The organism is Acinetobacter sp. CY73, assembly GCF_059515865.1.
Genome location: NZ_JCAKMZ010000008.1, coordinates 1 through 57,671 on the forward strand (window position 1 = coordinate 1; position 57,671 = coordinate 57,671).

At 40.0% G+C, this 57,671-nt stretch carries 46 protein-coding genes, 1 pseudogene and 1 riboswitch (1 of these 48 running past the window's edge); of the genes and pseudogenes, 14 read left to right on the forward strand and 33 right to left on the reverse strand.

Going from position 1 to position 57,671, the window contains the following annotated elements:
* Nucleotides 1–113 (reverse strand): annotated as a pseudogene (locus AC5YD2_RS05770) (IS5/IS1182 family transposase); the annotation flags it as partial.
* Nucleotides 114–158: 45 nt separating this feature from the next.
* Between AC5YD2_RS05770 and AC5YD2_RS05775 the strand changes: the two are divergent.
* On the forward strand, nt 159–518 hold the full coding sequence (locus tag AC5YD2_RS05775; RefSeq protein WP_496125409.1) for a hypothetical protein: 360 nt from the start codon (nt 159–161) through the stop codon (nt 516–518).
* Between the two features lie 354 nt (nt 519–872).
* On the opposite strand, the gene AC5YD2_RS05780 is transcribed toward AC5YD2_RS05775, so the two are convergent.
* Complete coding sequence (locus AC5YD2_RS05780) at nt 873–2,585, reverse strand: GGDEF domain-containing protein (RefSeq protein WP_496125410.1); 1,713 nt, start codon at nt 2,583–2,585, stop codon at nt 873–875.
* Between the two features lie 550 nt (nt 2,586–3,135).
* Nucleotides 3,136–3,987, reverse strand: coding sequence for a class D beta-lactamase (gene blaOXA / locus AC5YD2_RS05785; RefSeq protein WP_496125411.1), 852 nt, complete (start codon nt 3,985–3,987; stop codon nt 3,136–3,138).
* A gap of 920 nt (nt 3,988–4,907) precedes the next feature.
* Between blaOXA and omp33-36 the strand changes: the two genes are divergently transcribed.
* Nucleotides 4,908–5,780 (forward strand): porin Omp33-36, encoded by an 873-nt coding sequence (gene omp33-36, locus AC5YD2_RS05790; RefSeq protein ID WP_496125412.1) that lies wholly within the window; start codon nt 4,908–4,910, stop codon nt 5,778–5,780.
* A 73-nt stretch (nt 5,781–5,853) separates the two neighbouring features.
* Here the strand turns inward: omp33-36 and AC5YD2_RS05795 are convergent, their stop codons facing one another.
* The 3 genes from AC5YD2_RS05795 to AC5YD2_RS05805 all read right to left on the reverse strand — a co-directional run bounded on the left by AC5YD2_RS05795 (nt 5,854) and on the right by AC5YD2_RS05805 (nt 8,807).
* Nucleotides 5,854–6,543 (reverse strand): ion channel, encoded by a 690-nt coding sequence (locus AC5YD2_RS05795; RefSeq protein ID WP_496125413.1) that lies wholly within the window; start codon nt 6,541–6,543, stop codon nt 5,854–5,856.
* Nucleotides 6,544–6,756: 213 nt separating this feature from the next.
* Nucleotides 6,757–8,472 carry a cation acetate symporter gene (locus AC5YD2_RS05800; protein ID WP_496125487.1) on the reverse strand — a complete coding sequence of 572 codons (1,716 nt, stop codon included), beginning with the start codon at nt 8,470–8,472 and terminating at the stop codon, nt 6,757–6,759.
* Nucleotides 8,473–8,474: 2 nt separating this feature from the next.
* Nucleotides 8,475–8,807, reverse strand: coding sequence for a DUF485 domain-containing protein (locus tag AC5YD2_RS05805; protein ID WP_496125414.1), 333 nt, complete (start codon nt 8,805–8,807; stop codon nt 8,475–8,477).
* 180 nt (nt 8,808–8,987) lie between these two features.
* On the opposite strand from AC5YD2_RS05805, the gene AC5YD2_RS05810 reads away from it, so the two are divergent.
* Both AC5YD2_RS05810 and AC5YD2_RS05815 read left to right on the forward strand, forming a co-directional pair.
* The gene (locus AC5YD2_RS05810) at nt 8,988–12,479 is read left to right on the forward strand and encodes a hybrid sensor histidine kinase/response regulator (RefSeq protein ID WP_496125415.1); all 3,492 of its coding nucleotides are present in this window, start codon (nt 8,988–8,990) and stop codon (nt 12,477–12,479) included.
* Between the two features lie 529 nt (nt 12,480–13,008).
* Nucleotides 13,009–13,776 carry a hypothetical protein gene (locus AC5YD2_RS05815; RefSeq protein WP_496125416.1) on the forward strand — a complete coding sequence of 256 codons (768 nt, stop codon included), beginning with the start codon at nt 13,009–13,011 and terminating at the stop codon, nt 13,774–13,776.
* Between the two features lie 111 nt (nt 13,777–13,887).
* Here AC5YD2_RS05815 and AC5YD2_RS05820 read toward each other — a convergent pair whose 3' ends face one another.
* Nucleotides 13,888–14,538 carry a response regulator gene (locus tag AC5YD2_RS05820; RefSeq protein ID WP_496125417.1) on the reverse strand — a complete coding sequence of 217 codons (651 nt, stop codon included), beginning with the start codon at nt 14,536–14,538 and terminating at the stop codon, nt 13,888–13,890.
* A 378-nt stretch (nt 14,539–14,916) separates the two neighbouring features.
* Here AC5YD2_RS05820 and msuE point away from each other — a divergent pair, with 378 nt between their 5' ends.
* The 4 genes from msuE (at nt 14,917) to AC5YD2_RS05840 (ending at nt 19,006) form a co-directional block, all read left to right on the forward strand.
* Nucleotides 14,917–15,645, forward strand: a complete 729-nt coding sequence (gene msuE, locus AC5YD2_RS05825; protein WP_496125418.1) for an FMN reductase — start codon at nt 14,917–14,919, stop codon at nt 15,643–15,645.
* A gap of 37 nt (nt 15,646–15,682) precedes the next feature.
* Nucleotides 15,683–16,792 (forward strand): dimethylsulfone monooxygenase SfnG, encoded by a 1,110-nt coding sequence (sfnG, locus tag AC5YD2_RS05830; RefSeq protein WP_496125419.1) that lies wholly within the window; start codon nt 15,683–15,685, stop codon nt 16,790–16,792.
* A gap of 223 nt (nt 16,793–17,015) precedes the next feature.
* Nucleotides 17,016–18,245: an MFS transporter gene (locus AC5YD2_RS05835; protein WP_496125420.1), complete on the forward strand. Its 1,230-nt coding sequence runs from the start codon at nt 17,016–17,018 to the stop codon at nt 18,243–18,245.
* A 146-nt stretch (nt 18,246–18,391) separates the two neighbouring features.
* Nucleotides 18,392–19,006: a riboflavin synthase subunit alpha gene (locus AC5YD2_RS05840; RefSeq protein WP_496125421.1), complete on the forward strand. Its 615-nt coding sequence runs from the start codon at nt 18,392–18,394 to the stop codon at nt 19,004–19,006.
* Nucleotides 19,007–19,058: 52 nt separating this feature from the next.
* Here the strand turns inward: AC5YD2_RS05840 and AC5YD2_RS05845 are convergent, their stop codons facing one another.
* From AC5YD2_RS05845 to acs, 3 genes are all read right to left on the reverse strand, one after another.
* On the reverse strand, nt 19,059–19,511 hold the full coding sequence (locus AC5YD2_RS05845) for an AAA family ATPase (protein WP_496125422.1): 453 nt from the start codon (nt 19,509–19,511) through the stop codon (nt 19,059–19,061).
* 41 nt (nt 19,512–19,552) lie between these two features.
* Nucleotides 19,553–20,734 carry an acyl-CoA dehydrogenase family protein gene (locus tag AC5YD2_RS05850; RefSeq protein WP_496125423.1) on the reverse strand — a complete coding sequence of 394 codons (1,182 nt, stop codon included), beginning with the start codon at nt 20,732–20,734 and terminating at the stop codon, nt 19,553–19,555.
* Nucleotides 20,735–20,878: 144 nt separating this feature from the next.
* Nucleotides 20,879–22,822: an acetate--CoA ligase gene (gene acs / locus AC5YD2_RS05855; protein WP_496125424.1), complete on the reverse strand. Its 1,944-nt coding sequence runs from the start codon at nt 22,820–22,822 to the stop codon at nt 20,879–20,881.
* Between the two features lie 549 nt (nt 22,823–23,371).
* Between acs and AC5YD2_RS05860 the strand changes: the two genes are divergently transcribed.
* Nucleotides 23,372–24,364 carry a mechanosensitive ion channel family protein gene (locus AC5YD2_RS05860; protein ID WP_496125425.1) on the forward strand — a complete coding sequence of 331 codons (993 nt, stop codon included), beginning with the start codon at nt 23,372–23,374 and terminating at the stop codon, nt 24,362–24,364.
* On the opposite strand, the gene AC5YD2_RS05865 is transcribed toward AC5YD2_RS05860, so the two are convergent.
* The 5 genes from AC5YD2_RS05865 to prfB form a co-directional block, all read right to left on the reverse strand.
* A complete protein-coding gene (locus AC5YD2_RS05865) occupies nt 24,361–25,068 on the reverse strand; it encodes a 16S rRNA (uracil(1498)-N(3))-methyltransferase (RefSeq protein WP_496125426.1) in 708 nt (235 codons plus the stop codon). The genes AC5YD2_RS05860 and AC5YD2_RS05865 overlap by 4 nt on opposite strands.
* Before the next feature lie 8 nt (nt 25,069–25,076).
* On the reverse strand, nt 25,077–26,357 hold the full coding sequence (locus AC5YD2_RS05870; RefSeq protein ID WP_496125427.1) for a 3-deoxy-D-manno-octulosonic acid transferase: 1,281 nt from the start codon (nt 26,355–26,357) through the stop codon (nt 25,077–25,079).
* A 98-nt stretch (nt 26,358–26,455) separates the two neighbouring features.
* Nucleotides 26,456–27,517, reverse strand: coding sequence for an alkene reductase (locus AC5YD2_RS05875; protein WP_496125428.1), 1,062 nt, complete (start codon nt 27,515–27,517; stop codon nt 26,456–26,458).
* Nucleotides 27,518–27,559: 42 nt separating this feature from the next.
* The gene (locus AC5YD2_RS05880) at nt 27,560–27,862 is read right to left on the reverse strand and encodes an ArsR/SmtB family transcription factor (protein ID WP_496125429.1); all 303 of its coding nucleotides are present in this window, start codon (nt 27,860–27,862) and stop codon (nt 27,560–27,562) included.
* 272 nt (nt 27,863–28,134) lie between these two features.
* Nucleotides 28,135–29,230, reverse strand: a protein-coding gene (gene prfB / locus AC5YD2_RS05885) for a peptide chain release factor 2 (protein WP_496125430.1) whose coding sequence is annotated in 2 segments (ribosomal slippage) — nt 28,135–29,157 and nt 29,159–29,230 — 1,095 coding nt in all. Because the reading frame shifts where the segments join, the coding sequence is not laid out codon by codon here.
* Nucleotides 29,231–29,683: 453 nt separating this feature from the next.
* Between prfB and AC5YD2_RS05890 the strand changes: the two genes are divergently transcribed.
* Both AC5YD2_RS05890 and AC5YD2_RS05895 read left to right on the forward strand, forming a co-directional pair.
* A complete protein-coding gene (locus AC5YD2_RS05890; protein WP_496125431.1) occupies nt 29,684–30,472 on the forward strand; it encodes a putative porin in 789 nt (262 codons plus the stop codon).
* A 170-nt stretch (nt 30,473–30,642) separates the two neighbouring features.
* Nucleotides 30,643–31,392, forward strand: a complete 750-nt coding sequence (locus AC5YD2_RS05895) for a putative porin (protein ID WP_496125432.1) — start codon at nt 30,643–30,645, stop codon at nt 31,390–31,392.
* A gap of 45 nt (nt 31,393–31,437) precedes the next feature.
* Here the strand turns inward: AC5YD2_RS05895 and recJ are convergent, their stop codons facing one another.
* The 10 genes from recJ to AC5YD2_RS05945 all read right to left on the reverse strand — a co-directional run bounded on the left by recJ (nt 31,438) and on the right by AC5YD2_RS05945 (nt 45,190).
* Nucleotides 31,438–33,141, reverse strand: coding sequence for a single-stranded-DNA-specific exonuclease RecJ (gene recJ, locus AC5YD2_RS05900; protein ID WP_496125433.1), 1,704 nt, complete (start codon nt 33,139–33,141; stop codon nt 31,438–31,440).
* Nucleotides 33,142–33,798: a pyridoxamine 5'-phosphate oxidase gene (gene pdxH, locus AC5YD2_RS05905; RefSeq protein ID WP_496125434.1), complete on the reverse strand. Its 657-nt coding sequence runs from the start codon at nt 33,796–33,798 to the stop codon at nt 33,142–33,144.
* 13 nt (nt 33,799–33,811) lie between these two features.
* Nucleotides 33,812–35,143: a phosphoglucosamine mutase gene (gene glmM / locus AC5YD2_RS05910; protein WP_496125435.1), complete on the reverse strand. Its 1,332-nt coding sequence runs from the start codon at nt 35,141–35,143 to the stop codon at nt 33,812–33,814.
* A 161-nt stretch (nt 35,144–35,304) separates the two neighbouring features.
* On the reverse strand, nt 35,305–36,771 hold the full coding sequence (guaB, locus tag AC5YD2_RS05915) for an IMP dehydrogenase (protein WP_496125436.1): 1,467 nt from the start codon (nt 36,769–36,771) through the stop codon (nt 35,305–35,307).
* A gap of 395 nt (nt 36,772–37,166) precedes the next feature.
* Nucleotides 37,167–37,532, reverse strand: coding sequence for a YkgJ family cysteine cluster protein (locus tag AC5YD2_RS05920; protein WP_496125437.1), 366 nt, complete (start codon nt 37,530–37,532; stop codon nt 37,167–37,169).
* Nucleotides 37,533–37,666: 134 nt separating this feature from the next.
* Nucleotides 37,667–38,464: an oxygen-binding di-iron domain-containing protein gene (locus AC5YD2_RS05925; RefSeq protein ID WP_496125438.1), complete on the reverse strand. Its 798-nt coding sequence runs from the start codon at nt 38,462–38,464 to the stop codon at nt 37,667–37,669.
* A gap of 172 nt (nt 38,465–38,636) precedes the next feature.
* Nucleotides 38,637–39,212 carry a TMEM165/GDT1 family protein gene (locus tag AC5YD2_RS05930; protein WP_496125439.1) on the reverse strand — a complete coding sequence of 192 codons (576 nt, stop codon included), beginning with the start codon at nt 39,210–39,212 and terminating at the stop codon, nt 38,637–38,639.
* Between the two features lie 75 nt (nt 39,213–39,287).
* A riboswitch (yybP-ykoY riboswitch) is annotated at nt 39,288–39,431 on the reverse strand.
* 85 nt (nt 39,432–39,516) lie between these two features.
* Nucleotides 39,517–41,505, reverse strand: coding sequence for a 2-oxo acid dehydrogenase subunit E2 (locus AC5YD2_RS05935; RefSeq protein WP_496125440.1), 1,989 nt, complete (start codon nt 41,503–41,505; stop codon nt 39,517–39,519).
* 2 nt (nt 41,506–41,507) lie between these two features.
* Nucleotides 41,508–44,210 carry a pyruvate dehydrogenase (acetyl-transferring), homodimeric type gene (aceE, locus tag AC5YD2_RS05940; RefSeq protein ID WP_496125441.1) on the reverse strand — a complete coding sequence of 901 codons (2,703 nt, stop codon included), beginning with the start codon at nt 44,208–44,210 and terminating at the stop codon, nt 41,508–41,510.
* A gap of 287 nt (nt 44,211–44,497) precedes the next feature.
* The gene (locus tag AC5YD2_RS05945; RefSeq protein WP_496125442.1) at nt 44,498–45,190 is read right to left on the reverse strand and encodes a M23 family metallopeptidase; all 693 of its coding nucleotides are present in this window, start codon (nt 45,188–45,190) and stop codon (nt 44,498–44,500) included.
* 107 nt (nt 45,191–45,297) lie between these two features.
* Here AC5YD2_RS05945 and AC5YD2_RS05950 point away from each other — a divergent pair, with 107 nt between their 5' ends.
* Nucleotides 45,298–45,738 (forward strand): DUF721 domain-containing protein, encoded by a 441-nt coding sequence (locus tag AC5YD2_RS05950; protein ID WP_496125443.1) that lies wholly within the window; start codon nt 45,298–45,300, stop codon nt 45,736–45,738.
* Between the two features lie 98 nt (nt 45,739–45,836).
* On the opposite strand, the gene lpxC is transcribed toward AC5YD2_RS05950, so the two are convergent.
* The 7 genes from lpxC to murG form a co-directional block, all read right to left on the reverse strand.
* A complete protein-coding gene (gene lpxC, locus AC5YD2_RS05955; RefSeq protein WP_496125488.1) occupies nt 45,837–46,739 on the reverse strand; it encodes a UDP-3-O-acyl-N-acetylglucosamine deacetylase in 903 nt (300 codons plus the stop codon).
* 123 nt (nt 46,740–46,862) lie between these two features.
* Nucleotides 46,863–48,053: a cell division protein FtsZ gene (gene ftsZ, locus AC5YD2_RS05960; protein ID WP_496125444.1), complete on the reverse strand. Its 1,191-nt coding sequence runs from the start codon at nt 48,051–48,053 to the stop codon at nt 46,863–46,865.
* Between the two features lie 163 nt (nt 48,054–48,216).
* Nucleotides 48,217–49,482, reverse strand: coding sequence for a cell division protein FtsA (ftsA, locus tag AC5YD2_RS05965; protein WP_496125445.1), 1,266 nt, complete (start codon nt 49,480–49,482; stop codon nt 48,217–48,219).
* A gap of 59 nt (nt 49,483–49,541) precedes the next feature.
* On the reverse strand, nt 49,542–50,396 hold the full coding sequence (locus AC5YD2_RS05970) for a cell division protein FtsQ/DivIB (protein WP_496125446.1): 855 nt from the start codon (nt 50,394–50,396) through the stop codon (nt 49,542–49,544).
* Nucleotides 50,397–50,398: 2 nt separating this feature from the next.
* On the reverse strand, nt 50,399–51,328 hold the full coding sequence (locus AC5YD2_RS05975; protein WP_496125447.1) for a D-alanine--D-alanine ligase: 930 nt from the start codon (nt 51,326–51,328) through the stop codon (nt 50,399–50,401).
* Between the two features lie 84 nt (nt 51,329–51,412).
* Nucleotides 51,413–52,861 (reverse strand): UDP-N-acetylmuramate--L-alanine ligase, encoded by a 1,449-nt coding sequence (gene murC, locus AC5YD2_RS05980; RefSeq protein WP_496125448.1) that lies wholly within the window; start codon nt 52,859–52,861, stop codon nt 51,413–51,415.
* A 15-nt stretch (nt 52,862–52,876) separates the two neighbouring features.
* Nucleotides 52,877–53,974, reverse strand: a complete 1,098-nt coding sequence (gene murG, locus AC5YD2_RS05985; protein WP_496125449.1) for an undecaprenyldiphospho-muramoylpentapeptide beta-N-acetylglucosaminyltransferase — start codon at nt 53,972–53,974, stop codon at nt 52,877–52,879.
* A gap of 423 nt (nt 53,975–54,397) precedes the next feature.
* Between murG and AC5YD2_RS05990 the strand changes: the two genes are divergently transcribed.
* Nucleotides 54,398–55,594: an MFS transporter gene (locus AC5YD2_RS05990; RefSeq protein ID WP_496125450.1), complete on the forward strand. Its 1,197-nt coding sequence runs from the start codon at nt 54,398–54,400 to the stop codon at nt 55,592–55,594.
* A gap of 52 nt (nt 55,595–55,646) precedes the next feature.
* On the opposite strand, the gene gshB is transcribed toward AC5YD2_RS05990, so the two are convergent.
* Nucleotides 55,647–56,588 carry a glutathione synthase gene (gene gshB, locus AC5YD2_RS05995; protein WP_496125451.1) on the reverse strand — a complete coding sequence of 314 codons (942 nt, stop codon included), beginning with the start codon at nt 56,586–56,588 and terminating at the stop codon, nt 55,647–55,649.
* Between the two features lie 519 nt (nt 56,589–57,107).
* Between gshB and AC5YD2_RS06000 the strand changes: the two genes are divergently transcribed.
* Nucleotides 57,108–57,671: the 5' portion of an NAD(P)-dependent oxidoreductase gene (locus tag AC5YD2_RS06000; RefSeq protein WP_496125452.1), read on the forward strand. 48 nt of this gene lie beyond the right edge of the window; 564 of the gene's 612 nt are visible here — the first part of the coding sequence; it begins with the start codon at nt 57,108–57,110; its stop codon lies beyond the right edge, outside the window.

A 57,671-nucleotide genomic window follows, 5' to 3' on the forward strand; every position in this document is an offset into this window, starting at 1 on the left:
AGTGATTCTGCTTTTGCTAAAACCTCGACCATTTCAGTAAAAACTTGCCGAGGTACGCCAACCAAGCGTTTGAATTCAGAATCTGAAAAATGGTTTAATTTCTGATATCTCATGACATTTATATGGGGATAGTTTTTACTTTCGCAAGAGGTCTATTCTTGAAGAAAATTTTAGAAAATCACGATAACATTACTAACCTTAAAAGATCCAAAGATATTTTTTTCTCTTTTAATCGCATTGAGCAAAACGATTCATTAAATGTGGTCTGCTTAGATAGCTATGTTTTTGGTGAAAATGATTTGTATAAAGTTTTAGAAGAGTTCCCTAACGTCGATATTATTTGTATTGGTAGTGTTTGGAATTATTATACTAGTGAAGCAAAAAAACTCGCATTGAAAAAAAAGCTGGGTTTGTATCGTGTTGATGAAATAAATGGAGGTATTTACTTTGACAAATTCTGGCTATATCACAAAAAAGATGATGAAGGAAATCCAACTTATTGTTGCGGACCACTCTAATGAATTACATTGTATAATTGGATTTGGTTCTTTTTTTGAAGGAAAACCCCAATTTAATGATATAGATGTACTTTTTGTAGGTATATCAAAAGATAACTTTTCCTTATATAAAACATTAAAATCAAAATGTCATTATTTGAGTAAAATGCTTGAAATAAATATTGATTTTAATTTTTTAACTAAAAAGGAATATGAAGAAAACTTATATCTCGATATCCAAAATCAATCATATATTAAACTTTATTCAAATCTACTAATTTGATTTTTTAGTTAGAAAACTAGCGTTTCCCTGCAAAATATTGATTATAAATTTAAACATAAATTCCTAAAAATTAGTTTAAAAAATTTCCTCAATCAACCCTCTACTACATTCTTCCCTCTCGCCTTCGCCTTAAACAAAGAACGATCTGCTTGAGCCAACAACTCCATCCAACTCTCTGCGCCTACAGCCACGCCAATACTCACCGAAACTGAAATTTTCAAATCTGAATCAGGTACAGTTAAATCCAACTTCGATACCGCATCACGAATTTTTTCAGCGCTTCTTAAAGTTTGCTCCATATTCATTTCATGAAGCACGATTAAGAACTCATCCCCACCAAAACGAATAATCAAATCAGAACCACGAACATTGTTCTTTAAACATTGAGCGACGGAAACAATCACTTGATCCCCAAAGATATGTCCATGTTGATCATTCACTTGTTTAAAATTATCAATATCGACAATGATCAGACACAACTGTTGAAAATGTTGCGGTTGGTGATCCGCTATTTTTAAATAATCGTCCAAAGCCAAACGATTCAAAACACCCGTCAAATTATCTGTATTGGCAATACTTTTTAGCTCAAACTCAAAGGCATCACGTTGCTTCAACATATACTGCAACTTATGCAAAGCATCATATAAAGAATAAGCTTGGTGATGCTCATGCTCGACCTGACCTCCATTCTCTGGCGTATGAGAAAAAGACAACTCTACAATCATATTACGTGCTTCGATCAACGGTGCAAAAACCTTACGCTGAGCATAAATCATCGTAAATATGGCAAAAAATAAAGAAATAAGTGAAACACTGGTGGTAATTAAAAATACATTCTTTGCAGCATTCAGTTCTGCTTGAGCCACTTCAACACTGTGATCGAGCAAATATTTTTGAAAATCGATCACTGTCAAGAACTTACCTGAGATCGCAGTCGTCAATTCAGTGCCTTCTAGAGAATAAGGACGACCAGATTCACTCTCTTGAATCAATCTCAAAACAATCGGAATACCCAAATCGATAAATTCAGATTTTACATTTTGATGAAGTTGGGTGAATTCTTCAGTTTTATGCTTTTCAGGTTGAATGGTTTGAACCAAGTCCCAAAGATATTTGACCTGTTTTTCAGTCTGAAGTGCTCTAGCAATATTTTCACTTGGAATCGGTTGCTTAAACGTGACATGCGCCATGACATTTGAAGCAAGACGCCCTGCCTGATCACGCAAATCAGCCAAAATCAGAATTAAACTATAATAATCTGCGATGCCCGTATCCTTACTTTCAGCTTGTTTAACCATATTTTTTAATACGATATAACTGCTGTCCCAAGCATTAAACATGTACACAACTGCATCATCAAGTTTGGTTGCCGAACGTTGATCTATCGGTGTATGAATATACGCATCGACATACTCACGCCCCGCTTCTAAATGATATATGAGGTCATCATGCAATTTACCTGTAAGTGAATCAAATCCGGAGCGATGTAAAATATTAAACGTCTCTTTAATTTGTTGATCTACACCCTCACGGTAGGTTTGCAAGTTAGCTACATTCTGGCTGAGCTGTTCGGGCGTGCTCGACATGGCCATATTGGCAGGACCACGCTCACGTGAAATTCGATTAACTAGATCTGCAACCGCTTTTAAGCTTTCAATTTCAATGAGTGCTTGGCGAGCTTTATTGTAATGTTGATATTGACTGACAATGAGTGGGATAGAGATAGATAATAAAGACATGACAATAATCAGAACGGATATAAACAGACGTTTACTGATCTGTTCAGAATGTAGTTTCGCACTCATTCTCGCCCCATCAATGTTGTTAAAATATTAAATTATCTAAATTGCATATTTATTATGCATGGCTTTTACTTTAAGCCAAATGAAGTATGAAATCTATGTGTTTAAAATAATTAAAATCAGATAGCATTGTTAAACATGAAATAAATCTCAAAATAATGTGACAAACATCACAATATAATAAATAGTTAGTATTATTATTTCAATCTAGCGAGAACTTTTAAAACCCCTTATGTTTATAATTTATCCGAATCTTTAAATTAAAATCAATTATTTATTTATAATTCGAGTCAATAATCGAAAATTTAGATTATTTAGATCCTTTTTAACCATTTCCTTTTTTGCATGATTTTTCCCATAATAAACCCATAGAGAGAACAAAGACACATTCTTGTTTAAGCAATCAGTTTATTCCTCGGATGTTTCTCCCACATTTACGAACATCCTTTCAGCCCAACCATACCCCAATCGGTTGGGTTTTTTTTTATTTGTAATTTCTTAACACTTTGTCGTGTTCAGCACGATCTCTAAAATAATATTCTTAAAAAGATCATTATCTTAGATAGTGAAATAATCCCAATTTATCCAAAACATCTAGAGTCAGCGCTTTGCGTTGTCCTACATCAGCATTTTGCTGCATTTCCATATTCAATGAAAAGGCTGTTACGTTTCCATCTGCTTGCTCAACCCATCCAGTAAACCAACCGACCTGAGGTTCAACATCCATTCCCCAACCACTTTTCGCATAAAGCGTGTTTAGACCTCTTTTCTCAATCAAAAGCATACTTTTAACATCGTGTTGAACTTTTTGTTGAAAAGCCAACCGTTCAGTGGCTAATTGATAGATAAATTTTGCTTCTTGTTCTGGCGTAATTTTCAACGGTCCAACTAACCAAAAATTATCGACCTGATGACCGATCTGCTTGTTTCCAAACCCAATTCTTTTGATTTCCTGTTGCATCAAGCTCAAGCCTATTCGTCTTGCAACGGTTTGATAGACAGGTACAGCCGAAGCTTGCATTGCATCTGCCAAAGTTAAATCCTTTTCCCAAGCTTTAAAGCTTCTTGGTTCTCCATCCCACTTAAATATTTCATTCACAGAGGTTTTACGGTGTTCCAAAGCAATCAACGCGTTTAACACTTTGAAAGTAGAAGCTGGGATATATGGTGTCTGGCCCCGTTCTAACGCATTACCATAATGTTCTAAATGAGTTCCATCAAAAGTGACAAAAGTACCTTTTACCTCTGCTTCATTGAATAATTTTTGAATGTTGGTTTTTTTAATTTGGTCTGTTTGTAATTTTGAGCTTTTTATACTCAAGTCAACTAATTGCTTTTGCTCAGAATTAAACGTACAAGCAGACAGTGCTAAGCTGAAACATAGGACACATATCGTCGTTTTCATGGCTTATTTGACTAGGTCGGTTATCTAAATGACCTTCAGTATGCCATATCTCTATTTAACATCCATTCCATACAAAAAATTTGGAAAAATAATATTTACCCATGCAATATCTTAGTGCATAATGCACCCCATTAGGGCGGGTTTAGTTTTATTCCTCAGCAGATTGATTGAATTCCCCTCGAGTTTTGGCGAAAAAACCTAATTTTGAATAAAAATTAGGTTTTTTTTTGCTTATAATTTTTAAAAATCAGTTTTTTTGCACCAAAATGAATCAATAAATCGTTTAAAAGTTTTAAGTTATTCAGCCTATGCACCTCTAGCATTAGGGTATATAGAAAATCGGATAAAAAAAAGCCCAACCTTGGGGAAAGTTGGGCATATAAAACTGTATAGCTGGTCCAAAACATAAATGAATCTTTCGATTTCATCACTGCTTTTTGAATAAATTTATTATGTGAAAAATCGTCTAATTTGTAAAGCCGATTAATTTAGTATGATTTGATAAGAATAACACTTATTGAATATTATGATACATAGTTTACATTTTAAAAATTTAAATGTTCGCATTTTAATCACAATACCTTCTTAGATTATCAAAAGATGCTCTAAATCTGAACACAAAGGAAGAAACAGCTTAATCATTAAACAAAAATAATAATGTATTATAGAAAATAAGTTTGATCGTTATTTTATTTTATTATTAATCAACTGTATTAAAGTGGGAATATAAAAAATAAACTATTGTTATATAAAACATATTTACAATCTAATCTAATCATAAAGATTCTCCATTGATTTAAAATCAAACTTCGTTGGTTGTTAAATATGCAAACCCTTTTATAATATGATTCATTTTAGTTATAAATTGTTACAATAGCGCGCATTTTGCACATATTATATCAAGACTATTGGTAATCATTATGAAAAAACTCAGTTTAGCCACTGCTTTATTATTAGCCATGACTGGTGCTCAAGCGTACCAATTTGAAGTACAAGGTCAGTCTGAGTTCATCGACAATACTGCTGATGCTCAAGATTTTTCAGGTGCTGTACAAGGTACTTACTACTTTAAAAATGTTGATGCGACTAAAGGCCCTTTAGCTGAAGCTGCTTTCGTAAACCAAGCATCAAATGTTGCTTTGGCTTACAACTATGGCGAAAACAAATTTGCTGGCGAACGTACTGTAAACCACGTATATGGCGCAAAAGCTGAAGCATATATCCCAACTTCAGTTGTTCCTGCTTACGTAAGCGCTGCTTATAGCCACACCATTCAAGACAACAAAACTGGTTTAGCTGATGATCAAGGCGATCGTTATGCATTAGAATTGGGTGCTGTTGTTGTACCTAATTTCTTGGTTGCTGTTGGTTACACTAGCGTTGCTGACCAAACTTCTTTTGATGCTTTCAACATTGTATCAAATGGTGTTGCTAAAGCAGCGATTGAATCTGCAACAATTGCAGACAAGAAAGACGCAATCACTGCACGCACTAAATACGTAGGTGCAATCGATGGTACAAATATGTCTATCGGTTTCGAAACTGGTTTAGTTTATGGTCGTGACACTGCTTACAACCTTAAAACTGATCTTTTTGTAACTCCTGCTTTAAGCATGGGTGTTTCTTATGCTGAAACAAGTGCTGACATCGCGAACGATAAAGCATGGGGCGCTAACGTAAACTACTTCGTTACTCCAGCAATCGCTGTTGGCGCAACTTACGTAAATTCAAATGCGGTAGGCGACAACACTGATACTCAAACTGTTGGCGTAAATGCTAAATTCCGTTTCTAATTTAATTTAGAAGTTGAATCAAAAAAGGACGCTATTTGCGTCCTTTTTTATGGCTTAGATATTCCGATCAAGATCATTCATCTTTTTTGTTTTTCGGCAAATGTGCAATGTATTGTAAAGCAATCAGCCTAGAAACAATTAAGGCGAGGTACATCACCCCACCAAACATTTGAAGCATAGCCAAAATACGTGCTGCTGGACTCAAGGGAATCAAGTCAGACAAGCCTGTTGCAGATTGCAAACTAAAGCTAAGAAACAATAAATCCAACCAAGATTGCAAACCAGCCACATTAGGATTGAGAAAACTATTGGGAATTAAAATTTGGCAAATGTTATATAAAAATGCAAAGCCCCATGCGATCAGAGTAAAGACTGCACCTGCTGCGAACAGTTCATCTTTGGTCAAATAGCGGTCTTCAAACATGTAACGTAATAACCCAAATGCAGCAATAAAATAAGCAATCGCCTCACAAGCAAGTCCGATGACAAGAATATAAGGATGATGAGCCCCGATTAGAATAAGTAAGGAAAAAATCAGTGCTCCACCAACAAACGTAAGACCTAGAATCGTAAATACAGGGGTCTGACGAATCACTTTAGCAATAATCAATAGCACTAATACACCCAGTGCCCAGGTCACTGCACGATAAGTCATACTTTCATTGGTCAGTAATGAAAGAAGTAAAATGACGAATTGAAGGAATAGTAACCAAGCGGAAGGAAGTAAGCGAAATCCTTTCCAAAATTCAACCAATACTTGCATAGATCATATCCAGAATATTTTTATTTTAAGATGGTCGTAAACACTATTTGAAAATAATTTATAAAATTAGAAATGAGCATATCCTGTGTTCTAATCATTCAGCAAACTAAATTCGTCATTAGATTTGTATCTGTATAAACGAAGATTTTATATACTGGCTTACAATAAAAAACCTCCCGAAGGAGGTTGTTTAATGGTTTATCTTTTCACATTTTAGTGATCTGATGCACCCGATATACCAATACCGGTTTGTGAGCGAACGAACTGTGCATCGAATGCTTTACGTTCAGCTTGAGCCTGTGCGGAATTATCAGTCACAGAGAACAACCAACAACAGAAGAATGCTAAAGGCATCGCGAATAATGCAGGGCCATTGTATGGGTTAATTGGTGTATCAGAAATACCGAGTGTATCTACCCAAACTGCTTTAGATAAGATAATCAACGTTACGGCTAATACCAGACCAACCACACCACCAGCGACCGCACCACGCGTTGTTAAACCTTTCCAGAACATTGAAAGTACAAGTACTGGGAAGTTTGCACATGCCGCTACAGAGAACGCTAAACCCACCATGAAAGCAACGTTTTGTTTTTCGAAAACAATACCTAAAATCATCGCAAAAATAGCAAGACCTAAAGTCGCAATTTTAGACATACGGAGTTCAGATTCAGGCGTTGTTTGACCTTTCTTAAATACGTTCGCATATAAGTCATGTGAAATTGCTGAAGCACCTGATAGTGTCAAACCAGCAACCACTGCAAGAATCGTTGCGAATGCTACAGCAGAAATGAAGCCCATGAACAGATCGCCACCCAGTGCTTCTGATAAATGCACCGCAGCCATGTTGTTACCACCCACAAGTTCTAGCTTGCCAGTCACCGCCATTTTCGCAATATCAAGGAATTGTGGATTATTCGATACATAAAGAATCGCACCAAAACCAATGATGAACGTTAATAAGTAGAAGTAACCAATAAAACCTGTCGCAACAACCACTGATTTACGTGCTTCTTTCGCATCTTTAACTGTGAAGAAACGCATCAAAATATGTGGAAGACCCGCTGTACCAAACATCAAGGCTAAGCCGAGAGAAATCGCATCAATTGGATTGGCAGCCAACTTTCCTGGCCCCATAATCGCGCCAGCTTGATCCAGCGTTACATCATGTACTTTAGAGAATACACCAATTGATTGGTTAAACATTTCTGAGAAGCTAAAACCAACACCTTTCATCACCATAAATGCCATGAAAGTTGCGCCAGACAATAGCATGACCGCTTTAATGATCTGTACCCATGTTGTTGCCAACATACCACCGAACATCACATAAGCCATCATCAATAGACCAACGATCACTACTGCAATATTGTAGTTCAAGCCAAATAAAAGTTTAATTAACTGCCCTGCACCGACCATTTGAGCGATCAAATAGAATGCCACGACTACCAATGAACTCACTGCTGCCAAAGTACGTACTGGCTTTTCAGCTAAACGGAAAGACACGACATCCGATAAGTTAAATTTACCCAAGTTACGTAAACGTTCAGCAATCAAGAACAATACAATTGGCCAACCCACCATAAATCCAAGTGAATACAGCAAGCCATCAAAGCCTGACATAAACACCATTGCGGAAATACCGAGGAACGATGCTGCTGACATATAGTCACCGGCAATCGCCAACCCATTTTGGAAACCTGAGATACCACCACCTGCTGTATAAAAGTCATTGGTATTGGTGGTTTGTTTTGCTGCCCATTTGGTAATAAACAGTGTTGCACCAACGAAAATCATGAACATGATAATCGCAGGCCAGTTTGTCGCTTGTTGCTCAGCGGCACCTAAATCTGGGCCAGCCATTGCAATGCTAGAGCCGAGTAATGTGGTAGCAGCAACAGCTTGAGATTTGAATGAATTCCATTTCATCATCAGTGTGGTCCTTTTTTATGAGTGATCGCTTCAACTTCACGCATTGCATCTTGATTGAGCTGATCTAGTTTGTTGTTGGCAATATATGAATACACACCACACAAAATAAACGACAACACAATAATGCCTAGACCCAGTGGAATACCCCAAGTCGTTACGCCACCACTGACTGAACTCAATAGAAATTCTTTGTTGTACCCAACGAGTAACATAAAGCCAACATAAACAAACAACATGATCGCGGTAAGCGTCCAACTCAGCGTACTTTTTTTCGCAACCATTTCTTTGAATTTAGGATTTTGTAGAATCTGTTCTACCTGTCTCTCATCCATAATATTTTCTCCGTTTACCATCATCTAATGGCGGTTTTTTAATCTTTTTATTTCATGATCCAAATTAACAATTTTTAATACAGCTCGTAACTTAGACTTTGGTCTTTTAAATTCGATCAATTTGAACGCGGAAGTTCACGAATACGGTATTATGTCCTCAGAATTTAATGTGTGTGTCATATGAACAGCTGGTTGATCATTGGGGTGCTCGCCCTTTATATCCTCATACTCTTTGTTTGCGCCTTTTTTGGTGAAAAACATGCCAGTCGACTGAGTCCGCGCGGTCGTATGCTGTTATTTAGTCTGACATTAGGGGTGTATTGCTCGTCATGGACATTTTACGGCGCAACGGGCGCAGCTGTTCGTGAAGGCATTATTTTCCTCCCTATTTATCTTGGGCCTTTACTCTTTGTCGGTCTAGGCTATGACATTTGGCGTCGTCTTGGGCGTGTGCGGCAGCATCATGCCATTTCATCGATTGCGGATTTTGTTGCTGCGCGTTATGGCAAAAGTGGCCCTTTGGCTTCAATAGTCACCATCCTTGCAGTCATTGCCATTATTCCGTATTTGGCCCTACAACTTCGTGCGATTGCATTGAGTGCATCCGTGATGTTGGAGCAAAATGCAGGCGTCATGAGTACCACAACTAACGGTGTTTTAGCACTGACAGGTGTACTTGCGATTTTAGCCATGATGTTTGGCACACGTCAGATTGCCAATACCGAACAGCACGGTGGGCTCATGCTGGCTGTGGCATTTGAATCCTTTGTGAAATTATTTGCACTCATTTGCGTTGCATTATTCTTTTTATTGGATTCACCTGAAAATATTATTCAGGTCTCTAAAGATGTCACTAAAACCTTCCATGAGGTTCAGCTGTTTGGTGTCCCTGATACATTTTGGATTCAAACGCTACTTGCTGGTTTAGCGATTATTTGTTTACCGCGTCAGTTTCACGTTGCGGTGGTTGAACTGCGTGATGAAAAACATATTCGTGGTGCGCGTCGCTGGTTTGCAGCCTATTTAATTTTGACGCTGTTAGCGATTATTCCAATTGCGAGTTGGGCTTTACACGCGGCACCAGAATATTTAGCCATTCCAGATGTTGCTGTACTGTCTTTACCTTTAAGTTATAACCAAGATTGGTTAACGCTTTTAGCTTTTCTGGGTGGTTTTTCTGCGTCAACAGGGATGCTGTTGGTCTCTTCTGTGGCACTGTCGATCATGCTTAGTAATGACTTGATCATGCCTGCACTATGGCGTTTAAATTTATTGTCGAGACACGATAAACGTCTTCCACAGATGCTGAAATTGGTTCGCCGTATTTGTATTTTAGCCGTCATGTTATTGGGCTTCTTATTCTTCCGCTTCTTTAATGATATCGATCAATTGTCTGTTTTTGGACTGTTGGCTTTTAGTGCTGTAGCACAATTTGCGCCAGCATTGATTGGTGGTCTGTATTGGCGTGGGGGAAGTAGACAAGGAGTTTATGCAGGATTAATCACTGGTTTTGCGATGTGGACGTATACCCTGTTGTTCCCGACTATATTGCGTAGCTTACCTGACGATTATTATCAATTTACTTATTCCTTTTTAATGTTTGGTCCATTGGAGATCGACTGGCTCAGACCTGAAGCATTACTTGGTTTTGAGTCTTTCGCACCGCTGACGCATGGAGTCATTTGGTCACTGGGTCTAAATATTATTCTGTATATTTGGATTTCACGCATTTATCGCCCAAGTATTGCAGAACAAATTCAGGCTGAAAGTTTCTTTTATTATGAAACCAAGCCTTTATTGACTCAAAGTACATCTAATGAAATCAGTTATTTACATCATGATGTAGCACGTTTAAAAGTGGGCGATTTGATCGCGCTTGCAAAACGTATTACAGGTGAAGGGCCAACCACTCATGCGTTTAATCAGTTCTGCTTATCCAACAATGTCATTTTAAATGAAAATAGCTCTGCCAATGGTATGTGGTGGCGCTTCACGGAACAATACTTAGCAGGAACGATTGGTGCGGCATCAGCACGGACACTGCTCACCACAGCCATGGTCAATAATGGCTTGGCACTGGGTCAAGTTGCTAATATTCTCGACCAAGCTTCACAATGGCAACGCTTTAATCAAAATCTGATTATGACCATGATCGATCACATGACTCAAGGCGTGAGCGTGGTCGATGAGAATATGTGTTTGGTGGCATGGAATAATCAATATTTGATTTTGTTCGATTATCCAAAAGATTTGGTCTACGTCGGCTGTCCAATTGCAGATCTAATTCGTTATAACGCTGAACGTGGAGAATGTGGACCGGGTTCAATTGAAGAGCATGTGCGTAAGCGTATTCGTTGGATGAAAGTCGGTAGTGCCCATGAATTTGAGCGTATTCGTAAAGATGGTCGCGTGATTCAGATGCGTGGTAATCCAATTGAAGGCGGTGGTTTCGTAACGACTTTTGCAGACATTACGGCATTCCGTGAAAATGAAGCCTTACTTGAAGGTCGTGTACAAGATCGCACCCAACAGCTTGCAGATGCTTTAACAGAACAACAATTGGCGCGTGAACAAGCAGATAAAGCCAACATGTCGAAAAGTCGCTTTATTGCAGCTGCCAGCCACGATTTACTACAGCCGATGCATGCTGCACGCTTATTTAGCACAGCATTAGAACAAAGTGTACAAACTGAAGAAGATCGTAAGACATTACAACAGCTAGATCGTGCCTTACATGGTGCAGAAAGTATGCTCTCTGCCCTGCTTGATATTGCTCGACTTGAAGGGGGTTCAATTCAACCCAAGCGCCAAGCATATCCATTGCATGATTTACTCAGTGATTTAGAATTACAGTTCAAATCCATCGCAGCTCAACGGGGTATCCAGTTTAAAGTGCACGATGTGAAATTTTGGATTGACACTGATCCTCAATGGATTCGACGCATTATTCAAAACTTCGTCAGCAATGCTTTACGCTATACCGCAAAAGGTCGTGTGATCGTGGGCGTACTTCGTTCGGCTGAACGTCCTAATCATATTCGTATCGGTGTATGGGATACAGGTCCCGGGATTGCGGAACAACAACGGATTAAGCTGTTCCAAGAGTTTGAACGTTGTGGACACACCTCACCTTGGGGCGAACAAGGCTTGGGCCTTGGTTTAGCCATCGTACAACGTATGACAAGTCTCTTAGATTACCCTGTATATGTGTATTCTGAACTCGGACAAGGTTCATGTTTTATGATTGAGGTCCCTGTGGTTGAAGCACCTAAAGTCGTTGCTTCGCCTATACAGGCAGTCCCGCTTAAAACCAAAGCCTATAAGATTTTATGTTTAGACAATGATGAAACCATTCTGGAAGGCATGAGCACCTTGCTGACCAAATGGGGTTATCAAGTGTTTAAAGCCACTGAACCAGAACAAGCGCTAGAAATCATTCAAAGTGAAAACATTCAAGTGTGGTTGGTGGATCAACATCTCAACAATGAAAAAATTGGATTAGATTTCATTGTGGAGCATCGTCAAGACAATGTAGCTGTAGCATTAATCACGGCAGACTCTGATCCTGATCTACCGCAACGTTTAAAAGACCTGAATATTGTCATGCTGAAAAAACCATTGAAACCTGCATCTTTAAGATCATGGTTATCTGGTTTAAAAATCTCACCATGATGTGAGCTTTGATGTAGAAATGTTCATGACCATAGACATTGAAATAGACATTGAAATAGCCATCCAAATAGATGTGCCTTAAATATATTTTGATACATTTAGCCCCTGTTTTTCTTCAACAAAAATAGGGGCTTTTTATACGAAATGTGACATTTCTACACATGCATTGACCACATATTTTGACGCTGTGGCAGAAACCATCAATTCAGCTCCTTTAAGTAGTTCGTCAGTTTGCTAAAAGTGACTTTTGATGAGTTTCTATGGCAATTTCGTTCAAAAATCAAACCAAAGACAAATATATATATTTACAATTTAAATAAGTTATTGTTTTTTAATTTATTATTGGAGATAAAAACTCAACATACAACTTTAGTCTTATTCCTATTGCACCATGCATAAATCATAACCGTATTCAATCACTGAGCGATTCAATCGTCCATAGCTTTTTTGGATCCCTACGTTTATCAAACCATCGACTCAAAAATGCTGAATTGAACCAAGCTCAGATTCAATTGAATAAGGAATTGCTATGAATATTTCAGCCGCTGTACCTCATGGAATCAATAGAGCTCAAGAACTACACCGTCAATATGGTGCGAATTCAATTTTACCTGAAATTAACTGGCAAGATCTTTTCCCACATTCTGCTTTGAATCCTGTGCATTTACAGGCTTTAGAACATATTTACCAAAGTGCTGTTCCCCTCGCACTACAGGTCTTTGAAGAACTGAAATTTGATATTTTTAGCCCAGCTGCGTTCCATCCACAAGGTTTGGGTCTGTTTGATAAGCTAGCGCAAAAAGAATCTCAATTGATTCAAATTTTGGCCGATGATAGTCAATCGCTCAATGAAGAAACGCGTCATCAAATTTGGAGTATGTTGCTTCGCGGTGGTGCTGTCTTGGTGTTTAAAGCATGGTTAGGCAAAATTAAAACGGGTGAAAATAGTTTAGATATGACTCAGTTTGATGAGATCTCAGATTTGCTGTTTATCAAAACACCGCCTGAATCATTAGCAAAAACCTTAAATGTAAACCCTCAAGCGGATTATGATCATATCTTCCTCATGTATGGCAATGAAGTATTTCTAGATCGTTTTAATAGTTTAGAAACAGCAGCCCTCTTTGTAGATTTATCCGTTTATGATGCTGCATTTCTAAGCTTAAGAGATGAACGTGTAGCTGATTATCTCAAAGCCAAAGGTTATGTGTCTCAAGACCAAATTGATGATTTACGATGTGCGCTGAATCCTTTGGGTTGCCCTGATTTGATGGGCAAACAGGATTGTCTCGCTTAAATTCTAAAAGATTAAATGCCACATTAAAACTATTGCTCCAACAGCAAAAAAGACCTCTTTCGAGGTCTTTTTTTATATCTATATTTTTAATCGTGAATAATGTGATTCACATTAGACGCGTTTTTCTTCAATGTTGAGAGCATTAATTGCCAATACAGCTTGCGTACGATTTTGAACCCCGAGTTTACGGAAAATTGCCGTTACATGCGCTTTAATCGTTGCCTCAGAAACATCTAACTCGTAAGCAATTTGCTTATTTAACAACCCTTCTGCCACCATCATTAAGACACGGAATTGTTGGGGTGTTAGAGACTGAATACGCTCAGCCAACGCTGTTTCATCTGCAGCACGCGGATCGAAGTTTAAATTCGCTGGCAAATTTGGCGGTAACCAAATATCACCTTCAAGTACTTGACGAATCGCTTCACCAATATGGCTCGGATGTGCAGACTTAGGGATATAACCCATTGCGCCATGTGCAATCGCACGCTGAATAATCGACACTTCTTCATGCGCAGAAACAACAATGATCGGTAAAGAAGGATACTGTGCACGCACATGTACGAGTGCAGAGAATCCAGATGCGCCAGGTAAATTTAGATCCAAAAGAACTAAATCGGGCTCAGGCCCTTTTTCTAGTCGTTCATAGAACTCATTAACAGCAGCTGTTTCATGGATTTGGGCTTGCGGTAAACTGTAACGAACTGCTTGAATTAAAGCATGACGAAACAGGGGATGATCATCAACGATTAAAATATTCATAAGCGACGCGAGAGATCTCTAACACAATCTTTATTCTAACTGTGCTATTGCTGTTAAGGATATATAAATATTAACGAATTTTTGGAAAAATTGTAGGTTAATATTTTCAAACATCATATTTAAATATAAATAAACGATTATCAGATAACTACATCTGTTTTAGATATAAAATATATTCTGAAAAAATATTAATTTATAAATTTTAAATATAACAATAATTATCAATTATTTATGTTAAAAAAACAGCAATTAAATCAACCTTATTAGGCATATCTAAAAATCAGATAATTAATCTTATTTTGCTTATTTTACACGATAAACTAAATATTGATTAATGGATGGCAACACAGTTTTTAGACCCTATTTAGGTTTGCCATTATGACTATTTTACAACAAAAACCATTGAATATCGTTGCCGTATCAGGCGGTTTAAATAATCCATCAAAAACCGAAGCTTTGGTTCAGGCGATCCTTGATGAGCTTGGTGAAGCAACGCCAATCAATGTTCATTTTATTAAATTTAGTGAGATTGGCAATTTACTCGGTGGAGCAATTTATCGTAATCAACTACCTCTACGTGTGCAGGACGATTTAGCTGCAGTAGAAGCAGCGGATGCACTCATCGTAGGAACACCTGTATATCGTGCGTCTTTTACAGGGTTATTTAAACATTTCTTTGACTTTGTTGAACAAACATCCCTTGTCGATGTGCCTGTACTTTTGGCGGCATCAGGGGGGAGTGATCGTCATGCATTGGTACTTGAACACCAACTTCGTCCATTGTTTAGCTTCTTCCAAGCGCAAACCTTACCGATTGGTGTCTATGCGACAGATCGTGATTTCACGCCTGAATATACCATTCATAGCGAATTCTTACGTGACCGTATTACGCTTGCAATAGCACGTGCCCTCCCAATTTTAGAGTGGGCACCTGCAAAAGGGCAACGTGCAGAAGTGGTGAAAGCCAAGACTCAGCAAGCCAATCAGAATCTAGGGATTAACAAACAAATCGAGCAAGAAGAAGTTCTTCCATCTGCAGCAGTGCCCAGCTTGGATGCAGCAGAATCTCGTTTGTATGCAAAATCGCCTAAATCACAAGTTGCTTAAATTATAAATTTTAGATCAATATTTCTGGAGACTCGTCATGTCACAATTAAAACAAGAAGCGGTCAAATTTGCATACTGGGTGCCAAACGTCAGTGGCGGACTCGTGGTCAGTAATATTGAGCAACGAACTGACTGGAGTTACGACTACAATGTTCGATTGGCGCAAGCAGCGGAAAAAAGTGGTTTTGAATATGCGCTTACGCAAATTCGTTTCACTGCGGGTTATAACGCAGAAAATCAACATGAGTCGGTGAGTTTCAGTCACGGTATTCTGGCAAAAACTGAAAAATTGAAAGTGATCGCAGCGATTCTACCTGGTCCATGGAAGCCTGCTTTGGCCGCTAAACAATTGGCAAGCATCGATCATTTAACCAATGGACGTATTGCCATCAACGTGGTGAGTGGTTGGTTCCGTGGTGAATTTGATGCGATTGGTGAAGAATGGCCTGAGCATGATCAGCGCTATGAACGCTCGGAAGAATTTATTCGCACGCTTAAAGGCGTTTGGACTGAAGACAATTTTAGTTTTGACGGGAAATACTACCAATTCAAAGATTACACTTTATCGCCTAAACCTCTTCAAAAACCTCATATTGAAATTTTCCAAGGCGGTAGCTCACGCGCTGCACGTGATATGGCATCTCGTGTATCTGATTGGTACTTCACCAACGGCAATACTCCTAGTGAACTCAAAAAACAAATTGATGATATTCGTGAAAAAGCCAAAGCAAATCATCATGATGTCAAAATTGGGGTCAATGCTTTCATTATTGCTCGTGACACTGAAGAGGAGGCAAAGCAAGTCCTTCAAGATATCATTGACAGTGCCAATGTAGAAGCAGTCAAAGCCTTTGGTGATGCCACCAAAGAGGCTGGTGCTTCAACCAAAGAAGGCGAAGGCAACTGGGCAAAATCAACCTTTGAGGATCTCGTTCAATATAACGATGGCTTTAAAACCAATCTGATTGGTACCCCTCAGCAAATTGCAGAGCGTATTGTTGAACTTAAATCAGTTGGTGTAGATCTAGTTCTTGGAGGCTTCCTACACTTCATTGAAGAAGTTGAATATTTCGGTGAAAAAGTACTGCCTTTGGTTCGTAAGCTAGAACAAGCTCAATCCAATCCAATCACGGCAAAGTCCGCTTAATTTATATTGAGATACTCTGTTATTTAAGTTTTGACATCAAAAAATAAATTGAGATAAAAATAAGAAAGTCCTGAAGCAGTAGCAAATTTCCCCTGAGGCTCGGCTTAGGGGATTTTTTTCTAAATCTATTTTTTTAAATTTGAATGTATCACCTCATAATGATCTACATTTCATCACCTAGAACACTTTATAATCATTGAGATTATTCAAAAATTGCCAAGCTATGAGTTCTTCTGTCAAGACTGAGGCAATACCCTCAGGCACACACTCGAATACGCCACAGAAAATGGCGATTCATATCGTTTTTGCGATTGCTTTAGCACATTGTCTCAACGATTTGATCCAAGCTTCATTGCCAGCCATCTATCCTTTATTAAAGGAAAATTTTGCCTTAAGTTTTGCTCAAGTTGGACTCATTTCACTGGTCTTTCAAATCACAGCATCATTATTACAACCGTGGGTTGGGTTTTATACAGATAAGCATCCAAAACCTTATTTACTCCCAATTGGCATGAGCGTGACGCTATGTGGGATTGTGTTACTGGCTTTCGCACCAAGCTTTGCTGTACTTCTTTTAGCTGCGGCACTGATTGGTGTCGGTTCTTCAACTTTTCACCCTGAAGCTTCTAGAGTTGCACGTTTGGCTTCAGGCGGTAAATTCGGCACGGCGCAATCAGCGTTCCAAGTCGGTGGAAATAGTGGCTCTGCCATTGGGCCTTTATTGGCTGCAGCGATTATTGTCCCAAGTGGGCAAGCATCGGCTGCATGGTTAATTGTGATTGCCGTATTCGCCATTGTGGTTTTATTTAAAATCAGTCAATGGACAGTGAAAACTACAATTGCTCATCAACAAAAAAAATCTACTGTCTCGGCTCAAATTCAACTGCCACGACATCTGTTCATCACAGCATTAACCGTGATTTGCTTTTTGATGTTTGCCAAATTTACATATATTTCAAGCATCAGTAATTACTATACTTTCTATCTCATGGATAAATTTCAATTGTCTCTGCAGCAGTCGCAATTGTATTTATTTGCATTTTTGGGTGCTGTCGCTTTAGGTACCTTTGTTGGAGGTCCAATAGGTGATCGCATTGGTCGTAAAGCCGTGATTTGGGTTTCATTCATAGGAATGGCCCCTTTTGCATTGTTAATGCCTTATGCCAATCTTTTGTGGACATGCATTTTTGCCATGCTTGCAGGTTTGATCATGTCATCAGCATTCTCAGCCATGGTGGTGTATGCACAAGAAGCGATGCCCGGTCGTGTAGGCATGGTCTCTGGCATGATGTTTGGTCTGATGTTCGGCATTAGTGGGATTGCAGCGGCAGTTTTAGGTTATGTCGCAGACCATCAAGGTATTGCCTGGGTATTTTCATTTACCTCTTATTTACCCTTGTTAGGACTACTCACTTTTTTCTTACCGAATTTGCATGATTCATCTAAGGTGTAAACAATTAAAGTGAATCGATTCAGCTCTGCCCGATCGCATGTTTCTAACTGACTAGAAAGCAACGAGGATGGTGGCATATACTCAAGGCTATCCATCAAGTGCTTATCCATAATCATCCTTTTAAGGATTTAAGAAGACTTAAAAATATGTATACAGGTATTGTTCAAGGTTTAGAAAAAATCATCGACGTTCGCCAAGCTGAAGGTTATCGCACTTTGGTGATTTCCAATCAGCATGATTTTTTTCATGATGTGTTTATCGGTGCAAGTGTGGCAATCAATGGAACTTGTTTAACCGCAACGCATATTGATCTAGATGCCAACCAAGTCCATTTTGATGTTTCAGATCTCACCTTACAATTGACTACACTTAAAAACTTAAAAGCGGGTGATGAAGTCAATATTGAACGATCTGCCAAAGTCGGTATGGAAAATGGTGGTCATAATCTGTATGGGCATATTGAAGGAACTGCTTTAGTCAAAGCCGTGACTCGTCATGGCGAAACCATGCATATTGATCTTGAAATTCCAGACGGCAATATCAAATATTTTTTTCTGAAAGGCTTTATCGGTTTAAATGGCTGTAGTTTAACAGTGAACCGTGTTGATCGTGCCAAACAGCAAATTTCAATTGATCTTATTCCTGAAACATTGCGTTTAACGACTTGGAAAGATATTCAAGTAGGTGATGAAGTGAATTATGAAATTGATCAGATGACCCGTACCATGGTGGATACGCTGGAAAATATTCATAGAAAATAATTTACTCTTACCACTCTAAAACTCCGACTGAAATAATATTTAATTGAAGAAATTAGACTTGGACTATAGAAGAAAAACCTTCATCGCGTGAAGGTTTTTCCAAAGCGTTATAGACATTTATTAATGCAGTTTCATTAACATGCTCTTCTAATCTGCGATGACTATTTCTTATCAGACACTCTTTTAAATCAGTTGTGAAATAAATCGCAACACAAGTCTTATCATGCATAAGTGCATAATCGATTAAAGCTCGCCTCTCACTTCTTTTAACTAAAATGGCATCAAAGATAATATTTTGAGGTTCTTGTTTTTTCTTTATTGTAGCCCAACTACTTTTCCCAGAAGCCTGACAGCCAATAAGAAGATAAACGATTTTAACTTCTGGATTATCTTTCAATTGGGCAAGATAGTCTTCTAGGCAACGTTGCCAAGCATATAAATTTCTTTCCTTAGTCCAAATTCGACCCTTTTTTGTTTCTAGGTAATGATCAGGATTAATATGCATAACATTTATGTCTTGATACCTAGCATTATGATCAAACTCGATTACGAATAAAAACTTGGATCAGGCACTTTACCTGTCAGTACCCACTCACCCACTTCCTGATATTTATAATCAATCGGATCATGCAAAGTTTGGGTTCTCACATTGCGCCAGAAACGGTCTAAATTCAATTGAGCCGTGGTCGCACGCGCGCCCATGACTTGAAATATATTCTGTGTGATATAGAGCGATGTATTCGTTGCTGCAATTTTTGCTGTAGCAATCGCAATCGAGACTTCACCACGCTGTTCTGCATCTAAATCTTCTCCAACCTCCCAAGCCTTTTGCAAGGTCTCAACAGCTTTATTTACCAATAATCGAACCCCCTCAAGCTGAACATAGAATTCAGCAAAATGCTTTTGGGTAAATGGGTCATTTACTGCATTTTCAGCCAAAGATTTTGACCATGCTTTTTGTGTCTGTACCGTCTCAAGCGCAACGTCAAATGCACCCTCTGCAACGCCTAAAAAGAGATGAACAAAAATCAATTGAGCAATCAAAGGCCTTAAACTCGAATAAGGTGTGCTTAAAGGACCTGGATTTAACAGCAATTCATTTTGATGAATTTTGACCTGTTCAAAATGACTGGTTCCGCTGTCCGTTTGGCGTTGCCCCATATTATTCCAATCACCTAAGAAACTGATGCCATCACGTTGAGTTGGAATCACCCCGATAAGCAATTTATTCTCTTCATTAAACCCTGAACATAACAAAATGTCAGAATCAATTGAGCCCGAACAAAAACTTTTATCACCATGGAAAATAAATTCATCTGCTGACACTTGTGTTGCTGTCGTACGACGATCCAATGGGTTTAAGGTATTTCCCCAAAATAAATTGTCTTGCGCTGTCTGCTCGAACCATGAAGCATATTGTACTTTTTGAGCGAAAAGTTGTACGGTAGCAATCAATAAATGATGAAAACCATAGACGTGTGCGAGTGAGCTATCCACTTGAGCAATGGTTTGAATGGTCTTAAAAATCGTCTTCCAATCAGCTCCTTGACCGCCAAACTCTTGAGGAATAGAGAGCGCTAATAGACCACTTTGACGAATTAAATCACGCTCGGCTTTTGGATTGCCCCCTCGCTTATCTCGCTCTGCTGCTGTTCTTACAAAAGTTTGAGCAAGTTGCTGTGCGATTTGAATTGGATCTTGCGCAATATTCTTTTGGGGAGCATTCATATTGTTATACCGTATTTCATGTGCAGAAAATATATCAGAATACAGTCTTTGGCTTTATCACAATGCTTGCTGTCTATATTCCAATAAATACAAATACCGCTAGTCTATCCAGCGGTATTTAAATAAAGACTGATTTAAAATCAATTAATGCTGTGACTTAACCTCAGCAATTAACTGATCGACCACTTGTGGATCTGCCAAAGTTGACGTATCGCCTAAGCTATCTAATTCATCGGCAGCAATCTTTCTTAAGATACGCCGCATGATTTTTCCTGAACGCGTTTTAGGTAAAGCAGGTGCCCAATAAATCGCATCGGGTGTCGCAACAGGACCCAATACTTTGCGCACCCATTGCACTAACTCTTTGCGCAATTCTTCTGACTCAGGCGTATCTGCTTGCAAGGTGACATAAGCTGCAACGCCCTGCCCTTTAATCTCATGTGGCATACCCACAACCGCTGCTTCTGCAACATGCTCATGAGCCACCAAAGCACTTTCAATCTCTGCTGTCCCTAAACGATGACCAGAAACATTCAGCACATCATCGACACGCCCTGTGATCCAGTAATATCCATCTTTATCTCGTCTTGCCCCATCACCAGTGAAATATGTCCCTGGGTAGGTGGAGAAATATGCTTCAATAAAGCGTTCTGGATCGCCCCAAATGGTTCGCATTTGTCCTGGCCAAGAATCCTTAATCACTAGATTACCTTCAGCTTCTCCTTCAATTTCGTGACCATCAGCATCAACCAACGCAGGTTTCACACCATAAAATGGGCGGGTTGCAGACCCCGGTTTAAGTGCTGTCGCACCTGGCAGCGGGGTAATCATAAAACCGCCCGTTTCAGTCTGCCACCATGTATCCACAATTGGACAGCGGCTTTCACCGACCACCGTGTAGTACCAATTCCATGCCTCAGGGTTAATCGGTTCACCGACAGATCCAAGCAGACGCAAACTACTACGATTACTCTCACGAATAAATGCATCCCCTTCTCGCATCATCGCGCGAATCGCAGTCGGGGCTGTATAGAGGATGGTAACATTGTGTTTATCCACAATATGTCCTGTCCGTGCCCACGTCGGATATTGGGGAATGCCCTCGAACATTAAAGTGGTAGTCCCGTTAGATAAAGGACCATATAACACATAAGAATGTCCTGTAATCCAACCAACATCGGCAGTACACCAAAACACATCATCTTGTTTTAAATCGAATACTTCTCTAAATGTGGTATTTACATAGGTTAAATAGCCACCCGTAGTATGCAACACTCCTTTGGGTTTCCCTGTCGAACCTGAGGTATAGAGAATGAAAAGTGGATCTTCTGCATTCATCGGTTCAGGTGGACAAACATCAGTGACTGTCATGATTTCCATGTGATACCACAGATCACGATTTTCCTTCATCGTGATTGGGTTGCCTGTGCGATGTACCACAATCACATGCTTTACCGAACTTGTACCGTCTAATTCCAATGCTGCATCGACGTTTTCTTTCAATGGAATCGGTTTACCACCACGCATACCACTGTCTGCGGTAATCACCAATTTAGCTTGGCAGTCTTCAATTCGACTCGCCAATGAGTCTGGTGAAAAACCACCAAACACCACACAATGCACTGCGCCTATCCGAGTACACGCCAACATTGCAATTGCTGCCTCAGAGACCATCGGCATATATAAAACCACGCGATCTCCTTTGCCTATGCCACGCTTTTTCAAAACATTGGCGAAACGACACACTTCATCGTGTAACTCTTCAAACGAAATAATTTTATGCCGAGATGGATGATCACCTTCCCAAATAATGGCAGGTTTGTGTGGATGTTCTTTTAAATGCCGATCAAGACAATTCGCACTAACGTTAAGCTGACCATCGGCAAACCATTCAACTTTGTAATGATCTTTATCAAAGTTGGTGTTCTTGACTTGAGTGAAAGGTTTAATCCAGTCAAGTTTATGTGCCGCTTCAGCCCAAAACTCATCTGGGTTCTCAATTGACTGGCGATAACGTTCGAAATACTGCTCTTCCGTGGTTCGTGCAGTTTTTTTAAATAGCTCTGGTACTGGATAGATTTCATTCATCTTTTTCTTCCTTGATTATGCATCTCATCACGAGAGTTATTGACCTTGGTTGATCATTTTTTATGTTATATCTTGAGTATGACTATACTTTAAAAAATCAAACAATCATGCTTTGGTCGTAGACTACGCATTCATTTTTTTGTAAAAAATTGAAAGAACAACTCGATCAAAGCCGATGAACAATATTTAAGCCATAATTTTTTAACTATTTGATTCTTAATCATCTAATTAGAGAAATATTGAATGGAATACCATTTGCAGTATTTAAAGACAATTAAAGTTCAATCAATTTTCTTCCGCTGAGCTTATCTAAATTGACCACTTTTATTTTATTAATGCCAATAGATGATCAGGGCATCTCTACTAAAAACATTTCTATTAAAAGTTAAATACATCTTCGCTAGTATCTTTGCAACGAATTCACACCCAATTGAAACCATTCAATCTGCTTCATTTACTTACAATCTGCACAGTTAATACGTTAAAGCTTTTAATTTTTAAGTTTTTTCAGGCAAAATATCATCAAAATCCCTATTTTTCGGAATAACCGTGGCAGAAGAACAATCAACCCTGAGTGCAGTCACTGAAGGTACCACCAATCTGATCCATGAAGCTGGTGAAAAAACCGCTCAAACTGTGATTGCACACACCTCAAAATACAATGATGCATATTCAACTATCGATAAAATCATGGATGGATTCTGGGATCGCCTGCCTTATATTTGCATTGCGATTATTGTTTTTACGATATTTTGGTTAATTTCAAAAGTTTTTAAATTCTTTGTTCGTAAAGCACTTTCTGATCGTTCTTATACCAAGCAAAATTTGGTGCTTGTCCTCAACCGTGTCGGTAGCTCTGCAATCATTTTCTTTGGTTTTTTGATTGCGATGGTGATCGCTATTCCAGGCTTTACTCCAGGGCAATTGATGAGTGCGCTAGGGATTGGTTCTGTTGCGATCGGTTTTGCATTTAAGGATATTTTCCAAAATTTGCTTTCAGGTATTCTAATTTTGCTGGGTGAGCCCTTTAAAATTGGCGATGATATTATTGTGGGTGGTATGGAGGGTACTGTTGAAGATATCCAAATTCGTGCAACCTATCTACGCTCACCAGATGGTCGTCGTATCGTCATTCCCAATGCGACTGTTTATACCAGCCCTGTGACTGTAAATACGGCATATCAACGTCGTCGTTGTGAATTTATTGTCGGCATTGGTTATGAAGATGATGTTCAAAAAGCCAAAGAAATCATTCTGCAAATTCTAGATAAGAATCCAACGATTTTAAGCCAACCTGGGTTTAGTGTGAATGTAACTGCTCTGGCTGATTTCTCAGTGAATCTGAAAATACAGTGGTGGGTGAATACCACTGAAACCTTAACATCAACTTCAATCAGTTTAGTTCAAGAAAGCGTCATTGAGGCCTTTGCAGAACATGAAATTTCAATTCCTTATCCTGTTCAGGAAGTCAAAGTTTATCGTGGCGATGCCTCTCAAGAGGATGAATCTGCACGCGCTAAAGCAACTGAAAAATCAGCTTAAACACATAAGCGTCCTAATACATAGGAAATCACAGTTTCAGTGCGAATAATCCGGTTGCCTAAGCTGAACGCGAGGCAGCCGTTTTTTTCGAGCAGATCAATCTCATAAGGAATAAAACCACCTTCCGGACCGATCAGAATGGTACATGCATGATCAATTGCGAACGGCATTTTTTGCTCAGCATACGGATGTGCCACATAAGCAGGAGATTCTGTAGAGATCATACTTGGTAATACATCTTCAACGAACGGTTTGAATCGTTTATAAATTTCGATTGGTGGGGCAATCGTATCCCCGGCTTGTTCCAAACCCAAAGTCACGTATTGATCGAGCTGTTGTAAAAACGGTGATTGCCAATAGCTTTTATCGACACGATAACTGTGCAATAAAATGATTTTTTCAACACCCAAAGTCACGCTATCCATAATCAAACGACGAAGTACTTTAGGTCTGGGCATGGCCACAATTAAGGTGACTGGAAGCTTTGCTGGTACAACTTCTTCATGTAATGGACGAACCTTGATCGCCCGCTCTTCTACAGCAATCACTTCGGTTAAGTAGCGCTTCCCTGCTTTCACTCCAACCTTGAGTGTATCGCCAATTTGAACATTCACATGCATCTTTAAATGTTCGAGTTGACGAGCAGAACTGATTGTCCAAACATCAGCAGTGGTTTGACGCGAATCGATTAAAACAATATTCATAGTAGGCTTTATAAATACTGATCTAAAACTTGAATATGCTTGGCTAATGATCCCGCATTTTTTTGCATAATTTGGTGAGCATTACTCGCCATTTGGATCGCCAAAGATTCATTTTCAACAAAGTCTAAGAGCATACTTGCCACCTGCTCTGCATCATCCCCAACTGCGACAGCATAAGCCTCTACAAATTCATCGACAATACTTTGGAAATTAAAATAATGGGGGCCAATCACTGTCGGTACATTTAAGGCAATGGGTTCTAATATGTTATGTCCGCCCCCTGGCTGATTCAGTGATCCGCCAACAAAACAGGCGTGACTTAAGGCATACCATAGCCACATTTCGCCCATACTGTCTGCCAAATAGACTTGAGTATCGGTTTCAATTGACTGCCCTAAACTACGGCGCTGTACATTTAAATTCAGATCTTGAGCCACTTGATAGACTTCATCAAAGCGTTCTGGGTGACGCGGAACCACGATCAATAACAGTGAAGGATCTTCAATTAAACGAGTACTGAGTGCTGTAATTAATTGCTGCTCTTCAGGTGCGTGTGTACTGGCAAGGGTGATAATTGTTCGACCATGGAGCATCCATTCTTCTTTGAGCTGTTGAGCATGCTTAATAAAACTTTGAGGTGCATGGATATCAAACTTAATACTTCCGACCACCTGACTTAACTCGGCAGGCATACCAAGCGCCTGAAAGCGTTGTGCTGAGGCTTGATCTTGCGCTAAAAGTTGGCTTAAACCATTGAGCATTGGCTGTGTCAAAGACTTAACTTTTGCATAGCCATTGGCAGATTTTTCAGAAAGACGAGCATTGACCAATATTGTCGGGATATTTAATTTTTTAGATTGAGCAATCAGATTTGGCCATAGTTCTGTTTCCACCAAAACCAACATCTTCGGCTGATATTTTTCAAAGAACTGTGCCACCAAAGACTTTTGATCTGCTGGTAAATACACTGCTTGAAATAGATCGTCATAAGGCGCTTTGAGGAATAATGATTTGGCGCGCGCTTGCCCCGTTTTAGTGGTGTTGGTGACTAAAACTGGATGACCTAATTTCAGATAATGCTCAATCAATGGTTGCGCCGCATTGGTTTCACCCACAGATACCACATGAAACCAAATCGTCTGTGTATTTTTAACAGGCTGAAAAGGTCCGAAACGCTCTAAACATTCCTGTTGGTATGCCTCCGCACTTTGCGCACGTTTTTTTATTTTCCAACGATAAAGAGGTTTTACGATCACTAAGGCAGCGTTGTACCAAAAAGGAGTAGCCAAACATCACATCTCTAAAAACAGCAGTGGCTAGAATATAACAGAGCCTCGTCAGCTTGTTAACTGACGAGGCTTTTTGACATGTTTTATTTTGCTGTATTCTACTTTGCTAGGCTTGGGTAATCCGTATACCCTTCCGCAACATCAGTACCAATCATATTTTCAAACTTCAGTTCATTTAATGGCGCATCAGCCACCAAACGCTCAAATAAATCTGGATTGGCAATATAAGCCTTACCAAATGAAACCGCATCTGCTTTGCCTGTAGCCAGTAGATCCAATGCAGAAGAGCGATCTAACTTCATATTGGCAATATAAGGCACGCCATTTGAACGTTCTTTTAGATATTCACTGATGCTATCATCTGCTAGGTATTCACGTGTAAAGAAAAATGCAATATTACGCTTGCCTAATTCTTGCATCACATAACCGAAAGTTTCACGTGGATCATCATCCCCCATGTCATGCTCATCACCACGTGGCGCCAAATGCACCCCTACACGACCTGCGCCCCATACTTCAATCAATACATCGATCACTTCCAATAGAAAACGTGCACGATTTTCAACTGAACCGCCATACTCATCTTCACGTAAATTGGTTTTAGTCTGTAAAAATTGATCGATCAAATAGCCATTTGCAGCGTGTAATTCAACCCCATCAAAACCTGCAGCTTTAGCACGAATTGCCGCTTGTTTAAATTGTTGAGTAATCGCGTGAATTTCTGAAATGTTTAAAGGGCGTGGCAATACATAATCACGTTTTGGACGAAGTAGACTGACATGACCTGCTTGTTGCACTGAACTTGCTGAAACTGGGGTTTTCCCTTTTAATAAATCAGGATGTGATACGCGCCCCACATGCCATAACTGTGAAACAATCCGTCCATCTTTTGCATGTACGGCATCAGTGACTTTTTTCCAGCCTTCAACTTGAGCATCGGTAAATAAACCAGGTGTCTTTTCATAACCATTGGCTTCTTCAGAAATAACCGTTGCTTCAGCGATGATCAAACCTGCACTGGCACGTTGCGCATAGTATTCAACCATTAACTCAGTAGGAACACGATCAGCAGTCGCACGGCAACGCGTTAAAGGCGCCATTACAACTCGGTTTTTAAGCTTTAATTCACCCAATTGAATTGGAGTTGAAAAGTCAGTCATGGCATCTTCCTTATACAGTTCGGATCATTTGATATATCGCAATCACAAAGATTGTTGTATGTGATCTAAAAATTTCTGAATTTGTGCTTCATCACGTGAGAAATAACACCATTGACCATGCTTGGTTACGGTCACTAAACCTGCTTGTTGCAATACAGATAAATGATTCGACATGGTGGATTGAGAAACTTCAGCAATTTTTTCGATCTGCCCTGCACATACGCCCCGACTGAAATCTCGAGCACAATCATCCTGAGGAATCATGTCTTGAGGATCCTTCAGACATTGTAAAATTTGACGTCTTAGCGGGTTTGATAAGGCTTTGTAAATTGCTTCAGTGTCCATCTCATTTCACTCACATTCATGATAAGCACTTAACACATTCATTATATCGAATATTTTAGATATTAATATCGAATAATTTCGATATTTAACACATCTTTGAAATACCAACATCGAACTGACAAGTATTCATTATTCTAGCATTGATCTGATTTGATGATCTAACACTGACTTTTATCAAAATAATACACATGAATATAAAAGGCAGAGATATAAAAAAAGCAGAGATCAATCTCTGCTTTTTTTATATGCAAAATACTCGATATAAGCTTGAATTAAAGACCTTGTTTCAAACTCGCTTCGATGAACTTATCTAAATCACCATCAAGTACTGCACCCGTGTTTGAACTTTCTACACTGGTGCGCAAATCTTTAATACGTGAGTCATCAAGTACGTATGAACGAATCTGACTACCCCAACCAATATCTGATTTGCTATCTTCAAGTGCTTTAGCAGCATCATTACGCTTCTGCATTTCAAGTTCGTACAATTTTGCACGTAATTGTTTCCAGGCATGGTCACGGTTGGCATGTTGTGAACGCTGGTTCTGACAAGCCACCACAATACCTGTTGGCGCATGCGTTAAACGTACCGCTGAATCGGTTTTGTTAATGTGCTGACCACCCGCACCAGATGCACGGTAAGTATCCGTACGAACATCCGATGGATTAATATCAATTTCAATATTGTCATCAATTTCTGGTGAAACAAACACCGCTGAAAACGAAGTATGACGGCGGTTACCAGAGTCAAATGGTGACTTACGAACTAAACGGTGTACACCTGATTCAGTACGCAACCAACCATAGGCATATTCGCCATCTACACGAATAGTTGCAGATTTAATCCCTGCTACATCACCATCCGATTCTTCCATCACTTCAGCTTTAAAACCATGACGTTCAATCCAACGTAGATACATACGCAATAGCATTGATGCCCAATCTTGAGCCTCTGTGCCCCCTGAACCCGCCTGAATTTCCACATAACATGGGTTCGGATCCATTGGATTACTAAACATACGGCGGAATTCGAGCTTGGCAAGTTCTGCTTCGGCTGAACTTAATTCAGCCTGAACATCTTCAAGTAAGCTTTCATCATCAGCTTCAACAGCGAGATCAAGCATCGCTCGCGCATCTTCTACTTGAGTCGCTAAACCTTCAAGTACATTGAGTACATTTTCAAGTTCGCCTTTCTCTTTCGCCATCGCTTGAGCACGGCTTTGATCATTCCAAATTGTGGGATCTTCTAATTCACGTAGGACTTCTTCTAGACGCTCTTTCTTTAGATCGTAGTCAAAGATACCCCCGTAATGTCTGACCACGGTCGTTTAAGTCTTTTATCTGAATAAGGTACGGATTAATTTCCACGTGCGTTGATCCTAAATATGCTGCTTTTAAATTCTGCAATATTCTAACACAGTCCCTAAAAACATGAGAGATTGCTTTTCTACGACAGAAATCACCCCAAAGCCTAATATGGACTCGATGTCTTGGACTGGTTTGACTCATATTCATTATATTTTTATTATGAGTGATGTTTTAATAGCAACTATCACATTCATATAAACTTCAAATTTATGTGAAAAAGCGATCTTTATTCATAATAAAACACATATTTTTACTCAATACGATCATTAATAACACGATCTAACATTTATTTTAATTTATATAAATCAATAATTTAAACCATAAATATTACATATAATTACACTATATACATTACTGTTACTTTTACTTGATTGATCCTCCATTATTTTCCCCTACACTGAACTTGTAACAAAAAATGTATTCGAATTTTTATTCCTTATAAGGGGAAGTATCATGAAAAAATTAGCAATCGCTTCTGCATTACTATCAGCTTTGGCTGTAACAGGCACTGCAAATGCATATCAAGCTGAAGTTGGTGCTTCTGCAGGCTACGTTGATCCTGACAATGGGAGTTCAGGTAGCGAATTTGGTGTGAACGGTACATATTACTTCAATCCAGTTCAGACACGTAATGCACCTTTGGCTGAAGCGGCATTCCTTGACCGTGCAAGTAACGTGAGTGCGCATGTTGATTTCGCAGATCGTGGTGAATTGGATGACACAACGTATGGTGCTGGAGTCGAATACTTTGTTCCAAACTCTGATTTTTATGTATCTGGTGGTGTAAGCCAAAATGAACAAGAGCGTACCAATATTTTAGGTCAAAAATATGACTGGGATACCACGTACTATAATGCTGAACTAGGTTACCTTCCTGCACCAGGTCTGTTAATTGCAGCGGGTCTTAAAGGTTACGATAACGATGCTGATGATGGCGTAGATCCAACTTTACGTGCAAAATACGTAACGACTTTAAGCAATGGTAAAGATATCAACCTTGAAGCTGGTGCAGCATTTGGTGATTCGGATGAATATAACCTAGCTGCGGATTATTACATCGACAAAACATTAAGTGTAGGCGCAGACTATCACAATAACGATATTACAGATCGTTCAGAAGTGGGTATCAATGCGCGTAAATTCTTTAACCAGCAAGTAAGTTTAGAAGGTCGTGTTGGTTTTGGTGAACAATACAACAACGACTACAATACTTTTGGTGTTGCTGCTAAATACCGCTTCTAATTCATCTAATTTTTAAAAAACTTATCGAAAGCTCATCTTAGGATGGGCTTTTTTAGTACCTAATCGTATAAAGTCAGTTTTAGTGCATTGACTCTTTGTAGTTATTTCATACAATGGACATGAACTGTAACAATACAGTCATAATTTTATAACAAAGAGAGCATTTAAGAATGTTTAAGAAAATTGCACTTGCTACAGCACTTATTGCTAGCCTAGGAACAGCTCATGCTTATCAAGCAGAAGTTGGCGGAACAGTTAATTTAATCGACCCTGATAATGGGGATACTTCTACAGGTTTTGCAATTGATGGGGCGTATTACTTCAACCCAGTTCAAGTTAAAAACCACCCTTTAAATGAAGCAGCATTCTTAGAACGCGCGAGCAATGTAAATGCTGAAGTTTCTTACTATGACTTCGACTGGTACGAAACTACTACATTTGGTGCAGGCGTTGAATACTTTGTACCTAACTCAGATTTCTATGTAGGTGCAAATATTGCTCATTCGAGTGAGGAAGAAGAAGGCTTTGAAGATTACGACGTAACGACTTACGGCGTTGAAGTAGGTTATCTTCCAGCTCCTGGTCTTTTATTGGCGGCAGGTTTGAAAGGTTACGATAATGACTACGACGATGGCGTTGATCCAACAATCCGTGCTAAATATGTTACGCAAGTGGGTTCAAATGACGTAAATCTAGAAGCTTATGCTGGTTTAGGTGATTTAGATGAATTCTCTGTACGTGGTGACTATTACATCGATAAAACTTTGAGTATTGGTGTAGATTATTATGACAATGACCTATATGACGAATTTGGCATTAGCGCTAAAAAATTCTTCAATCAACAAGTGAGTCTTGAAGGTCGTGTAGGTTTTGCTGATGAAGGCAACCTATTCGGTGTTCGTGGTGCTTACCGCTTCTAATCTCATTTAAGTTAGACATAAAAACCGCTCTCATGAGCGGTTTTTTTAATGTTCTAAATGTAAAACCTTAAGCTGTACACTGACATGACCTTTGTATTCATTTTTATCTAACTCATACACAAGTTTGACTTGTTCCTGATCAGCTTGGAAGTCATATTTATTTAAAGCATTAAATGCAATGGCTTCAATCCATTGACCATTGTCTAAGACTAACTTCAATTTAAGATGAACTTCTTTAAGCCAACGATGTTCCAAAATTTTAAATTCACCTTCGAAAACAGGGTGTGGAAATTTTTGCCCCCAAGGTCCAAGCTGTTCAATTTGATTTACTGTCTCGACAACAAAATCTTCATTGCTCAACTCCCCATCTGTCCAAAGTAATGCTTGGAAAATTTCATCATCAGCTTCAGCAATCAATTGCTCAAAAACCTGTTTAAACTCATCAAAGTGCTCGCGTTTAATGGTGAGCCCAGCTGCTGCTGCATGCCCCCCAAAAAAACTCACTAAATGCGGATGTCGTTCAGCGACTTTTTCAATACTGTCACGAATGTGAATACCATCAATCGATCGAGCTGAACCTTTAATATGAATCCCGTCTTTATCTGGTGCAAACACGATACTTGGGCGATGGAATTGTTCTTTTAAACGTCCAGCAACAATGCCGATGACCCCTTGATGCCAGTGCTCTTCAAACATAATTAAAGCAGCAGGTAAATTTTTCTGATCTAATTCAAGTTGCTCAATCACAGTGAGTGCTTCTTGCTTCATCTCTGCTTCGACAGATCGACGCTGTAAATTCAGCTCATTCAATTGTCGCGCAAATGCATAAGCTGTCTGCATATCTTCCGCCAGTAAACATTCGATACCAATATTCATGGTATCCATACGCCCTGCCGCATTTATACGTGGTCCGATGACAAATCCTAAATCCTGCGCTTTTAGATCTTTAGGATCACGACCCGCAAGGTCTAAAAGTGCAATAATCCCTGCACGACACTGATTGGATTGAATGCGTTTCACACCTGCATCGACCAATATTCGGTTATTAAAATCCAAACTAGCAACATCTGCATAAGTACCCAGTGCAACCAAGTCTAAATAATGGATCATTTGTGCGAATGATTTGCCCATTTTTTTACGATGACTGGATAAGTTCGCAAGCAAATAAAATGCAACGCCTACACCTGCTAAAGCTTTGCTTGGAAAATCACAACCCAACTGATTGGGATTTACGACTGCCTCTGCTTTCGGTGTTTCTTTTGTCGTCAAATGATGATCGGTAATAATCACCTGCATCCCATGTGCTTGCGCTTGATCCACTCCCTCATGGCTTGAAATACCATTATCGACTGTGATCAATAAATCAGGGGTATAGGTCACAAAGGCTAAATCTGCAATTGCTGGTGTTAAACCGTAACCATATTTAAAACGATCAGGTACAAGGTAATGGACATTTGCACCCATTTCCCTGAGTGCAAGAACCATGAGTGCGGTACTGGTTGCACCATCGGCATCGTAATCACCCACGATGACAATTTTTTGATTCGATTCAATAGCCTGATCAACGATCTGAATGGCCTGCTCTAATCCTTTCATTTGCGGTGCAAGTAAATGCTTCAATTTAAGTTCAAGCTCTAACTCAGATTGCACCCCTCGTCGTGCTAAAATTCGAGCAAGCAAAGGTGACAAACCCTGAAATAATTCAGGGCTCGTTAAAAATGGTCGTTGTTGAATTTGAATATTCGGCATTTAAGGCATCAATCGTTGTAATGTCCACTGACCTTCGATTCTTTCATAACTCAAGCGGTCATGTAAACGGTTTGGACGTCCTTGCCAAAATTCATAATAATCTGGCACTAAACGATAACCGCCCCAAAACTCAGGCTTAGCAAGTTGCGTTTGAGTTGCAACTTCATCATGTAAATTTTGAAATCTTGACTGCAACTCTTCACGACTACCAATCACGCCACTTTGTGGTGTACTGATATGCGCTGCAATCTGGCTGTCTCTCGGACGCTTATGATAATAGTCTGTCGACTCAGCCAAAGAGATTTTCTCTACTCGTCCACTGACACGAATTTGACGCTCAAGCTCAGGCCAGTAAAATAACAGCTCAGCATAAGGATTTTCAGCTAAGTCCAGCCCTTTTTGACTGTCATAATTGGTATAAAAATCGTACCCAGCTTCAGTTGCACCACGCAATAGAACCGTTCTCACATGGGGGCGACCTTGTGCATTGGCTGTCGCCAATGACATGGCATAAGGTTCATGCAACTTGATTTCAAGAGAATGATTAAACCAACTTAAAAATTGCTCATGTGGATTTAATGCGGCTTGAGTTTCATGTAACTCATCTTTTTGATAACTTAAACGAAGCTCACTTAAATCTTTAATCAAGTCACTCATTCATCTATCCCTTTTAAGCAGCATTAGCGCGAACTGCATCTGCAAGTGAATGTGCAAGTGCCTTTACTTCTTCTAGGTTTTCACCTTCGACCATGACACGAATCACAGGTTCAGTGCCTGATTTACGAATCAACAAACGTCCACGTCCTTTAAGTTGAGCCTCTGCTTTATCAAATTCAGTAACCAATGCTGGTACAGCGTATGGGTCAAACATGGCTTCCAGACGGACATTCACCAATACATTAGGAAGTAGCTTAAATCCATCGACCAACTCATGGAGTGCTTTTTTCTGCTCAACCATGACCGTCAACACTTGTAGTGCTGCAATGATCGCATCACCTGTGGTGCTCTTGTCTAAAGTGAGAATATGACCTGATGGCTCACCACCTATCACCCAACCCTTTTCCTCTAACCCTTGAAGTACATAGCGATCACCTACTTTTGCACGAAGTAAAGGCACTTCAGCTTTTTCAAGTGCGAGCTCTAACGCCATATTACTCATAAGCGTTCCAACAATACCTGCTGGTTTTTTAGCACTCTGAGTCGCAAGAATATACAGAATATGGTCACCATCAATCAGGTTTCCATCTTTATCGACCAACACTACGCGATCAGCATCGCCATCAAAGGCAACGCCCAAATCTGCACCATGTTCAACCACGGCTTTTTGTAAAAATTCGGGATGAGTTGAACCACAATTTTCATTGATGTTCATTCCCGTCGGTTCATTATGAATCGCAAATACTTTTGCACCTAATTCACGAAAAACCGCAGGGCCAACATTGTAAGCAGCACCATTGGCGCAATCGACCACAATCGTTAAATCATTTAAATCTAGATGATATGGGAAAGTCGATTTACAAAACTCGATGTAGCGACCGTTGGCATCTTTGACACGGACACTTTTACCTAAGTTTGCTGGGTCTTCAATGACCATATCTTTTTCAAGTTCAACATTGATTTCATTTTGAAGTTCATCAGGAAGTTTCTTTCCTTCTGAAGAGAAAAATTTAATTCCATTATCAAAATAAGGATTATGCGATGCTGAAATCACAATACCTAAACTGGCATGTAAGGCACGAGTCAAATGCGCAATGGCAGGCGTAGGTAATGGTCCAAGCAAATGTACATACACACCCGCTGCATTCAAGCCCGCCTGTAAAGCTGCCTCTAAAATATAACCCGATAAGCGCGTATCTTTACCTAAAACGACAATTGGCTTGGCTTTCTTTGTTCTTCTTTTTAATACTTTTCCTGCTGCAAACCCAAGTTTGAGTGCAAACTCAGGTGTAATCGGAAGTTCACCAAATTTACCGCGAATACCATCTGTACCAAAATAACTCATTTTTTACCCACTTATTATCCGTGCTTTTTTCGCACTTCGCTTTCATATCCTTACTTTACACTAAATAAAAAAAGCCGTCATAAACTGACGGCTTTTATACAACAAATACTACTAAATTTTGACTAATCTATGAGTCTAATTCAATCACAAAACTGTCGATATTAACCTACGCGATAGTTTGGTGCTTCTTTCGTAATCGTCACATCATGTACATGAGATTCAGACATACCTGCTGCAGTAATTTTAACGAATTTCGCATTTTCACGAAGGTCATTAATGGTTGCTGAACCTGTATAACCCATAGATGAACGTAAACCACCCATCATTTGATGTACGATATTCCCCATTGGGCCTTTGTAAGGTACTCGACCTTCAATGCCTTCAGGTACAAGCTTTTCAGCACCCGCCTTAGAATCTTGGAAATAACGGTCAGCAGAACCTGTAGAACCCGCCATTGCACCCAATGAACCCATACCGCGGTAAGCTTTGTAGTAACGACCTTGGAAGAATTCTACTTCGCCAGGTGCTTCTTCAGTACCCGCCATCAATGAACCGACCATGATGGTACTTGCACCCGCACCAATCGCTTTCGCCATATCGCCAGAGAAGCGAATACCACCATCTGCGATCAATGGAATTTGCTCTTTCAAAGCATTAGCAACGGAATCAATGGCAGACATTTGTGGCATACCAATACCAGCAACGATACGTGTTGTACAAATCGAACCAGGACCAATACCGACTTTAACCGCATCAGCACCTGCATCTAACAACGCAAGAGCGGCATCACCAGTGGCAATGTTACCGCCAATCACTTGTACTTGTGGATAGTTTGCTTTCACCCAACGTACACGCTCAATGACACCCGCGGAGTGACCATGTGCTGTATCTACAACAATCACATCTACACCCGCTTCAACCAATGCTTCAACACGGCTCGGCGTTTCTAGCCCGGTACCGACTGCAGCACCTACACGTAAACGACCTAGATCATCTTTACAACTGTTTGGATAAAGTTCAGCTTTATTGAAATCAGTAACCGTAATCAAACCTTTCAGTTCATTATGCTCACCAACCACAATCACTTTCTCTATACGATTCTTTTGAAGAAGCGCTTGGATATTTTCTTTTGATTCGTTTTCACGAACTGTTACGAGTCGGTCTTGACCTGTCATGATATTACTTACAGGTTGTTCAAGATTCGTTTCAAAGCGTGTATCACGACCTGTCACGATACCTACAACTTTACCGTCCTTCACAACAGGCACACCACTGATGTTATTGGCTTGCGTAATCGCCATCAATTCACGAACAGTTGTTTCTGGTGTTACTGTGATTGGGTCTTTCACCATACCTGCTTCGAATTTCTTCACACGACGTACTTCAGCAGCTTGAGCCAAAATATCCATGTTTTTATGCAAAATACCAATACCGCCATTTTGTGCCATCGCAATTGCCATACGCGATTCAGTCACGGTATCCATTGCAGCTGAAACTAAAGGGATATTAAGTTGAATGCCACGAGTCAGGCGTGTCTTAAGAGAGACATCTTTTGGGAGGACAGTTGAGTAAGCAGGGAGTAATAGGACATCATCGAAGGTTAACGCGTCTTGAACGATGGTCAACATAACAGTCTCGCTGGTAATTTCCGTGAGCCATTATATACAAATTTCTATTCAATTTTCATTTTTTATTCAAGCTTTTTAAGTCATAAAAAATTCAGGATGATTTTTATCAAGAAAGATTTTTCATCTCAAGCGCTGATTATTTAGATGCATAAGTACAAGCCATTTCACCTGTTTTAGCATCATAAATGATGAGTTTTAAATCAAGCAAACGATATTGAATATCCTATGTCTTTCCACGCTTTAATATCTAGATGTGTAAAAGTGAAGTAGCAGAACAGTTGACACTGCCTGTTGCCATTCCACTCATGAGCCAATTACTTCGCTATAAAGTAAACTTACTGGTGGAATAAACATAATCTAAAACTAAAGCTAAGCCGATTAAAATTCCAAAAACTTTAACAAACTTGGTCATAATCTTCATCATTTACTGGATGAGGTATATCAATCTCAACCAAAGGAATGAGTCCATGCGCTGAACGTGCCTTCAGACACTGACTGTCTCCAACTTGAACCTCTTTACATGAAGAACTACGTTGCTCGTACATGGTACAACTGACCTGTTGCCCGATTTCACCAGATAACATCACACAGCGTGGATCTTTTTGATTGGTGCCTTTCATACACGAATAAATAGGCGTTAACTCTTCGATCACACTTTCGGGCATACTCTCTCCTTCTGCCCAATAAAATGACACTCTAAAAAAGGCGCAACACGCCCCACAGCTTAAGCACGCATCCTGTGCTGATATTTGAGACAACATATTTTTAAAATTCTCGTGGTCAAAAAAACCTCTTTCATTAAATAACAATAAAAGAGGTTGAAAGTAGATTTTTTACACGATAAATGTTAAAAATTTTTTCTATTTAACTCAATATTTTTTTCAATATTTTTTCATTATTGCGGACAGGAAAAGACGGTTTCATCCATCAGATCAATACCGCATTGTAGATTTTCAATCCAATCTAAAAATTGATTAATCATTTCTTTTCCAACAAAAGGAGATCCATGCTGAGGAACAATCATTTCCACATCCATTTCACGAACCATTTTCACCCATAAACGAATCACTCGATTCGAGCACATATAGCGCTGATGAAAACCTTTCATCTTTGGAATATGCGAATTGAAGTCGACCAATTGATCAGCAGCATCTTCAACCATTGATGCACCCATATCCCCAGAAAACAAAATCTTAGAGATCGGATCATAAAATTGGAAATTGCCCACCGAATGTAGGAAATGCGCAGGCACAGCAATGATTTTGGTTTCACCCAAAGTAATCGCCGCACCTTGGTCTGGTAATTCGATCAAACGATCAAGCCAGTTCCCTTTCATACGATCACTCATAAATGCTGAGTTCAAGTGCGGTAAGAAACGTGCCCAAAGCTTGGATGCCACAACTTTTGCATCGGTATACACTAACCAACGTGGCATAGACGTAATAATGTCTGGATCTTGATGAGATGCCATCACATAATCTAAATTGGTCAAACGTGTGTATTTATTCAGTTCCATGGTGAGGGGCACATACGTTAAATCACCACCTGGATCCAATACTGCAGCACGACCATTATTGATAATCAGGAACTGATTGGCTTGAACCCCCTCACCTTTCACTAAACTGGTAAAGCTGATGCATTTATGTATGCCATCATCATAGAGTACCTGTGATGTTGTGCGGTCAAGAGCCATGTTAATCCCCAAAAATCTTACTTTAAATTGATTTTATTAATACCTGATAACATATAGGGATTTATATAAACTTACAACAAAGACCAATTCAAATTATTTTATATTTTTCAACTTATTGTGACGTATTTTGCAAATAAAACCGAACGAGTTGCTCGGTTTTATTATGTTCAAATTACAATAAATAATGTTGAATCAATGCGCCAGCACCCAATAAAAAGAAGATTGCTGCGCCAATTTTATGAATTAAAGAGATTGGAAGCTTGTCTGCCAATTTATTCCCTATAAATACAGCAGGCGCATTGGCTAACATCATACCCAGCGTTGTACCCGCAGTGACCCAAAAGATGCTGTCAAAACGCGCAGCCAAAGCTACAGTCGCAACCTGAGTCTTATCACCAATTTCAGCCAAGAAAAACAAAACAAAGGTTGCTCCAAAAACGCCGTATTTTTGCCATTTATTGATACTTTCACTTTCATCATCGAGTTGATCAGGAACAAGCATCCATGCTGCCATCGCAATAAAACCGATCGATACAATCCACAAAAGGATTTCAGGACTAAGCACCGTGGTAATCCATTGACCGATTGCAGCAGAAACACCATGGTTGATGATTGTTGCTAAAAGAATAGCGATAAGAATAGGGACTGGTTTTTGATAACGTGCGGCAAGAAGAAGGGCAAGAAGTTGGGTCTTATCGCCCATTTCAGCGAGAGCTACGATAGCTGTAGAGATGAGGAACTCGTACATGATGACTTTCTCTGGCTAGCATTTTCTAAATACCAATGATCTACCTCTCCTGCTAGCCAAATGTGCAGAGGGATAAATCAAAGGTCTTGCCAACAAAAGTAAGCTTTTACAAGCTCATTTGGTTCTTTGCTATGATGACCATGCTCGGTTTAGAGCAAATATGTTGACCATCACCCTTTTAACTTGCGTAAAAGGCGGCTACTCCCCAATGAAGTGGATCAAGTATAAATCTGTTTGTGGCATTTTTCAAACCCAATAAAAAACCCCGCCTTGGCGAGGTTTTATTGAGTCTAAATGGCTCTGATTAGATTAATAAAGTACGAATATCTTTTAGCAACTTCGTCAGCTTATTGGTAAAGCGCGCTGCATCAGCACCATTAATCACACGATGATCGTATGACAATGATAATGGAAGCATTAACTTCGGATCAAAACTTTGACCATTCCAAACCGGTTGCATCGTTGCAGGTGAAATACCTAAAATCGCGACTTGTGGCCAGTTCACCAATGGCGTAAACGCTGTTCCACCAATCGCACCTAAGCTTGAAATTGTGAAGTTTGCACCTTGAAGATCTTTCGGAGAAAGTTTTTTATCACGTGCTTTTTGGCCCAAAACACCCAATTCAACAGCAATTTCTTTAATTGATTTTTGATCTGGATGACGCAGTACAGGAACGGTTAAACCATCTGGCGTTGCCACTGCAATACCCATATGGATTTCATTACGCAATAGCACAGATTTCCCATCATCAGCCAAGTGACCAGCAAAATCACGCTCTCCTTTCAACAAATGCGCTACCGCTTTGATGATGAACGCCATAATCGTCAAGCTAATGCCATCTTTCTTGAAGTTCCCTTTAAGATCATTACGCCATGCTTCAAGCTCTGTAATATCTGCAAGATCAAACTGAGTCACTTGCGGGATATAGTTGTTTAAAGACAACTGCGGAATCGACACTTGCTGTAAACGTGTTAATGCTTTTTCTTCAACACCACCAAAGGCATCAAAACTTGGAAGTTTCGGTAAACCAGCAGCAACCGCTGTAGCTGATGCGACAACTGGCGCTGTTTGTGGTGCGGTTAAACGCATCTTCACATAAGCAACCAAATCTTCTTTCATGAGACGTTGATGAGGGCCTGATGCCTTCACCTCCGCTAACACCACACCTAGCTCACGTGCAAGTTTACGCACTGCAGGACCTGCATAAACATTGGCATTCGCAGCATTTTGTTCTTTGGTCAGCTTACCCGCGTCAGTATTTGCATAATTCGAAGTGACAACTGAAGATTCGACAGGAGTAGAATCTGCTTTAGAAGCATCTACTTTCTTAGTTTCAGCTTGAGCAGGCTCTTGTGATGCAACGGGAGCAGTTTGACCTGAAGCCTCAATGGTCACTAAAGCAATGCCTTGAGAAACACTTTGACCAACCTCAACATGGATTGCTTTGATCACGCCTGCAATTGAACTTGGCACCTCAACTGAAGCTTTATCTGATTCAACCACACATAGACTTTGTTGAGCTTCAACCGTATCGCCAACTTTGACCAAGATTTCCGATACTGTTGCTTTATCTACACCCAAATCAGGAACAGTCACTTCGACTGCACCTGATTGTACTGGAGCAGTTGCTTTCTCTGGAGCTGAATTTTGCGTTTGAGCAACAGACGTGTCTTGAGCTTGAGTAGGTTGTTGAGCTGATTGTTGAACTGGCTGAGTTTCAGCTGCACCTGCAACTTTCACTTTTAAAATAACAACGCCCTCTTTAACGCTATCACCTTCTTTAATTTCAACGCTTTCAACAACTCCCGCAACAGTGCTAGGCACTTCTACGGTTGCTTTATCCGACTCAACCACCACAATACTTTGGTCAACTTCAATTTCATCACCCGCTTTAACGAGGACTTCACCGACCAATGCTTTTTCCACACCAATATCTGGTACTTGAACATCAACCACTTGCGATGTAGATGCAACAGCTTTTGGAGAAGTTTCAACTTTCGCCTCAACAACAGGTGCTGATTTTTCTTCAGCTTTTGGTGCTTCTGCAACAGGGGTAGTCACTTGACCTTCAGCTTCTAGCTCAATCAGCACAGCACCTTCAGCAACGCTGTCACCCAAGCTCACTAAAATACTTTTAACCACGCCCGCAGAAGTGCTTGGCACTTCCACAGATGCTTTGTCAGATTCCAGCAGAACAATACTGTCATCAACGCTAATGGTGTCACCCACTTTGACCAAAATTTCAGCAACAGTGGCTTGATCTACACCAATATCAGGAGTCGTAATTTGCATGCTTATTTCTCCTCTTTGTAGTCAGCTACAGCGTGTACAGACGGCGTGGCTTGAGGCGCCCAAGCGACAGGACGATCTGTATCTAATTCAAATGTAGAGATTGCATCTTTAACTAAGCGCGCATCTACTTCACCTTCATCTGCTAATTTCTTCAATGTCGCAACAACAATATGCGCTGCATCGACGCCAAAGTAGCTACGTAGTTTCGCACGTGAATCTGAACGACCATAACCATCGGTACCGAGTGCTACAAATGGACGGTTGTCTGGAAGATATGCACGAATTTGTTCGCTATATGCACGCATATGATCGGTTGCAGAAACCACAATACCCTTCGTCGCACGAAGCTGTTCAGACACCCATGATTCTTGAGCAATTTCAGCCATCGGATGTAAGCGGTTATATTCTTCACATGCCATACCGTCACGTGCAAGTTCGTTAAAACTTGTTACGCTAAATACATTTGAATGGATTTGGTATTCATCACGTAAGATTTGAGCCGCTTTAATCACTTCGCGAAGAATCACACCTGAACCCATCAACTGAACCGTCGCTTTTTCATCTTCTTGTAGCAAATACATACCACGTTTAATGCCTTCTTCAACACCCTCAGGCATTTCAGGATGCTCGTAGTTTTCGTTCATGACCGTTAAGTAATAGAAAATACGCTCTTGATTCACATACATGCGTTGTAAACCGTCATGCACAATGACTGCTAACTCATAACCAAAACATGGATCATAAGACACACAGTTGGGAATGGTATTGGCAAGAATATGTGAATGACCGTCTTGATGCTGTAAGCCTTCGCCATTGAGCGTTGTACGGCCTGCTGTTGCACCCAATAAGAAACCTTGTGCTTGTGCATCGCCCGCAGCCCATGCAATATCGCCAATACGTTGGAAACCAAACATTGAGTAGTACATGTACATCGGAATCATCGGCAAGTTATTGGTTGAATAACTGGTTGCCAATGCTGCCCAAGCACTCATTGCACCTGCTTCATTAATCCCTTCTTGAAGCATGTGACCGTCTTTTGCTTCACGGTAATGCATTAATTGTTCTTGGTCTTCAGGGGTGTAATGCTGACCATTTGCCGCATAAATACCCAGCTGACGGAACATACCCTCTAAACCGAAAGTACGTGCCTCATCTGGAACAATTGGAACAACACGATCTTTAATTGCTTTTTCTTTTAACAATGCAGCGATTAAACGCACCATCACCATCGTGGTAGATTGTTCTTTACCTTGAGAACCTTTTAATACTGCGTCAAATACAGAAAGATCAGGAATCGCAAGCTGTTCACTTTCTTTACGACGTGCAGGTAAATAACCACCCAAAGCTTCACGACGTGCTTTCATATATTTCAATTCAGGCGAGTTTTCGCTTGGACGATAGAAAGGCACATCTACTAGCGCATCATCACTGATCGGCAAGTTAAAACGGTCACGTACATATTTCAACGATTCAATTTGCATCTTTTTGATTTGATGTGTTTTATTGACCGCTTCAATTTCATCAGATAAGCCATAACCTTTGACTGTTTTCGCTAAGATAACAGTCGGCTGACCTTTTGCTGTACATGCTTCTGCATATGCTGCGAATACCTTATATGGGTCATGACCACCACGATTGAGATTATCAATATCTTCATCGCTTAAATCTTTTACAAGCTCTGCTGCTTCAGGGTATTTACCGAAGAACTTTTCGCGAGCATACGCACCGCCTTTCACTTGTAGGCGTTGGTATTCACCATCAAGCGTTTCTTCCATTACCGCTTTGAGTGCACCAGATTCATCTTTTGCAAGTAATGGATCCCAATGACGACCCCAAACCACTTTAATAACACGCCAACCCGCACCACGGAAGAGTGATTCAAGTTCTTGAATAATTTTACCGTTACCACGTACAGGACCATCTAGACGTTGCAAGTTACAGTTGACCACCCAAATCAGGTTGTCTAATTTTTCACGACCTGCAAGTGAAATAGCCCCCGTACTTTCTGGCTCATCCATTTCACCATCACCCAGGAACGCCCATACCTTACGGTTTTCTTCCTTAATCAAACCACGGTTCATGAGGTATTTTTGGATGTGTGCTTGGTAAATCGACATGATTGGACCAAGACCCATGGATACTGTTGGGAACTGCCAGTAATCAGGCATCAAATATGGATGTGGGTAAGATGGCAAGCCAATACCATCTACTTCGCGACGGAAGTTATTTAAGTGTTCTTCAGTCAAACGACCTTCAAGGAAAGAACGCGCATAAATACCAGGAGCACAGTGCCCTTGGTAATAAATCATATCACCGCCAAAGTTTTCATTATTCGCGCGGAAGAAATGGTTAAAACCGACATCATATAAAGTTGCTGATGATGCAAAGCTTGCCAAATGCCCGCCCAAATCATCACCTGTTTTGTTCGCACGAAGAACCATTGCCAGCGCATTCCAACGGATCAATGCGCGAATACGGCGTTCCATATCTTGGTCGCCGGGCATTGCAGGCTGCTCATCTACCGACACTGTATTTAAGTAAGGCGTATTTAGTCGCTGAATTGGAACATGCTTGGCAATCGCTTGTTGATACAATTTCTCCAACAAAAATGCTGCGCGATCCGTTCCCATATGTTTTAAAACAGAGTCAAACGCTTCCTGCCATTCTTGCGTTTCCTGTGCATCTGTATCGCCATAATACGCCATGTCTCGTCCTTTTCAATCTGCTAACGTTTAGATCTTATATGTATCATGTTTTAAAGGTATTCAGTTATGGTTACAACTGAATACGGATTTGGCTACTATTTAGTTTCGAAATAGTTATTGACCTAAATTAACATACATAACAAAAAAACCGCCAATTATGGCGGTTTTTTATACACAATCTACTTTAAATAGATGTTAGCTTATTTTTAATACTTAAAACACTGTTGTCTAATTAAGACGATGATCATCTTAATTGTAATAGTCATCTTAATTCTCATATTAGCCAATTATGGCAACATTGCTAAATAAGTAGATGGGTTTTTACGTTGACCATCTTTTACAACTTCATAATGCAAATGCGGACCAGTACAACGACCAGTACAACCTACATTAGCAATATGTTCACCTGCCTTCACACGGTCACCTACGCGGGCAACCAAACGTGATGCATGTGCATAACGCGTTAAGTAACCATTACCATGGTTAATTTCAACATATTGACCATAACCCGTACCCCAACCAGACTTAGTTACAATACCAGGACCAGTCGCATAAATTGGTGTACCGCTAGGCGCTGACATATCTAGACCAGAGTGATTTTCAGCACGGCCACCCATTACACGACCGCCATAATTCGAACTTACACGTTTCAAATCAGGCAGTGGGTGCGTCACTAACCAAGAGTATGGTGAGCTTGAAGAGAAGTTTTTAGAGTTATTCGATGCGTATTTGCCAGCAAGAGATGCATTATTGAGTTCAATTGGTTTTTGTTCACGGATTTGAACGTCTAAAGAAGTATTTGCAGGAATATCAAGATCATCAGGATGACTATAAGAACCTTGAGATAAAGTTTTTGTTAACTCTCCTAAACGATCTGGAGATGAAGCATTATTTACATCAAGTTGAACCAAATCTGCGAAAGCAACTGAAGCTGCCGAAGCTGCTAAAGAAAAAGCCAATAAAATACGTCGCGTATGCATAAAAACCTCATTAAACTGTTCTTACTTAAGTCTCTTACGTGATCACGTCCTTGATATTCACCGAAAAGAGCGCCTAAGATTAAAACAAAACAATGTAGGAACAATGTATGTCAGAACCCAAAAACGTCTTTCAACAAACAAGACAACACATAAAAACAGGAAACTTATCGTTTCTTACAAAGCAAGTTTCTGAATTCCAAAAACTTACAAAATTAATTCAACCTTTATTACCAACCAATGATGTTTGGCAGGTTGTATGTTATCAATACGGAATTTTAATGATTACCGGTGAAAATCAAGCCCTGATTAGTCAAGTCGGTTATCTTCAAAAACAGTATATTTCTCAATTATCACAAATTTCTGAATTTAAAGATTTACAGAAAATTCAGGTTCGTTTAAGACCTAAAGCCAAAACAGAACCTAAAAACACGAAAATCCCCAAACAAATTCCACCAGCAACTCTAGAGATGTTACATCACGCTGCCAGCTTTGTGAGCGACCCTAAGCTTAGCCAAGCTTTACTACGTTTGGCAAGCAATAAAAAGTAACCAACACGTCATACTCAAGCAAACATTTACTTATTTAATGTGACTTTAATAACGCTATTTATAGTTACAGTATAACATTGAACCACTAAGACAATGACTTATGTCACACTCACATATTGAATAGGGCAAGATTTTGCGTCATCAAATGTTACAATTTCATAGCTACTTGGGTCGCTTTTAACATTGCGCAATAATTGGTTATTAAGTGCATGCCCGGATTTATAACCATCAAATTTGGCAATAATTTGATGTCCAAGCAGATACAAATCACCCACCGCATCTAAAATTTTATGACGAACAAACTCGTCTGCATAGCGTAGTCCTTCTTCATTGACCACACCTGTTTCATCAACACCAATCGCGTTATCTAAGCTTGCACCTAATGCTAAGTTATTGGATTTTAAATAATCTAGATCTTTCATAAAACCAAATGTTCGTGCACCACTCACTTCATAAACGAAAGTTTCGGTTGAAAAATCAATGGTTGCTGACTGATATTCTTTGGCAAATGCTGGATGATCAAAATCAATGGTAAAATTTAGCTGAAAGCCCTCATGTGGGCTAAAAATGGCACGCTTATCATCGATCAGTGCTTCAATCGGTTTAATTATTCTTACAAATTTCTTTGGTGAATCTTGCTCAACCAATTCACCTTGCATGAGCAGGTAAATAAATGGCCCTGCGCTTCCATCCATAATAGGCACTTCAGAAGCTGATACTTCGATAATCAAATTATCAATGCCTAGTCCCGCGATCGCGCTCATCACATGCTCAATCGTGCCAACTTTTGCATTTTCCTGCACTAAATTGGAACACATGAATGCTTCTTGAATCAGCATTGCGTCAGCAGCAATATCTATAGGCGGATTTAAATCGATACGACGAAAAACAATTCCCCCATCAGCAACATGTGGAACAAAGTTAATTAAAACTTTTTGACCACTATGTAGTCCGATACCACTCGCTTTCACGACTCGCTTAAGGGTACGCTGTTTCAACATAGAGCTTCGATCTTCATCCAAATTTCCGCTATACGTTAGCACATTTAACCATTGATAAAAAACAAAAAGGTAGCGCTTTTGCACTACCTTTTTTCGATTCAGTTGATTCGTTTTAGGAATAAACTATTTACGCTGTTGATTCTTCAAGTAATCTTGGATGCTCATTGGCGCAGAACGTGGTGCAGCTGCTGGCGTAGCAACAGGCTCTTCAGCATGTTGACGCTTGCTAATCGCTGGAACATCATCTTCATCAACGACTGTATTTTGTGCAGACTGTTGTTGAAAATGGCTTGTCGTTGAACTCACACTTGGACGGCGTTTTGGTTCTGCTTCATTTGCATTTCGCGTTAGACCTGTAGCGATCACAGTGACACGAATTTCATCACGCGCATCTTGATCGAATACAGTACCAAAGAATACTTCACCTTCATCCAAATCAACGATTTGATTCACAACGTCTGTGATAATTTCAGTTTCACGTAATGTAATATCTGCACCGCCAGTGATATTAATCAATACACCTTTGGCATTCATGATATTCACGTTATCCAATAATGGACTACGGATCGCAAGACGAGCAGCTTCTTCAGCACGATCTGTACCACTACTCTTCCCTTCACCCATCATGGCATAACCACGAGTACTCATCGCAGTTTTCAAATCAGCGAAGTCAAGGTTAATATGACCTGGACGAACAACCAAATCAAAGATACTACGTACAGCACTGAGTAATACATCATCGGCTTTACGGTAAGCATCCTGCATTGAAATATCACCATAAACACTGAGTAAGCGTTGGTTTGGAATGATAATCAATGAATCAACATGCGCCTCAAGCGCCTCAATGCCCTTTTCAGCTGAGCGTTGACGACGACGACCTTCAAAGTTAAATGGTGTAGTGACCACACCAACGGTCAAAATACCCATTTCTTGCGCAATTTCAGCCACCACAGGTGCTGCACCTGTACCTGTACCACCACCCATACCCGCGGTCACGAATACCATATCCGCACCTTCAAGGTGTTGGCGAATCAATTCACGGCTTTCTTCAGCAGCAATTTGACCCACATCTGGGTTTGCGCCAGCGCCTAATCCACGTGTGCTTTGTTGACCCAATTGGATTTTAAATGGTGCATTCATACGGTCTAGCGCTTGCTTGTCCGTATTTGCACATACAAATTTCACACCTTGGATGTCTGATTGCACCATGTGTTGTACAGCATTACCACCGCCGCCACCAACACCAAACACAGTAAAACGGGCTTGACCGTTGTTATCGGTTTGTTCATCTTCTAAAAATTCAAATGAAGCCATGACCTTAAATATTCCTAAATTAATATGGCAGTCACTTAAGCCCGTATACTGCCTTGATCTTCAATAATAAAAATTGTTTTTAGGATGCTTTGCATCGCGAGTATTGTCAAGCAGATGACGCAACACTTACAACTTGCGAACAAGACACCTTAAAAAAATAAACTTAAAAAATGCCTTTTAATTTGTTATTGAGGGCATTCCAACCATTCATGACTCGATCTAAAAAAGGGCGCTTGCCCACTTCTTCAGGTTCTTCCACTGATTCTTGCAATTCACTTTGACTAAACAATAACAAGCCAGTCGCCGTTGCATACATAGATCTACGTAATGCTGGTAAATGCTGGTCTTCAGCATAGACTTGTAAAGGCGGATTACCTAGATGTGCAGACACACCGAGTATACGTCTAGACAAAGTCACCATACCTTCAATTTGACAGACATCACCACTTAATACCACACCATGATACAAACTTTGTAATGCACCGCGGCTTTCAAGTTCGGCACGCACCATACCTAGAATTTCTTCGTAACGTGCAATAATGATTTCTGACAACTCAATACGGCTAATTGACTGTGGACCATCAATTGCTTGAAACTCAATCATATGATCAGGTTTAACTTGATGAATATCCACACAACCATAAAGCAGCTTTAAACGTTCAGCTTCTTCTGTCGTTGTTTGCAACACTGCGGCAATATCACGTGTAACATTTTCGCCACCGCGTTGAATAGTGTGTGCAAGAACTAAATGCCCTTCTATATAAACCGCAATATTGGTCGTTCCTGCACCAATATCAAGTAAGCATACACCATATTCTTTTTCATCTTTTAATAATGAACCTTCCGCGGTTGCAAGACAAGAGACGACCATTTTTTCAACAAAAATATTCGCTCCTTTCATCGCACGATCAAGGTTTTGCATCGTACTAATGGGCAACATCATCAATTGATAATGCGCAGTCATACTGTTTGCAGATAAGTTAATGGGATTATGTACCCATTCAGTCGCATCATCCAATTCAAAACCTAAAGGCACAGCACTCGCCAAATAATGGTCCGAGGTCATATGACTAGCTTTTGCAAGCTCTAAGGCACGTACAACTTCTGTGGTGGTAATGGTACGTTCTGGATTCGAAATAGGAGTCCTTCCCGATGCATAGAAACTCTGTAATTCTGTACTCGGAATGGAGACCCACGCTGAATGTACACGACATTCCGCCATATCTTCCGCTTCTTGTACGGCATTTTTAATTGCAGTGATGACTTTTTCTAGGCTGACAATTTTACCTTTATTCATGCCTTTATTGCGCGCACTAGCCATACCAATCACCTGAATATTATCAGGCGCATGTACTTTGGCTATAAGAACTGAAACTTTATGTGTCCCAATGTCTATCGCAACAACTGAGGGAACAGCTTCACTCATCATTCACTACCATCTTCTTCGTTGTTTAGGTACGGCTTAATGCCACTTTATAAAGCCACGTATTATGGCTGTCCAACACTTGTATTCGCAATGTTTATGTCATTAATGGTTACAACAAACTGACCATTTACTATTTTAGGTGGTATTGAATTTTTCCATTGAATGGCAAGACCATTTCTATAGCGTAAATCAATCGCCGAAACACGTGACCAAACAGGTTTTAAATCTGTCTGTACCAATTGGCTGAGTCGCTGCAACTTACTCATGGTTTGATCCTGATCCACGATAATACGTAAACCTGAATCAAACTGCATAAACCATGTTCTACGATCTGTTAAATATAATTCTTTTAATCTCAAATTTGCTGGATGAAACAACTGATTAATCTCATTGTAACGACGCATCATTTCTTGAGATTGATCTAACGGTCCATGTAGTAGTGGCAAAGTTGAATGATTACGAGCGAAAGCTTCAGTAAATACTTCCCCCTCATCACTGAGTAACCGCCCCGTTCCCCAGCGTGCAATCGGATGCCGAGGCATCACACGCACACGAATCCCATTCGGCCAAGCCCGTGAAACAACGACGCGATCCACCCATGAAATCTCAAGACTACGATCACGGATCTGTTCTAAATCCGATGTAAAGTAATTATCTTTAATCACAGGTGCAAGGTGCTGCGTCATTTGCTGTTTTTCAACATCTGAACTTGTACCGACCACCTCTAAAGTCGCTACTTTTGCATCGGTAATGACTTTATAAGCTGCATATATCCCAGCAAAAAGCGCACAAAATGCCACAATCAAAAGTAACCAACCACCCGCATGAATCAACTTTTCTTTGCGAGTTGGCGGTTTCTCATGTATCGATGTAATTGCAGCACGTTTACGGCGCATTGATGCTGGAAGTTGAGCCATGTCTAGTGTTTTTCTTTCGATAAAGTTTGCTCTAAAATCGCAACACAAAGTGCATCGAAATCATATCCTACAGCATTGGCAGCTTTTGGCACCAATGAATGGCTGGTCATCCCCGGTACTGTATTCACTTCCAATAACCAGAAATTCCCTTGCTCATCTTGCATGGCATCAATACGCCCCCAACCACTTGCACCTACAGACTGAAAAGCACGTAAGCAAAGCTCTTGAAGTTGTTTTTCTTCCTCAGCAGATAGACCACATGGAATGCCATATTCAACATCATTACGCATATATTTAGCATCGTAATCATAAAAGGCAACATCAGCAGGTGGTTGCAAGCGAATCACAGGTAAAGGCTGACCATTTAGGAATGAAATCGTATATTCACGGCCTGTGATCCATTTTTCTGCCATAACAACAGCATCATGTTGTATTGCTTTAGCAATAGCATTCGCTAAATCTTCAGCTTTTTCAACTTTGCTCATCCCTACGCTTGAACCTTCATGAACAGGCTTAATAATCAAAGGTAGACCCAAAGTTGCAACCACTTCAGCCAAATCAGTTTCCTGACTGACAATACGATAAGGTGCCGTTGGAAGCTCTGAACCTTGCCAAATTTGCTTGGTTTTGACTTTATCCATACCAATTGCAGAACCTTGAACGCCCGTTCCCGTGTAAGGAATATTTAACCACTCCAGAACACCTTGAATTTGGCCATCCTCACCACCACGACCATGCAATACAATAAATGCACGATCATAATTGACCAACTCAGTGACACTACGTTCTTTCGGATCAAATCCTTCAGCGTTTACACCACTACGCACTAATGCTTCTAGTACAGCTTTACCACTATCTAATGAAACCTCACGCTCTGCAGACTTACCACCGAGCAACACAGCAACTTTGCCGAATTTAGAAGCATTTGACACGTTTATATCCTTAAACTTTTAACATTGGTCAATTAAATTTGGTCTATCAAAAATAATCACACGCTATGATTCTTTAAACATAGATTACTTTAAATAAAGCTGATTTTGAGCCAGTTCAATTGAAATTGCTCCCACGTTACCCGCACCTTGTGTTAATAACAAGTCATTTGCTTGTAACACTTTTTGTATCACAGGCTCGAGATTCCCTTCTACAGGATCAATTAAGATCGGCTCGACTTCACCGCGTAGACGGATACTACGTGCAAGTGCACGACTGTCTGCACCTACAATTGGCTTTTCACCGGCAGAGTAAACTTCAAGTAAAAGCAACTGATCTACTTGCGACAGTACATCGACGAAATCATCGAAACAATCACGGGTACGGCTATAACGGTGCGGTTGGAACAGCATCACTAAACGACGATCAGGATGACTCGCACGCGCGGCCTTAATCGTTGCTTCAACTTCTTTCGGGTGATGCCCATAATCATCAACCAACTTAACCGTGCCTTCACCGAGTTCAAATTCACCTTGAACTTGGAAACGACGACCTACACCACTAAAGCTCTCTAAAGCGCGTGCAATCGCAGCATCTGACACACCTTCATCGGTTGCAATCCCAATTGCAGCCAAAGCATTCAAGATATTATGCAAACCTGGCATGTTAATGGTTAGACGCAGTGGCTCTTTGTTCTTACGTAATACGGTGAAGTGAGATTGCATGCCTTCTTGAACGACATCAATTGCACGGATGTCATTATCTTCGTCAAAACCATAAGTTAAAACTGGACGACCAATGCGTGGCATGATTTCACGAATATTGGCATCATCACCACATACAACCGCTAGACCATAAAATGGAAGCTTTTGTAGGAACTGAATAAAGGTATCTTTTAGGGTGTCGAAGCTACCACCATAGGTATCCATATGATCTGCATCGATATTGGTGACAATCGCAGCCATCGGCTCTAAATATAAAAACGATGCATCTGACTCATCTGCTTCCGCTACGATATAACGACTTGCACCCAGCGCAGCATTCACACCCGAACGATTCAAAAGACCACCGATCACATAAGTTGGATCCATGTTTTCTTCAGCTAACATACAAGTCACTAAACTTGTTGTCGTGGTTTTACCATGTGTCCCTGCAACGGCGATCCCGTGACGATAACGCATCAACTCACCCAGCATTTCTGCACGGCGAACCACAGGAATACGATTTTCAATCGCTTCTTTAATTTCTAGGTTTTCAGTATCAATCGCTGTCGACACCACTAAAACATTGGCATTTTTAATATTTTCAGCAGCGTGGCCGATGTAAACTTTAATTCCATTTTCTTCAAGTTGCGCTGTCGTTTTAGAAGCCTTAATGTCAGAACCTGAAACTTTGTAGCCTTGGTTTTTCAACACTTCGGCGATACCACACATCCCAGCCCCGCCAATCCCCACAAAGTGGATATGCTTAATACGGCGCATTTCTGGAATTTTAATCAAGTTTTTTGCTTTATCAGCAGGTGTTGATGGAGACATAATTTACTCTAAAACTTACAAATCTTGAATTAAACCAACCACACGCTGTGTTGCGTCAGGTTGGGCATGTTGACGTGCTTTTACTGCCATTTCCATGAGTAATTGACGGTTCATTAGTGGCGTCAAAACGTCTTTCAATGTATCGGTCGTCATGGTGGACTGCGGACAAATTTTTGCAGCCCCAATTTTTTCTAAAAACTTTGCATTTGCAGTTTGGTGATCATCGACTGCACTTGGTAAAGGCACAAATACAGCAGCAACACCTGCGGTTGCAACCTCAGTCACCGTTAAAGCCCCTGCTCTACAGATAATCAGGTCGGCATCGCTATACGCTTTAGCCATATCCTCAATAAAAGGCTGAACTTCAACAGCTAAAGATGCAGGTGCATTCTCATAACGACTACGTGTCGTTTCAGCATGGTTTTGACCACTTTGATGAAACACTTGCATCGGAATGTTCAGTTGCTTTAACGCTTCTGGAATACGCTCATTGAGCGCTTGCGCACCAAGTGAACCACCCACAATCAAAATACGAATTGGCTCACCCGCCTTTTCTCGCTCCAGATAACGCCAAGACGGATTGAGTATTTCCGCAATTTCTTGACGAACGGGGTTACCTGTCGTCACAATTTTCTCACCAGATGGGAACGTATCAGGAAATGCCTGACAAACAACCTTAGAAACACGTGCCAATTGAGTATTGGTAAAACCCGCCACAGCATTTTGCTCATGGATAATTACTGGAATACCCAAAATCTTAGCTGCCAACCCTCCTGGCCCTGCAACATATCCCCCAAATCCCGCAACAGCATCGACTTTGAGCTGTTTCATATAACGCATGGCACTTAAAGTTGCCTTCATAATTTTAAAAGGGGCTGCTAATTTACGAACTAAGCCATTACCCCGAACACCCTGAATATCGATTTGATAGATCGGAATATCATGTTGTTTAAGTAAACGATTTTCCATTCCAGTTGGCGTGGCTAACCAAGACACCTGACAACCCTCTTGTTGTAATTTCTTTGCAACAGCAAGGGCTGGGAATACATGTCCGCCAGTGCCTGCAGCCATCATCATGACATGCTTTGGTGCGCTTCGTTGAGGTTTGGTCACAGTTCTTTCTTCAATTCTTAAATAAGGATAATAAAATTCGATTTTGTGCAATCGATTGTAATCACAATTGCATAGCCATGAAAGATTATTTACTTTTTTTCAACAGGCATTCGATTGGTTTTTTCTACTATTTTTAAAGTTTAAACTAGATTTATTATTAAGGTTGTTATTTTTCTTAGACTTAAGTGAAATATTAAGCTTATTTTAAATCTAAACAAAACTCCAAAATGCTTAACCCAAGTTTATCCATACTTATATTTTAAGATCTTTTATCCACTAGAAATACATTATGGTTCATATATTTTTTAAATGAGTTCATGCTTAAAGAATATATATCGACCTTAGGAACTATGGTATTTTTTTGTTTTTTACTTATTAAAATTCAGTCAATTAATTCAAATTTTGATCGCGCAACGGAAGCTCATGCCAAAATTATCATTACGGGATTTATGGATTATTTTAGCAGGCTATTTAGCCGCTATTCACATTGGAAAACTTTCTGTTGTTCTACCTATTCTACAAAAAGATCTTCATTTAACACTAACTCAGGCAGGGTTTTCAATCTCGATTATACAAGGTGCAGGTATGCTATTTGCCCTTGCGATTGGTGCCTTTTCTGAAAAACTGGGTTTGAAGCGCTGTTTGATCGGTGGTTTAATTATTTTAGGTACAAGTAGTATTGCTGGGCTTTGGATCGACAATATTGCACTGCTTTATTTGTTTCGCTTCACCGAGGGCATTGGATTTTTAACCATTTCGCTTTGCGCACCTGCAATTTTAAAGCGGATGAGTCAACCCGAAACCATCAATTTTAAAATGGGGCTGTGGAGCTCATATATGGGGCTTGGCGTCAGTATAGCGGTATTTACCATCCCGTTCATTTTAGAGTATCTGAGCTGGCAATATATCTGGGTCATTTTAGGCTTACTTTGTTTTGTCATTGCGCTCGCGATTCACCTCTTTTTAAATATCGAGACGAGCTCTTCAACTTCAAAAACAGCCGTTGCAGATACTCAGAATAGTCTGGGTCAAATTATTCGTGCAACGCTGACACACCCACCTATGATTTGCTTAGCTTTAGTCTTTGCATGTTATGCCAGCCAATGGACATCCGTGACCAGTTTTTTACCCAGCCTTTATGTTGAACATGGTCTGAACTTAAAAACCACAGGTTTACTGGTATCACTGGTGGTGCTTGCCAATTTAGTTGGAACATTTGGTGCTGGCATGCTGTTGCAAAAAGGTTGGTCAACGCAAAAATTACTGACGATTGGATTTGTTGGTATGTTTTTCACCAGTATTTTGACTTTTACCACCAATAGCTGGCTAACCTTCGAAATTCAAGTCTTAAACGCTGTGTTGTTTTCCATGATTGGGGGTGTTATTCCAACCACCATCTTTTCTATGACCCTTCATTATGCACCTTTTGCCAGTGCTGCAGCAGCCAGTATGGGCTTGGTCATTCAATGTTCGGCTCTAGTGCAGTTCTTTGTCCCGCCTCTAAGTGCTGCTTTTGTTTCAGCAACGCATACATGGGCAAGCATGAGTATCGTGACTTCCATTTTATGCTGTATTGCACTCTCGATTATGTTTATATTTTTTAAACGCTATGCCAAATAGTAAAGAGCCTCAAATGAGGCTCTTTTTTTACTTATATTAAGCCATTAAGCCATTAAGCCAATCCTGCTTCCAATACCTTAAATAAGTCATCTGCAATGGATGTGCCAAATTGATTATCAATTTCACGGATACAGGTTGGACTGGTCACATTAATTTCAGTCACATAATCACCAATAACATCCAGCCCAACAAAGATCAGACCTTTTTCACGTAAGAATGGTCCGACTTTTGCGGCAATGGCTTTGTCATTTTCAGTCAGTGGTCGTGCTTCACCTAAACCACCTGCGGCTAAGTTGCCACGGACTTCACCATTTTGAGGGATACGCGCTAAGCAATACGGTACAGGTTCGCCATTCACCATCAAAATTCGTTTATCACCATCCACAATTTCAGGAATATAACGCTGCGCCATAATCGGTTGTTGACCCAATTCGGTGAGCATCTCTAAGGTTGAACCAATATTCGCACCATCCGCTGTAAGACGGAAAATCCCTGTTCCGCCCATGCCATCCAGTGGTTTGACAATCACATCACCATATTGCTTAAGAAATTCACGAATCAAGCTTTGTTGAGAAGTAACCAAGGTGGGGACTTGAAGCTCGGGAAACTGTGTCGCAAATAATTTTTCATTACAATCACGTAGGCTTTGTGGCTTATTAATAATCCAAGCACCTTCGCGTTCTGCTTGCTCTAAAATATAGGTGGTATAGACAAAGTTCATGTCAAATGGCGGGTCTTTACGCATCAACACCACATCATAATCCGCAATCGATTCTTTTTGTTTTTCACCCAATTCATAGTAGTGATTGTAGTCTTCAAACACTTGAAGGGGTGCAATCAAGCCAAAAGCTTTGCCTTGATCAATATATAAATCTTGTTGTAATGCATAACCCAGTTCATGACCACGTCGAACGGCAGCCCAAAGCATGGCCATGGTTGAGTCTTTTTTGAGGTTTACATTTTCGATGGGATCCATCACAACAAGTACGCGCATGTCTCTGTGCTCTTTTAGAAACTAAATTTGTGAATGAGTATAGCCGAGATTACTGCTTTGTTTATTCTGTTTTGTTTATTCCATTTTTGCATGTGTATGTATGAATTGGTGCACTAGCCCAAGATTTGATTTGTGGGATTTGAGCGATATCTTCACTGCTAAACTTAAAGATGGAGCAATAACATGTTGTAAACGCCTATGAAGAAAACTGATTGAGTTAATGCAGTCGCTTTGCCAATCGCTATACCCGTATTGGCAATCATTAATCTACTTATATTCAAAGGGTTAATTTCAAGTCTTGACTTACAAAACCCTTACGTGAGTAAAAAATCAACTACATGCACAAATATATAAGCACCAATACAGCTATATATATCAAACATTCATTGAGATTGATTTGCCCTATATTATGAATTACAAAAGATTTGTTTTGCATAGACGAGATGAAGAATTATGTAAATTTACATAATTTATTTATTAATATCAATATCTTAACTTACGAATAATAAAGAGGCTTTTATGAAAATTGCTTTAATTGGTGCAACTGGTATGGCAGGTTCACGCATTTTAGAAGAATTGGTGTCTCGTGGACATTATGTCAAAGCCATCGCACGTCATACACATAAAGTTGCTGACACAGAACGTGTATTAAGTATTGATCTTGATCTAAATGACCATGAAGCATTGGTAAATGAGCTTAAAGGTCAAGATGCTGTCGTGAGTGCAGTCCGTTTCCAAGGCTTAAATGGTGATGGTCTCATTAATGCAATTCGCGATTCAAAAGTAAAACGCTTTATCGTAGTGGGTGGCGCGGGTAGCTTAAATGTACCCAACAAAAATATCCGCGTGATCGATAGTGAAGATTTTCCAGAAGAATATAAGGTTGAAGCTGAAGCTGCTGCAACCTTCCTGGATAACTTAAAGCAAGTCGATGATTTAAACTGGACTTATATTTCGCCTTCTGCTGAGTTCGGTCCAGGCAAGCGCACAGGTGAATTCCGTACAGGTAAAGATGAGCTATTGGTCGGTGAGGAAGGCAGTAAAATTTCGACCGAAGACTTTGCCATTGCACTGAGTGATGAG

Coding starts and splice junctions, on each gene's coding strand:
- AC5YD2_RS05925 (WP_496125438.1), bottom strand. CDS start 38,464: ATGGCTCTTGACCGCACAACATCACAGGTACTCTATGATGATGGCATA.
- AC5YD2_RS05930 (WP_496125439.1), bottom strand. CDS start 39,212: ATGTACGAGTTCCTCATCTCTACAGCTATCGTAGCTCTCGCTGAAATG.
- AC5YD2_RS05890 (WP_496125431.1), top strand. CDS start 29,684: ATGAAAAAATTAGCAATCGCTTCTGCATTACTATCAGCTTTGGCTGTA.
- AC5YD2_RS05950 (WP_496125443.1), top strand. CDS start 45,298: ATGTCAGAACCCAAAAACGTCTTTCAACAAACAAGACAACACATAAAA.
- AC5YD2_RS05810 (WP_496125415.1), top strand. CDS start 8,988: ATGAACAGCTGGTTGATCATTGGGGTGCTCGCCCTTTATATCCTCATA.
- gshB (WP_496125451.1), bottom strand. CDS start 56,588: ATGCGCGTACTTGTTGTGATGGATCCCATCGAAAATGTAAACCTCAAA.
- AC5YD2_RS05835 (WP_496125420.1), top strand. CDS start 17,016: ATGAGTTCTTCTGTCAAGACTGAGGCAATACCCTCAGGCACACACTCG.
- AC5YD2_RS05815 (WP_496125416.1), top strand. CDS start 13,009: ATGAATATTTCAGCCGCTGTACCTCATGGAATCAATAGAGCTCAAGAA.
- AC5YD2_RS05800 (WP_496125487.1), bottom strand. CDS start 8,472: ATGAAATGGAATTCATTCAAATCTCAAGCTGTTGCTGCTACCACATTA.
- aceE (WP_496125441.1), bottom strand. CDS start 44,210: ATGGCGTATTATGGCGATACAGATGCACAGGAAACGCAAGAATGGCAG.
- AC5YD2_RS05865 (WP_496125426.1), bottom strand. CDS start 25,068: ATGAATATTGTTTTAATCGATTCGCGTCAAACCACTGCTGATGTTTGG.
- AC5YD2_RS05935 (WP_496125440.1), bottom strand. CDS start 41,505: ATGCAAATTACGACTCCTGATATTGGTGTAGATCAAGCCACTGTTGCT.
- guaB (WP_496125436.1), bottom strand. CDS start 36,771: ATGTTGACCATCGTTCAAGACGCGTTAACCTTCGATGATGTCCTATTA.
- AC5YD2_RS05805 (WP_496125414.1), bottom strand. CDS start 8,807: ATGGATGAGAGACAGGTAGAACAGATTCTACAAAATCCTAAATTCAAA.
- AC5YD2_RS05820 (WP_496125417.1), bottom strand. CDS start 14,538: ATGAATATTTTAATCGTTGATGATCATCCCCTGTTTCGTCATGCTTTA.
- AC5YD2_RS05880 (WP_496125429.1), bottom strand. CDS start 27,862: ATGGACACTGAAGCAATTTACAAAGCCTTATCAAACCCGCTAAGACGT.
- murC (WP_496125448.1), bottom strand. CDS start 52,861: ATGTCTCCATCAACACCTGCTGATAAAGCAAAAAACTTGATTAAAATT.
- glmM (WP_496125435.1), bottom strand. CDS start 35,143: ATGAGTTATTTTGGTACAGATGGTATTCGCGGTAAATTTGGTGAACTT.
- lpxC (WP_496125488.1), bottom strand. CDS start 46,739: ATGTTGAAACAGCGTACCCTTAAGCGAGTCGTGAAAGCGAGTGGTATC.
- pdxH (WP_496125434.1), bottom strand. CDS start 33,798: ATGAGTGACTTGATTAAAGATTTAAGTGAGCTTCGTTTAAGTTATCAA.
- AC5YD2_RS05945 (WP_496125442.1), bottom strand. CDS start 45,190: ATGCATACGCGACGTATTTTATTGGCTTTTTCTTTAGCAGCTTCGGCA.
- AC5YD2_RS05795 (WP_496125413.1), bottom strand. CDS start 6,543: ATGCAAGTATTGGTTGAATTTTGGAAAGGATTTCGCTTACTTCCTTCC.
- ftsZ (WP_496125444.1), bottom strand. CDS start 48,053: ATGGCTTCATTTGAATTTTTAGAAGATGAACAAACCGATAACAACGGT.
- sfnG (WP_496125419.1), top strand. CDS start 15,683: ATGTCACAATTAAAACAAGAAGCGGTCAAATTTGCATACTGGGTGCCA.
- AC5YD2_RS05990 (WP_496125450.1), top strand. CDS start 54,398: ATGCCAAAATTATCATTACGGGATTTATGGATTATTTTAGCAGGCTAT.
- omp33-36 (WP_496125412.1), top strand. CDS start 4,908: ATGAAAAAACTCAGTTTAGCCACTGCTTTATTATTAGCCATGACTGGT.
- AC5YD2_RS05920 (WP_496125437.1), bottom strand. CDS start 37,532: ATGTTGTCTCAAATATCAGCACAGGATGCGTGCTTAAGCTGTGGGGCG.
- acs (WP_496125424.1), bottom strand. CDS start 22,822: ATGAATGAAATCTATCCAGTACCAGAGCTATTTAAAAAAACTGCACGA.
- AC5YD2_RS05850 (WP_496125423.1), bottom strand. CDS start 20,734: ATGAATGCTCCCCAAAAGAATATTGCGCAAGATCCAATTCAAATCGCA.
- AC5YD2_RS05845 (WP_496125422.1), bottom strand. CDS start 19,511: ATGCATATTAATCCTGATCATTACCTAGAAACAAAAAAGGGTCGAATT.
- blaOXA (WP_496125411.1), bottom strand. CDS start 3,987: ATGAAAACGACGATATGTGTCCTATGTTTCAGCTTAGCACTGTCTGCT.
- AC5YD2_RS05875 (WP_496125428.1), bottom strand. CDS start 27,517: ATGACTGACTTTTCAACTCCAATTCAATTGGGTGAATTAAAGCTTAAA.
- msuE (WP_496125418.1), top strand. CDS start 14,917: ATGACTATTTTACAACAAAAACCATTGAATATCGTTGCCGTATCAGGC.
- AC5YD2_RS05970 (WP_496125446.1), bottom strand. CDS start 50,396: ATGGCTCAACTTCCAGCATCAATGCGCCGTAAACGTGCTGCAATTACA.
- AC5YD2_RS05840 (WP_496125421.1), top strand. CDS start 18,392: ATGTATACAGGTATTGTTCAAGGTTTAGAAAAAATCATCGACGTTCGC.
- ftsA (WP_496125445.1), bottom strand. CDS start 49,482: ATGATGAGTGAAGCTGTTCCCTCAGTTGTTGCGATAGACATTGGGACA.
- AC5YD2_RS05780 (WP_496125410.1), bottom strand. CDS start 2,585: ATGAGTGCGAAACTACATTCTGAACAGATCAGTAAACGTCTGTTTATA.
- AC5YD2_RS05895 (WP_496125432.1), top strand. CDS start 30,643: ATGTTTAAGAAAATTGCACTTGCTACAGCACTTATTGCTAGCCTAGGA.
- recJ (WP_496125433.1), bottom strand. CDS start 33,141: ATGCCGAATATTCAAATTCAACAACGACCATTTTTAACGAGCCCTGAA.